Source organism: uncultured Arthrobacter sp. (assembly GCF_947493765.1).
In the GTDB taxonomy this organism is placed as follows: domain Bacteria; phylum Actinomycetota; class Actinomycetes; order Actinomycetales; family Micrococcaceae; genus Arthrobacter_D.
In genome coordinates this window covers 55,350-111,281 of the sequence record NZ_CANLSZ010000006.1, presented here as the reverse complement: position 1 = coordinate 111,281, position 55,932 = coordinate 55,350, and the positions used below count along the sequence as shown (strand labels likewise).

The window sequence follows — 55,932 nt, the reverse complement described above, 5'->3', positions numbered from 1 at the left end:
GAAGGACTCGAGGCGTTCGAGGCCGGCGAGATCGAGGTCGTTCGTGGGTTCGTCGAGGAGGACGATGTCGAAGCGGCTCAGCAGCAGGGCCGCCAGGGCCACTCGCGCCAGTTGCCCACCGGAGAGGGTGAGGGTCGGGGTGGACGGGTCGATCCCGTCGGCGACATCGGCGAGGACGGCGGGCATCCGGTCCTCCAGGTCCACGGCCCCGGAGACCATCCAGTGTTCCAGGGCCGCGGCGTAGACGTCGTCCGCCTGCTTGCCGCCGTCACCGAGGGCCTCCGCGGCGTCCTCCATGGCGGTCGTGGCCGCCGTCGTGCCTGTCCGGCGCCCGATGTACGCCGCGACCGTTTCACCGGGACGGCGCTCGTGTTCCTGCGGGAGCCAGCCCACGAAGCCGTCCGGCGGCGTGGTGGAGACGGTCCCGGCCACCGGCTGGTCCGCTCCCGCGAGCAGGCGCAACAGGGTCGTCTTGCCGGCGCCGTTGGCCCCCACCACGCCCACCACGTCCCCGGGGGCCACGGTGAGATCGAGCTTCGAGAAGAGCGTGCGGTCCGCCGGGCCCCCGGACAGATCCTTCGCCACGAGGGTTGCGGTCATGCCTCCAGTCTAGGAGGCGGAGGAGAGGGCCGGGCGTGAGCGTGCCTCAGGTCTCCCGGACGGCGGGGTCCGCAGACGCGTGGTCCTGCTGCGGCGTCGGCGGCTCCGGTGTCGCGACCCGCCGGGGAAGCGTGAAGACCAGCAGCAGCGCGACGGCGGCGAAGGCCGCGCTGACACCCATGGTCGCAGCCGAGGCGTCGGTGAAGCCGGCAGCGCGCCCGGCCGCCGTCGCCATCTCGCGTCCACCCGGCAGCGAGCCGAACAGCACGCTGCCGATGATCGCGATACCCACCGCGGAGCCGATGCGCTGGATAGCCGAGATGACCGCACTGGCCGATCCGGCGTCCTGCCGGTCCACCGTGGCCACGATGAACTGCACGTTCGGCGCGATGAAGAAGCCGTTGCCGAGCCCTGCCAGCAGCAGCGGGACGGCGAACAACCAGTTGGTCAGATCGGACGGTTCCGTGATCAGCAGGATCAGCCACGACCACCCGAGTCCCACTGTCACGAGGGCCGTCCCCAGGACCAGCACGTTGCGGCCGAGTCTCAGGGCCAGGTGGTTGCTCTGCGAGGAGCTGATGATGCTCCCGACGGCGAACGGGATGGCCACGGCGCCCGAGGCGAGGGCGGAGTGCCCCAGCCCCGACTGCCAGAGCAGCGAGATGGTGAAGAAGATACTGGTGAACGCGGCGAAGTAGACGAGGGCCAGGACGACTCCACCGGTGAACGATGCGTGCGAGAACAGTGTCGGGGGGACCAGGGGCACGCGTCCCTTCCGGTCGGTGCGGATCTCCCACATCCCGAAGAGTGCGAGCAGGACGACTCCGCCGGCGAGGGAGAGCCAGGTCCACAGCGGCCAGCCGTCCTCCTGACCCTGGATCAGCGGGACCAGGAGAGCTACGAAGGCCGCTGACACCAGAGCGATGCCGACGGCGTCGAGGCCCTTGGCGGCGCGGGGCAGCGACCTGTCGCGGGGCGGCAGCAGCGCGGCGGCCGCGATGCACGTGACGATGCCGACCGGCAGATTCACGAAGAAGACCAGGCGCCAGCCGTTCTCCTCCCCGAAGGCCTCGATGATGAGCCCGCCGATGATGGGCCCGAGCGCCGAGGACACCCCGATGACCGCGCCCATGATGGCGAATGCCGTTCCGCGGGTCCTGCCGGGGAAGAGCAGCTGGATGAAAGCCGTGACGGCCGGGACGAAGATGCCGCCGGCCAGGCCCTGGAGGACCCGGAAGATCACCAGCTGAAGGTCGCTCTGGGCGAAGCCGCAGGCGAAACTCGCAAGGGTGAACAGGGCGACACCGGAGAAGTAGATCCACTTGTGGCCGATGCGGTCCCCGAGCCTGCCAGCGGGGATGAGTGTCAGGCCGAAGGCCAGCGCGTATCCCGAGATGATCCACGAGAGTGTGGACTCCGAAGCATCCAGGCTGGTGCGGATGGTCGGGAGGGCCACGTTGACGATCGTGGTGTCGAGGAGCGCGATGCTCATGCCCAGCAGGAGGGCTGCGAGGGCGAGCCAGGACTGCCGGGGAATGGTCGGCGTGGCCGCCTGGTTCATGGTGGTGCTCATGCGGAGCCTTTCGCGGGTACGGAGGCAGGACCATTCCAGGAGCGTCGTCCGGCCTCGGCACGGCGGTGTGCATGGCTCTCGCGCGGGTCTCGTGCCGTCCTCTAGTCTACCGAGTGGGTGCGGCGTGGCGGACGGCCAGCAGCGCCCGGCCACGGGACGCGTGGCACAACGAGACGGTGAACGAGACCGTGAACGAGACTGTGAAGGGGTGGGGCCGATGGCACGGTTCAGGAAGGACGGCACGGTGAGGTCGGAGACCCTGCCGAGCACGCTGCAGCGGTCCGGGACGAAGGCGCAGGACACCTTCGCCGCGACACTGGACGCCGCGGAGGAGCAGTACGGCGACGGCGAGCGGGCCCGCCGTACGGCCTTCGCCTCCCTGAAGCACGGGTTCGAGAAGGTGGGGGACCACTGGGAGCAGAAGGAGTCGAAGGGTCCTTCGGACGAGCAGGCCGCAGCGGGGCGCGCCGAAGCGCGCCCGACGGCGGGCGGCGTGGACGCCAATGCCTCGAAGGCCCATCTCTACGATCTAGCCCGGAAGCTCGACGTGCCGGGCCGCTCCTCGATGTCGAAGCGGGAACTGGTCGAGGCGCTCCAGCGGGCGAATGACCGTGAGACCCGGAGGGCGCGGGATTCCTGAGGACCGGAGTGAGAGGACCCGCGGGAAGCCCCCTCGAAAGCTAGGGTAGGCTAACCTTACTTTCAGCTGTCCATCCGCCCTTCTCGGGCCAGAAGCCAGGGAGCCCCATGGCCACCTCACGCCTGCTCCGCCTGCTCGCCGCCACCGTCGTCGCAGCGCTGTCCCTCTCCGCCTGCTCCACGGGCCCCTCGGACGGTGCGGGCAGCACGACAGCCGACAGCGCGGCGGGGGCTGATGCGGCCGTTTTCCCGGTCACCATCGATCATGCCTTCGGCCAGACGACACTGAGGGAGTTGCCCGAGCGCGTCGCGACGGTCTCGTGGGTCAATGCCGACGTGGCATTGTCGCTCGGCGTCGTCCCGGTGGGCATGCCGATCGATTCCTACGGGGGCAACGAGAACGGCTCCACTCCGTGGAAGGACGCGAAGCTCGAGGAGCTCGGAGCGGCCATCGGCACGAACGGCGCCCCGGTGCAGTACTCCGAGACCGACGGCCTCGCCTTCGACGACATCGCCGCCACGGATCCCGATGTCATCCTCGCCGCCTACTCCGGTCTGTCGCAGGAGGACTACGACACCCTCAGCAGGATCGCTCCGGTCGTCGCGTACCCCGAGGTGGCCTACGGCACCGCCTGGCAGGACTCCACCCGGATCATCGGGGAGGCCCTCGGTCTCTCCGGTGCTGCCGAGCAGCTCGTCGACACCACGGAGCAGGCCATCGACGACGCCGCCGCCGAACACCCCGAGCTCGACGGGACCACCTTCATCTACGGCAGTCTCACCCCCGGGGCAGCGGACAGCGTGAGCGTGTACACCGCGAACGACAATCGACCTCGCTTCCTGACGGAGCTCGGCATGGTCCAGGCGGACGTGGTGACCGAGGCCACGGGTGGTTCGGAGGAGTTCTTCATCCCCTGGTCGGCGGAGCGGGCGAACGAGCTCGACTCCGACATCTTCGTGACCTGGGTGGCCGACGAGGACGCGGCGGAGGCCATCGCGGCCGATCCACTGCTGGGCCAGATCCCCGCGGTGGGACGCGATGCCCTGGTGACCACGTCGGACGACACCCTGACACTGTCCGTCTCCGCCGCGAACCCCCTGAGCCTGGACTGGGCCCTCGATGCCTTCGTGCCGCTGCTCGCAGACGCCGCGGCCGGCCGGTGACGCCGGTTCCCGATTGCCCTTCGGTCGTATCTGGGCTGGAATGGACACCGAAGCACCACTCGTTCCAGGAAGGGAACCCCGATGGCTCAGGGCGACATCAGCAAGCTCCAGGCGGCAACGGCCTGGGACAGTGCGGGCAAGAAGCTCGGTGACGTCAATGACGTCCACCTCGAGAAGGAGTCGGGCATCCCCGCGTGGATCACGGTGTCCCTCGGCCTCCTGCACTCCCGCAAGCACTATGCGCCGCTCGCCAACTCGCGCCTCGAGCGGGAGGAGCTCCATCTCGCCTGGTCGAAGAGCCAGATCTCGGGGTCACCGAGTACAGAGAGCGCCGCGGCGCTCTCGGCCGACGAGGAATCGGCACTGATCGACTACTACAGGTTGCGCGACGGCGCGGAGTGACCCGTAGTAGTGGACCCGTACTAGTGCGCCGCGGTCCTAGGTGAGGCCGAACAGGCCCACGATGTTCCCGATGATGAAGATGAGCACCAGGAGCACGATCAGGCCCACGACGCCGATCCAGACGGCGGTGATCCCCTTCGACTGGGGCTTGTCCTCCGTGTGGTTCTGTTCCCAGGTGGTGCTGGCCTCGGCGGGCGGGGTCTCGCCCGGAGGCACGCCGCCGCCCGGCTCGAGGCCCGTGATGTTGTTGTCGTCCGGGTCGGGGTGACCCGCGTTCGAATCCGTGGGATCGGGGTGGCGGTCGCTCATGATGTCCTTCGCGTAGTTGGCCGGGTGCTTCCCGATCACACTACTCCGGAGACGATCAGCCGGCTTATCGATGATGGGCACCTGCACCCGATGGCATTGCTGGTATGGGCTCCCTACTGCCTCACCCCTACTGCCCCACTCCTGCTGTACTGCCACCGGTCGGGTCGAATCCCTGCCCGGCTGCGCTGTGGGCGTCGTCGGTCGGTGTGCCGTCCTCGCCGGCGTCGGCGGCGATCGTCGGCTCCTCCTCCTCGCGCGGCGTCCAGGACATCGTGATCGCCACTCCGTCGTCGGTCCCGGTCACGTTGAGATGCAGGTCCTCACCCACCAGCGCCTCGTCGTGCACCGGATCGCCGGCCTCCCGGGCCAGGTCCGTCAGGCGGCAGATGGCGACGGCCATGGCCCGCCCCCAGTCCTGCGGATGTCTGCTCGTCGACTCCTCGGTCACGGTGAACTTCTTGTCGGTCATCGTCATCGTCTCCCTGCCGTGAACTCACTGCTGCACTGCTCCTCGGTGTGAGCGAGCCTACCAGCGCGGGTGGAGGCGCGGTCGGGATCACCTGTGCGCGGATTTTTTGGGGGAGGCGGCGGCTATCGTCGTTCTCGCCATGGTCTAGCAGCAGGCTCTGGCCCCCGACCACCATCGGATACCCATGACAGAAACCGTGATTGCTCTCGACGACGACGTCGACACCCCGGTCCTTCAGGCGGTCCCGAAACCGCTGCCCGACACCCGCATGGACCCTGTCCTCGCGCCTCCCACGAAGCGGGAGCGCGAAGCGCAGTGGCTCGAGTGCGCTGTGCGGGCCGGCGACCTCGCCGACCTGTCGCTGGCCGACCTCCGCCTCATGGCGAACCGGATGTTCCGCCTGCTCGACGCGGAGACGCCACCCGTGGAAGCCCACGAGCGCTACACCGCGGCCGTGGAGGAGATCGAGGCGCGGCTCGAGCGTTCCACGCCCGACGACGAGGACGGGCACGACCGCGCCGTGTTCAAGGACTCCGCGTTCTCCTCGCGCTACGAGCTGTACGTCGACGGATCCCTGGCCGCCTACATCCGGTACTCCATCGTCAGCGGCCAACTCACGCTGCGCGCCCTGGTGGAGAAGCCGGGGTACGAGGAGAGAGGGCTCGACAGGGTCCTGCTCCGCCACGCGTTCCTGAACGCACACCGGCGTCGCCTGGCCGTGGTGCCCGCCTGCCCCGAGGCGCTCACCTTCCTCGATCGATATCGGCAGTACAGGACCCTCGCGCGCCTGGGGGACTGAGCCGCACCTCACCGGCGTCGGAGGCAGTGCGTCACGCAGGGTTTGCGCTGGATCCGCCACGGCGGGCGTGGAGCGGCCGACCGGGCCGTATGATGTGGCACGGCGGCCGGGTCTCAGGCCGCCTGCCGTCGGAGCTGTCTCGACCGCGGTGCACGGACGATTCTGGTGAACGGGTAGTTGGATGGACATGGGGTGGGTGCAGGCAGCCGCTGGGAGGCTGACGGCGTTGCCTTCGTCGGCCGTTCATACGGGGTTCGCCCTCCTTCTCGCGGCGACCGCCGCGTTCGGCCGCACCATCACGCTCGAATCCTCGAATCTCGCCCTCGTGTGGCCCGCCGCGGCCATCCACTTCCTCTGGGCGGTGTGGGGCCTGCGGTCCCGCCGCGACACCGTGATCGCCCTGGTGGCCGCCGCTCCGGTGCTGGCCGCCGTGACCCTGATGACCGGCCTCGGACCCGCCCTGGTGGCCGGCGTGATCCTCGGCAGTGCGGTCCAGACCCTCATCGCGGCCCACCTCTTCCGTCGACTCGTGCCGGGCCTGGGTATCCGGACCGTGGGGGACTATCTCCGGCTCGGCGGGATCGCTCTCGCAGCCTGCTCCGTCGGCGCACTCATCATCGTCGGCGCCAGCGCCCTGGGCGGAGTCGCCTCACCCGCCTCCGTCTTCGTCCCCTGGATCATCCGGCACGCCGTGTCCCTGACCGCGATCGGCTCCCTCGGCCTGGTCCTCGCCGCGAGCATCTCGGCACGCGCCACCGGGGCCACGGCCCCGGAACTGCGTGTCGGGCCCCTCGAGCGTTCCCTGATCGCCGTCGTCTCGGTGGCGCTCTACATGACCACCTTCGGCGCCGACACCGCCCTGCCCATCGCCTACATCGCGATCCCGGTGCACATGTGGGCGGGCCTGCGTCTCCGCTCCGGGTGGGCCATGCTGCACGGCCTAGCGAGCGGCGGGATCCTCCTGTTCTTCACGGTGGCCGGCCGGGGGCCGTTCCAGGAACTCGACGGAGGGACCGCGGCCTATGTGGCGCAGTCCTTCATGTTCATCGCCTTCTCCCTCTCCGCGGTCCTGGCGCTGAGCATGGACGAGCGCCAGCGCCTGATCGCCGGGCTGTACCGCGCGCACGAGGAGGCGGAAGCCTCGGCCGCGCTCCGCGACCTCGTGATCAGCCGCATGCACGACGGAGTGCTGGTGGCCGGAGCGGACAGGCGTCCGATCTTCCAGAACGAGATGAGCGCCCGCTGGCTCGGTTCGTGCATCACACGGCCGGCGGAGCTGTGGCGGCGCGACTACGACGTCACCACGGTGAACGGTGAGCCGCTGACCGACGCGGACGATCCGCTGACCCTCGCCCTGCAGGGAGTCGTCACCGAGCGACTCGATCTCGACCTGACCCACCCGGACGGGCACGTGGTGTATCTGTCCGTGGACGCCATCCCGCTGCCCGACGAGCACGGGGCCGTCGTCGTCACGCGCGATGTGACCGACGAACGCATGTACCAGCGGGATCTCGGGCGCTTCGCCTCCGTGGTGGCCCACGACCTCATGACGCCCCTCACGGTGTTCGACGGGTGGCTCGAGATGCTCGAGGACCCGGAGCTGCCCGTCGCACAGCAGCAGGCGAGCGTGGCGCGGCTCCAGCAGGCCAGCCTGCGCATGCGGAACCTCATCCGTAACCTGCTCGTCTACAGCCTCGCGAAGGAGGAGCGGCTCGCGCCGATGCACCTCGACGTGACCGAGACCGTCGAGGGGATCATCGACCTGCGGACCGCCCTGCGGGGGAAGGACGTACCGCTGGTCCGCTTCCACGTGCAGACCGCCCATCCGGTATATGCCGACGAACGCATGTTCCTGCAGCTCGTGGAGAATTTGGTGGGCAACGCCCTGAAATACGGGAGGACCGACGGCACGGCCGAGATCACCATCGCGACCTCGATGGACGACGCTTCCGGCCGGACGCTGATCTCGATCCGAGACAACGGCATCGGCATCCCCGAGGCCGATCTGGAACGCGTCTTCGACGACTTCCATCGGGCGGAGAACGGCCTGGGCCATGCCGCCGGCACGGGTCTCGGCCTGGCCATCTGCCGCCGCATCGCGGAGAGCCACGGCGGCTCGATCAGCGTGGCCAATGTGCCCGGCGGTGGCGCGGAGTTCACGGTCAGCCTGCCGGCCGGACCGGACCAGCTCCCTGCCGGGGTGGCGCAGGCCGATGCTGACGAGGACTCGATGGCCCCGGCGTACTGAAGCGCCCGTTGCTCCGGCCCGTCGTCGTCCGGCCCGTCGGTGTCCGGGGCTCGGTGTCCGGGACGTCGTCGTCCGGGGCTCGTGACCAGGAAGCCGGGACCCGCCGTCCCTCAGGCCTCCGGGGCTCCGGTCCGCGGATAGAGCTTCGGCGAGCCGGTGTGTCCCCGCCCCGATCTCATGCCCGTGATCACCGCTCCCATGGCTTCGCGGGAGGACCGGCGGGCCTCCCAGCCCAGTTCGGTCCGGGCCCGGGTGGTGTCCATGACAGGGGATTGGGCTGCCATGTCGATCCAGCCGGGATCGGTGCGCTGCAGACCGAGCGCCCAGCTCCCACCGACGATCCACCTGAGGAGGCGGACCGGGATGCCGAGGACCCGGCGCGCCCCCAGCAGGTCGGCGACGCGCTCCGGATTCAGTTCCGGCTCCGCGGCGATGTTGAAGGCGCCCGATGCGCGCTGCTCGACGACGCTCCAATAGGCCTCGGCGATGTCCTCCGCGTGGACGGCCTGGAAGACGAAGGCGTCCGGGATGGGCACGATCGGCAGGGGCACCCAGCCCAGGAGGAATTTCGGGACCAGCGGGCCGAGGAAGTAGCGGCCTATCTCACTGCCGGCCTGATCCTGGAAGATCAGACCCGGCCGGAGCCTGGCCACCGTGATCTGCGGATGATTCTGCTCGAAGGCGTCCAGTAGTCCTTCCTGCTCGGCCTTGTGGCGGCTGTAGTGCGACGACTGGATACCTCCGGTCGGCCAGGACTCGTCCCTGCGGGTGCCCTTGTCCGAGGGGGAGTAGGCGCCCACCGAGGACGCGCAGACGACGTGCCGCACACCTGCTGCAGCCGCCGCCCGCAGCACATTCGCCGTCCCCACCACGTTGGTCCGATGCATCGCCGCCTCGTCCCGGTTCGGCTGGATGGCCCACGCGAGGTGCACCACGGCGTCGACCCCGACGAAGGCCGCTGTCAGGGCGTCGTGACTGTCGGCGGCGCCGATGTCGATGGTGTACCAGTCGACGCCGTGGTAGGGCTCCAGTGTCGTCTCGGGCGCGGTGCGGGCGATCGCTGCGACGGAGAGGGCGTTTCCGCCCGATCCCGGTGAGCTCTGCCCGGTGCGACGAGCCTGCTGGAGACGGGTGAGGAGGGCGGTGCCGACATTGCCTGTGGCACCTGTGACCATGATGCGCATGACTGACTCCTGGGTCTGGTGGCTGCGGGTGTATCCGGTGGAAGCAGTGCCCCGGTACGCACGGAGCGCAACTGGACTGCTCAGCAACCTTATGGTGCAGTTGACGCAGACGCACAGCCGCAGCGGACAACCGGATCCGGGTCCGTGGCCTGATAGGGAGATCTCCATGAGTAGCAGCAGCAAGGTGCGCACCGCGCCGAAGAGCGAGGCGGGCAGGAGGGCACAGAGCGCTCCGCACCCGGAGGACTCGCGCAAGCCCGACAATCTGAACGACGTGAAGAAGCCGGCCTGGGGGTACGTGTTCAAGCGGACGGTCAGCGAGTTCAGCAAGGACCAGTGCACCGACCTCGCGGCGGGGCTCACCTACTATGCCGTGCTGTCCATCTTCCCCGGCATCCTCGCGCTGCTCTCCGTCCTCGGCCTCTTCGGGCAGGCACAGGCCACCACCGACCAGGTCATGGGCATCATCGGTGAGTTCGCGCCGCAGAAGGCGTTGGACACGATTGAACCCACCATCTCGAGTCTGGCCTCCAACCAGGCCGCCGGGCTCACCTTCGTGATCGGCCTGCTGGGTGCCCTCTGGAGCGCGTCGGGGTACGTCACGGCCTTTTCGCGGGCCGCGAACCGCGTGTACGAGGTGGAGGAGGGCCGGAGCTTCTTCAAGCTGCGCCCGCAGATGCTGCTCATCACCGTGACCGTGCTGGTCCTGATCGTCATCATGGGTCTGCTGCTCGTGCTCTCCGGCCCGGTGGCCCAGGCCGTCGGCGACGCGATCGGGCTCGGTGGTACGGCCCTGCTGGTCTGGAACATCGCGAAATGGCCCGTCATGGTGGCTTTCGCCGTCGCCATGATCGCGGTGCTCTACTACGGCACGCCGAACATCCAGCAGCCCAAGTTCCGCTGGATGAGTCTGGGCGGCTTCATCGCCCTGATCGTGCTGGCGATCACCACGGCGGGCTTCTCCCTCTATGTGGCAAACTTCGGCAGCTACGACGCCACCTACGGCGCGATCGCCGGTGTCGTCGTCCTCCTTCTGTGGCTCTGGCTCGCCAATCTCTCGCTCCTCTTCGGGGTCGAGTTCGACGCCGAGATGGAGCGCGGTCGCCAGCTGCAGGCCGGCATCGAGGCCGAGGACACCATCCAGCTCCCTCCGCGCGACACCAAGGCCGCGGAGAAGAAGCACGAGAAGTACCTCAAGATGGTCAACGACGGGCGCGAGCTGCGACTGCAGTCCGAGCGGGAGTCCCTCAGGTCCTGACGGACTCCACCCTGGGAACGGACCACACGCCCTGAGAGGAGCCCGGCTGCCATGCAGTCGGGCTCCTGCCATGTCCCCAGCACGTCCTAGACTGGCGCCATGACCAATACCGAGCAGGCCGACACGTCAGGACACAGCACCAAGGGCTCGTACGTGACCTCCGGCGAGGAGTTCACCCGCGACACCCAGTACATCGAGTCGAGGATCACGCGCGACGGCGCCGACGGCTTCCCCGTGGAGCCCGGGCGCTACCGGCTCATCGCGGCCCGCGCCTGCCCCTGGGCCAACCGGTCCATCATCGTGCGGCGCCTCCTCGGGCTGGAGGACGCCATCTCGCTCGGCACCCCCGGCCCCACGCACGACAAGCGGTCGTGGACGTTCGACCTGGACCCGGACGGGCTCGATCCGGTTCTCGGCATCGAGCGACTGCAGCAGGCGTTCTTCAAGCGCGACCCGGACTACGCCCGGGGCATCACGGTCCCGGCCATCGTCGACACCACCACGGGCGCCGTGGTCACCAACAACTTCCCGCAGATCACGCTCGACTTCTCCGGTGAGTGGAAGGAGTTCCACCGCGACGGAGCCCCCGAGCTCTACCCGGAGCACCTCCGCGAGGAGATCGACACCGTCAACAAGTGCGTGTTCACGGAGGTCAACAACGGCGTGTACCGCTGTGGCTTCGCCGGGTCGCAGGAAGCCTACGACGCCGCCTACGACCGGCTCTTCACCGCGCTGGACTGGCTCGAGGAGCGTCTCACCACGCAGCGCTACCTGGTCGGGGAGACCATCACGGAGGCCGATGTGCGGCTCTTCACCACCCTGGTCCGGTTCGACCCGGTGTACCACGGCCACTTCAAGTGCAACCGGAACAAGCTGACGGAGATGCCCGCCCTCTGGGGTTATGCCCGTGACCTGTTCCAGACGCCGGGATTCGGCGACACCGTCGACTTCGAGCAGATCAAGCAGCACTACTACATCGTCCACGAGGACATCAATCCCACCGGTATCGTCCCGAAGGGTCCCGATCTCTCCGGCTGGACCACGGAGCACGGCAGGGAAGCGCTCGGTGGGAAGCCCTTCGGCGACGGGACACCGCCCGCCGCCCCGTAGCTGAGGACCTGTAGCTGGGGACCGGCAGCTGAGGACCGGTAGTTGGGGTTCGCAGCAGTGCAGGAGAACCCGCCCCGCGACCGCATCTACGGCCCGTCATTAGGGAACACCTTCGTTTCCTAATGACCGTGAACATAGGTTAGCCTTACCTGGTCCGATCGTCCGGTTCAGGGAGGTTCCCGTGGCAGTCCAGGCTCCTGCCGCCGTCGCCGGGCATCACTCCGGAGTCACCGGGCGTCGCCCGTCCTCCGCGCGGCGGGCGGGCGCGCTCGTCCTGCTGGTGGTGCTCCTCCTCCTGGTCGGGTCCGCCTCGCTGACCATCGGGGCGCGGTCGATCTCTCCGGACACCCTGCTCGACGCCGTCACGGCCTTCGACGCCTCCAACGGCGACCACGCAGTGGTGCTCTCCCGGGTACCACGGACCGTCATCGGATTGCTGGTCGGAGCGGCACTCGCGGCCGCCGGTACCGCCCTGCAGGGCGTCGCGCGCAATCCGCTCGCCGATCCGGGCATCCTCGGCATCAACGCCGGAGCCGCGCTCGCCGTCGTGATCGGGATCCACGTGGTGGGCCTGAGCACCGCCTCGGGGTACATCTGGTTCGCATGTGCCGGAGCGGGGGCAGCGGCGCTCGTCGTCTACGCCGTGGCGAGCCTCGGCAGGGAGGGTGCGACGCCGGTCAAGCTCGCCCTGGCGGGCGCCGGTCTTGCCGCGGGACTGGCGAGCCTGACGAACGCGGTCCTCGTCTCCAGCCAGGAGACCCTCGACGTCTTCCGGTTCTGGCAGGTCGGGACGCTCTCCGGCCGTGGCTGGGACGTGATCGGCGCCGTCGCCCCCTTCCTCGTCCTGGGCCTCGCCCTGACGCTGTCCACGGGCACGATCCTCAACAGCCTGGCGCTGGGCGACGACATCGCGCGGGGCCTGGGACAGAGGGTCGGGCCGGCGCGGGCACTCACCGCCGTCGGGATCGTGGTCCTGTGCGGCGCGTCCACCGCGGCAGCGGGGCCCGTCGGCTTCGTGGGCCTCGTGATCCCCCATCTGGTGCGCCTGCTCGTGGGGGCGGACTACCGGTGGATCCTGCCGTTCTCCGCACTCCTGGGCCCCATCCTGCTGCTCGGCGCGGACATCATCGGGCGTGTCGTCCTGCCGCCCGGTGAGGTCCAGGTGGGCATCATGACCGCCGTCGTCGGCGCGCCGTTCTTCATCTGGCTCGTGCGCCGCCGAGGGACGGTCCAGCTGTGAGTGCCCCGCGCCACGCCCGCCGTGTCCCGGCGCCGCAGAGCACCGGCCTGTCGGTCCTCAGGGCGGGCAGGCGGAGCCGGACCGGTTCCAGGCTTGTCGCGGCGATCGGCGCCGTCGTGGTGCTGTTCGCGGTGAATGTGCTCCTCGGCTCGTACACCGTCACCATCCCCGACTTCTTCCGCATCCTGGGAGGCACGGAGATCCCCGGCGCCGACTTCATCGTCCTGGAGAACAAGCTGCCCCGCGCCGTGACCGGTCTGCTGATCGGCGTGTGCTTCGGGATCGCCGGGGCCGTCTTCCAGACCATGCTGCGGAACCCGCTCGCCAGCCCCGACATCATCGGCATCAGTTACGGGGCCAGCGCCTCGGCGGTGGCCTCGATCGTGATCTTCGGCGCAGCGGGCGCGGCCGTGTCACTCTCCGCCCTCGCCGGAGCCCTGCTGATCGCCACGGCGATCTATCTCATCTCCCGCCGGGGGTCAGTGGCCGCCTACCGGCTCATCCTCGTCGGAATCGGCTTCGCCGCCGTACTCCAGGCCCTCGTGAACTTCCTCATCACACGTACCGATCTCCGGACGGCGGCCCAGGCCGTGCTGTGGCTGAGCGGATCGCTGAACTCGAGTACCTGGGACCGCGTCGGCGTGCTGCTCGCCGCACTGGTGGTCCTGCTGCCCGCCGTCGTCCTCCTGTCGCGGCATCTGCGCGGCCTCGAGCTGGGCGACGACGCCGCGGCCGGGCTCGGCCTGCACGTCGAGGCGTCCCGGCTGGGGCTCATGATCACCGCCGTCGCCCTCGCGGCCGTGGCGACGGCGGCCGCCGGACCGGTGGCGGCCGTCGCGTTCCTGTCCGGCCCGATCGCCCGGAAGCTGCTCGACAACCGGACCTCACTGACCATGGCGGCCCTCGTGGGCTCCGTGATCGTGCTGGCCTCGGACTTCGTCGCCGCCAATCTCCTCGGCGCGACCTCGCTGCCCGTGGGCGTGGTGACAGGGGCACTCGGGGCCCCGTTCCTGCTGTGGCTGCTCGCCACGGCCAATCGAACCGGCCAGGGAGGCTGACCATGGATCCACACCGCTCCACACCGGACACACTGTCCGCCGAGAACCTGGACCTCTCCTACGGCGACCGCACCGTCGTCGACGGGCTGTCCGTCACCCTTCCCGCCGGAAAGGTGACCGTGATCGTCGGCGCGAACGCGTGCGGGAAATCCACCCTGCTGCGCGGTCTCGCACGTCTCCTCAAGCCCACCGCCGGCACCGTGATGCTCAACGGCGCCGACATCCATACGCAGCCCACCCGGAAGGTGGCCCGCGTGCTCGGTCTCCTCCCGCAGACCCCCGTGGCGCCGGACGGCATCAGCGTGGCCGACCTCGTGGGCCGCGGACGCTATCCGCACCAGGGCTGGTTCCGCCAGTGGACGCCGGAGGACGACGCCGCCGTCGCGCAGGCCCTCGACGCCACGGGTACCCTCGCCCTCGCGGACCGCGCCGTGGACGAGCTCAGTGGCGGCCAACGCCAGCGCGTCTGGATCGCGATGGCGCTCGCACAGCAGACGGGCATCCTGCTCCTCGACGAGCCCACCACCTTCCTCGACGTGGCCCACCAGATCGAGGTGCTCGATCTCATCACCGACCTGAACCGACGCACGGGGACCACGGTGGTGATGGTGCTGCACGACCTGAATCTCGCGGCCCGCTACGCCCACCACCTCGTCGCGATGCGTCACGGGCGGATCGTCGCCGAGGGCGCGCCCTCCGACGTCGTCACGGAGCAGACGGTCTCGAGCGTCTTCGAGCTCGAGAGCCGCGTCATCACGGATCCCGTCTCCGGCACACCCATGGTAATCCCCGTCGGCCGGCACCACGGAGCACCCGCGACCGCCCCGCTCCCGGCGCCGGGGCCCGCACGAACGGGTCCCCGGCCCACCCAGGACACCACCCTTATGGAGGCAGCATCATGACCGACACCACCCGGACCGTGCGGCGGACGTCCGTCGTGACCGAACCGATGGTGCTGGCGTTCGACGTGACGGTGGCCGCCGTGCAGGACCTCGGCCCCACCTTCCGCCGCATCACGTTCTCCGGGGCGTGCCTCGCGGGATTCGGCGTGGCCGGCGCACCGCTGGATCTGCGCATCAAGATCGTGATCCCTCCCGCGGGGCGCCCGGGCCCCGATCTCGCGAGTATGCTGCGGGACGGCGAGGGCAGCTGGTACCAGCGATGGCTCGACCTGGCCGTCGAGGAGCGCGGAACCATGCGCACCTACACGGTGCGCACCTCACGCTGCGACGGACCCCGACCCGAGCTCGACGTCGACTTCGTGCTGCACCTCGACGACGACGGCCGCGGTGGGCCCGCGGCCGAATGGGCCGCGTCGGCAACACCGGGGGACCGCGTGTGCATCATCGGGCCCAACGCGGCTGCGGCGCAGTGCGCGACGGCGGGCGCGTACGGCGGGATCGAGTTCAGACCGGGGCTCGCCCAGCACGTGCTCCTCGCCGGGGACGAGACGGCGGTGCCCGCGATCAGCGCCATCCTCGAGGCCCTGCCCGAGCACGTGGGCGGGCACGCGTTCCTCGAGGTGCCGAGTGCCCGCGATGTACAGCCCATCGCCACGCGATCCTCCGTCGCCATCAGGTGGCTCCCGCGCGGAGGGGCCGGTCACGGCGAGGCGCTCGACGCCGCGGTCCGTGACGCCGTGCGCGTTCCGGGGTGGGTCTCGCTCGCCGGGGCAGGTACGGTCGGGGGCGGGAGCGAACCCGAGGAGGTCGACATCGACCGGACGATCCTGTGGGAGACACCCCAGCTGCACGAGGCGACCCTCCCGGCGACGGCCCGCCCCGCCGGAACGCAGCCGTTCTACGCGTGGATCGCCGGGGAAGCCGCGGTCGTACGCGGGCTGCGCCGGTACCTCGTGCGCGACGTCGGCGTGGACCGGAGGCAGGTCGCCTTCATGGGCTACTGGAGGAAGGGCCGCACCGAACTGCCCTGACGCCTCACCGAGTTGTCCACTTACGAGCCGGCCGTCCGGGGGAGCAGACTACGCCCGTCCTACGGTGTGAGCAGCCGGTGCCGGAGCCGCCGAGTCCGGCATCGCCGTATCGCGGGAGAGGCCGGCAGCATGATCTACAGAACATCGGTTCACAGAACATCGATCTACAGAACGGCGTTACGCATAGCAACGTCTCGCAGAACGATGCCGGGGCGCCATCGGGCGAACCCGGTCCGGCACACGTGGGATCATGCGGGTGCCGGACCTGCGGCTCACCGTGCGCTTCCCCGGCGGGACCCACCCGTCGTTCATGGCAGCGGCCGGGCGACCCGCGCCGTCTCGAGGCTGCGGGGGAAAGCGATCGGCCTCGGGATGACGCTCGGGTCGACCGGTCTGCTCCTGGCCGCCCTCGCGTCGTCCGGAACTGTGCTGGAGCCACCCGCGAACGCAGGGTTCGACGCCGGAACCGTGGGGATCGCCGGGAACGCCGACGCCGTGCCGTCGTCCGGGAATGCCAGGAACGCCGGGAATGCCGGGACTGCCGGGCCCGTGGATGCCGTGCCGGCGTCCGGGACCGTGACGCCGTCCCCCGGGACTGCCGCGCCGCCCACCGGAGCAGGGTCGGGAGCAGCACCCGGTGTGGAGGCTCGCACCGGGGTCGTGACCGCGGCGCACCTCACCTCCGACCCGGAACGCGCGATCCCCGCCGTCGGGCCGCGGCCGCTCGTGAGCCCGGTGGAGGATCCGGTCCTCGCCTCGCCCTTCGGCTACCGGATGGATCCGGTGGACGGGGTGAGCGTCGAGCTCCACACGGGACTGGACTACGCCGCCCCGTGCGGTACGGCGGTCACGGCGGCGGGCCCCGGGACGGTGCTGGAGTCCGGGTGGCACGCCTACGGCGGCGGCCTGCGCGTCCTGGTGGACCACGGGGACGGGCTCCGGACGACGTACAACCACCTGGGATCACTGGAGGTCGGAGCCGGGACCGTGGTCCGCAGCGGTGACCTGCTCGGCCGGATCGGCAGCACGGGGAACTCCACCGGGTGCCATCTCCACTTCGAGGTCATCGTCCAGGACGGGAAGGTCGACCCCCTGCCGTGGTTGTGACCGGGTGAGGTCAGGGCAGGGGATCGCTCACGATCGCGGGGTCCTTGTACCCCAGCGGCATGCGCAGGCGAAGGGATTTCGGCTTGACCTCGAAGAGCAGGTGCCTCGCCTCGCCGAGCGGGTCACCGTCCAGCTGGACCGCCAGCGGTTCCCGCAGGCTGACCTCGGCCGTGAGGCACTGGTAGTACTGCAGCGAGGGGTCCCGGCCCTTGCCGCGTGCGAACAGCTTGCCCAGCACGGCCAGCCACCCCAGCTTCCCCCTCGGGGCGATGGTCATGAGGTCCATCAGACCGTCGTCGATCTTCGCGCCCGGGAAGATCTCGAGACCACCCATGATCTTCCCGCAGTTCCCGCCCATGACGCTGCGCAGGCGGCACTCGAAGGGTTCGGCGCGGTCGATCGAGATGGTGGCGTGCGCGGGCTCGCCGGGCAGATTCCGGATCCCGGCGTCCACGTAGGCGAGCCAGCCCACCCTGTCCTTGAGATCCTCGCGGGTGTCGGACATGATGGCGGCGTCGTAGCCGAGACCGGCCATCACGAGGAACACCTGGGTCTCCTGCGCATGGTCCAGGGTGAGGTGCACGACGTCGATGCTGCGCTCCGTGCCCCGGAACGCGGCCTCCACGGCGGCCGTGGGGTCATCGACGACGATGTCGACGTTGCGCGCCAGGAGATTGCCCGTTCCCAGCGGGACGAGGGCCATCAGGGTGTCGGCCCCCACGAGTTCCTCGGCGACGCACCGCACGGTGCCGTCACCGCCCGCCACGATCATGAGATCGACCCCGGCGTCGAGCGCCTGGCGTGCCTGGCCGCTTCCCGGGTCGTCTTTCGTGGTCTCGATGACCAGCGGTGCCTCCCAGCCGTCCTCGCGAGACACCCGTTCGACGGCCTGCCGCACCTCGTCGGTGGACTGCTTCGTGGGGTTGATGACGAGTGCTGCGCGACGCACACCCGATGAGGTCTCGGTCTCGGTACCGGAGGGCGCGTCGGTGGGCATGATGTCCTTCGTCTGGAGGCAGGCGGTCGAATTCCGAGCCTATCCCGTCGTGCATCGGGAGTAATGTTCCGATCGTGACCTTCACCCAGCGATACGTGGCACTCGGAGACTCCTTCACCGAGGGGGTCGGTGATGCGGACCCCGCCTCGCCCAACGGCGTCAGGGGGTGGGCCGACCGCGTGGCGGAGCAGCTGATCCTCGCCGATCCGTCGTGGGGTTTCGCCAATCTGGCCATCAGGGGGAAGAAGATGCGCCAGATCCTCGACCACCAGGTCGACGCCGCGCTGGCCCTCGAACCCACCCTGGTCACCGTCTACGCCGGCGCCAACGACATCCTGCGCCCGCGCGTCGACATCGACCGCCTGATGGGCGAGTACGACGACGGCGTCCGCCGGCTGCGCGGGTCCGGCGCCGACGTCGTCCTCTTCACGGGGCTGGACACCTCCGCGTCGGCGGTCTTCGGCAAGACCCGTGGACGGACGGCCATCTACAACGAGTGGGTGCGGGAGATCGCGGACCGGCACGGAGCGACGATCGTGGACTACTGGCGCCTGCGCGAATTCCAGGACTGGAGCTACTGGGACGTGGACCGGATGCACATGTCCACGGCCGGGCACACCCTCATGGCGGCGAGGGTCCTCGAGACCCTGAAGGCCTCGCACCGGATCGACCTGCCCGAGCTCGCCGCGCGCCCTGCCCTGAAGCGGCTCGAACAGGTGCGCGCCGATGCGCAGTGGGCCCGGGAGTACCTCACGCCGTGGGTGGGTCGGCGCCTGCGGCGGGTGTCCTCCGGCGACCTGCTCAGCGCGAAGTATCCGGTACCGGTTCATCCGCGCTGGGCCTCGATCGACGCCTGAGCAGCCCGGGTTTTGGCCATCGTCCCGGTGGCCGGTAGCATGGGAAGGCGTTTGGCCCGGGTGCTGCCCCGCCTGTCCGAGGACAGGCAGTCATCACCCGGCTACCCGCGACCACCTGAAATTCGGGTCCGCACCGGCGGCAACGCCGCGCGACGCCCGGCCTTCACCGTCTTCCCCGCGGCGAGGTGCTTCGGCAGGTTCTCACCCTGCCAGGCCAACCTCCGGAAAGCTGCAGTAATAGCGGTGTCATTACTGGTGGCGGGACGCTCCACAAGTGATTCCGTCACGTTCATCTAATCTGGAGGAGAGTTATGGCAGCCCACTGCCAAGTGACCGGAGCCGAGCCCGGCTTTGGACACAGCATTTCGCACTCGCACCGCCGCAACAAGCGCCGGTTCGACCCCAACATTCAGAAGAAGCGCTACTACGTGCCTTCCCTGCGCCGCAACGTGACGCTGCAGGTATCGGCCCGTGGAATCAAGACGATTGACGTCCGCGGGATCGAAGCCGTTGTCGCCTCGATCCTCGCGAGAGGAGTGAAGCTCTAATGGCGAAGGACCGGGACGTACGTCCGATCATCAAGCTCAAGTCCACCGCCGGCACCGGCTTCACCTACGTGACGCGGAAGAACCGTCGCAACAATCCGGACCGCATGGTCCTGATGAAGTACGACCCCAAGATCCGCAAGCACGTCGAATTCCGCGAGGAGCGCTAGGTATGGCAAAGAAGTCAATGATCGCCCGCAACGAGCAGCGCAAGATCGTCGTCGAGCGGTACGCTGCCAAGCGCCTCGAACTTAAGAAGACCCTCGTGGATCCGAACGCGACCGACGAGGCCCGTGAGGCCGCTCGCCTCGGCCTGCAGAAGCTGCCCCGCAATGCATCGCCCGTGCGCCTGCGCAGCCGTGACCAGATCGACGGACGCCCCCGTGGGACGCTCCAGAAATTCGGTATCTCCCGAGTACGGTTCCGCGACATGGCCCACCGGGGCGAGCTGCCCGGCGTGACCAAGTCGAGCTGGTAACGAACCTCTCCGGCAGGACCCGCCGCCGCTCGTCAGCGGTGTGAAGGAGCCGGCGCCCCACGGGGCGCCGGCTTTTTCGTGCCCGACGACGTCGGGGTGGGGGTAGGTTGAGTCTCCGGACAGTCCGACACGACGGCAGGAGCCAGGACCATGAGCGGCAACGAGAATCCCCCCGGCCGGAGCGACGACTTCACGGGTCTGCGGGCAGTCTTCCTCAACTGCACGCTGAAGCGCAGCCCCGAACTCAGCCACACCTCGGGCCTGATCGACCTCAGCGCCGGGCTGATGCGGGACAAGGGCGTGGACGTGGAGGTGGTGCGCCCGATCGACCATCCGGTGGCCACGGGCGTGTACCCGGACATGACCGAGCACGGCTGGGAGGAGGACGCCTGGCCCGCCCTCTTCGAGAAGATCGACCGGGCCGACATCCTCGTGATCGCCGGACCGATCTGGCTCGGGGACAACAGCTCGGTGACGAAGCGGATCATCGAGCGCCTCTACGCGATGTCCGGCATGACGAACGCGCAGGGACAGTACATCTACTACGGCAAGGTCGGCGGCGCCCTCATCTCCGGCAACGAGGACGGCATCAAGCACTGTGCCATGAACATCCTCTACAGCCTCCAGCACATCGGTGTGACGATCCCCCCGGCGGCGGACGCGGGGTGGATCGGAGAGGCGGGTCCCGGCCCGAGCTACCTCGACGAAGGATCGGGCGGCCCCGAGAACGATTTCACCACCCGCAACACGGCCTTCATGACCTGGAATCTGATGCATGTGGCCCGCATGCTGAAGCAGGCGGGAGGGATCCCGGCCCGCGGCAACGTCCCCGCCGACTGGAGCAGGGGTGAGACCTCGGGCCTCGATCCCAATCCGGAGTACCGCTGACATCGGCGGATCGCAGTAATCGACGAAGGGGCACCATGGAACCGAGGAACGCCGTGATCGACCTCCTGGTCGTCGGGGGCGGGACGGCAGGGCTCGTCGGGGCGAAGACGGCGGCGCGCCTCGGCGCGCGCGTCGTCCTCGCGGAACGGGCCAGAACAGGTGGTGACTGCCTGTGGACGGGGTGCGTGCCGTCGAAGACCCTCCTGGCTGCGGCAGCAGGCGGGGCCGCCGGCCCGACCGAATTCCCCGCCGTGCGGGCACGGATCGCGGCGGCGATCGCAGCGATCGAACCGGAGGATTCACCTGCCTCGCTCGAGGCGGTGGGGGTGACGGTCCGGCAGGGAGAAGCCCGTTTCCTCGGTCCGGGGCGCGCGGAGATCGACGGTGAGGAGATCCGCTTCCACCGGGCGCTCATCGCCACCGGCAGCGATCCCGCGATTCCACCCGTGCCCGGACTGGACCAGGCCCCGGTGGTGACCTCGGAGACGGTATGGGATCTCGTGGAGCTGCCCCGAAGGCTCGTCGTCATCGGGGGAGGGCCCATCGCCTGCGAGCTGGGACAGGCCTTCGCCCGGCTCGGCTCCGACGTGGTGATGCTCGTCCGTTCCAGGATCCTGCCGAAGGAGGACCCGGATGCTGCCGACGTCGTCCGATCGGCTCTGGTGCATGACGGCGTCAGGATCATGGAGGACAGCACCATCGAGGAGGTCTCCACCGTTTCCGGAACGGCCGGGGCCGGCGGGAGCCGGGTTCGGCTCGACGACGGGAGGTCGTTCCCCGCGGACACCATCCTCGTCGCTGCCGGGCGGCGAGCCCGTGTCCAGGGTCTCGGACTGGAGCGGGTCGGCGTGGACGTGGACGATGCGGGACAGGTGCGCGTCGACGCGACCATGCGCACCTCGAACCCCGCGGTGTGGGCCGCGGGCGATGTCACGCAGCACCCGGACTTCACCCACCTCGCCGGGGTGTACGCGAGTACGGCGGCGTCGAACGCCGTCCTGGGCGTGAGCAGATCCGTGAGCACGATCGTGCCTCGGGTGACCTACACGTCCCCCGAGGTGGCGGCCGTGGGAGTCACGAGCACCGGATCCGCCGGCCACCGCGCCGCGACGATGCAGCACGCCCACACCGACCGGGCCATCACCGAGGGACACGAGGACGGCTTCACCCGGCTGGTCGTCGACCGGCGCGGCAGGATCCTCGGCGGCACCATCGTGGGGCCGCGCGCAGGGGAAACCATGGGGGAGCTGAACCTGGCGGTCCAGCGGAAGCTCACCACCCGCGATCTCGCCGGCGTCATCCATCCGTACCCGACCTTCAACGACGCCCTGTGGAATGCCGCCGTCCGGGATGCCCGCTCCACGCTCGAGAAGCCGCTGGTGCGCGCGCTGATGGCGGCACTGGTCCGCATCACCCGGTGGCGTGCGGTCCGCGCGGACCGCACCCCGACCTGAAGTGAGCTACCCCGTGTGAGCTTTCCCGTGTGAGCCACGCTCTGCCGACCCGTCCCGGGCCGCCTGGACCCGCCCCACCCGACCCGGCCCGAGCCAGGCCGAGCGGGACCGGACCTGCAGCCGAGGCGGTCGGCCCTGCACCCCGCAGGAATCGTGGCAACGGATCGCCCTGCGGGCCCGTCATCGGACGGGCCCGCGTCGAAGCACTCAGGACACCGTCCCTCCTCCTCCCCGAAGGACCCATGAACCGTTCGTCCGGCCCCTCGCCCCGTCGACGCACCGTGTGCGTCCTCGCGGCCGCCTCCGCGCTCGCCCTGGGTTCCTGCGCCGGGGAAGCACCGGCGGCGCCCACCTATGCGTCGTTCGAGGACGTCCGCGCCGACGCGGACGGCCAGGTCGTGGACCTCTGGATGTACGGCGGCGACGAGCAGGGCAACGCCTACGTCGACGACATCCTGACCCCCGCCGCCGCGGAGGAGGGCGTCACCCTGCGCCGGGTGCCGATCGTCGACACGCCCGACGCGGTGAACCGGATCCTCAGCGAGCGCCAGGCCGGGCGGACGGACGGCTCCGTGGACCTGGTCTGGGTCAACGGCGCGAACTTCAGCACGGGGCAGCAGGCCGACGCATGGCGGTGCGGGTGGACCGAGCTGCTGCCGAACATGGAGCTCACCGACCCGGGTGACCCACTGCTGCTCGACGACTTCGGCACACCGGTGGAGGGGTGCGAGGCACCGTGGCACAAGGCCCAGTTCACGTTCTTCTACAACTCCGCCACCCTCACCGATCCGCCGACGACCCTCGAGGGCATCCTGCGGTGGGCGGCTGACCATCCGGGCCGGTTCACCTACCCCGCCCCACCGGACTTCACCGGCAGTGTGTTCCTGCGCGAGGTGCTGCTCAGTGTCGCCGGCGGAGCCGGGGAAGTCCCGCTGGAGTACAGTGCGGAGGCGTTCGACGAGCTCGCTCCCGATGCCCTGCGGGCACTCGACAGGCTCGCGCCCTCCCTCTGGCGTGAGGGAGCCACCTATCCGCGTGACGAGCAGGCACTGACCACGCTCTTCGCCGACGGCGAGGTGGACATCGCGATGACCTACGGACCTGCGACGCTCACGGATCTCGTGGGCTCGGGCACCCTGCCCGCCTCGACCAGGGTCCTCACCCTCGACGAGGGCACGGTCGGCAACGCCAGCTTCCTGGCCATCCCCGCCAACGCGTCCGACCCGGCGGGGGCCATGGTCGTCGCCGATCTGGCGCTGTCCCCCGAGCAGCAGGCCGCCAAGGCCGATCCCCGCACCTGGGGTCAGTTCCCCGTCCTCGACACGGACCGGCTCGACGCCGACCAGCGGGCCCGTTTCGCCGAGCTGCCGGCGTCGCCGGTGGTGCCCGGTTACGACGAACTCTCGCGCAACGCGCACGGTGAACTCTCCGCGCAGTGGGTGTCGGCGCTGGACGAGGCGTGGCGCCAGGAGGTCGCAGCGGCACGATGACGTGGTCCCGACAGCACCCGGCGGGCGACGCCGGACACCGCGTGGATCCTGCGCCGGGGCCCCGGGCCCGACCGGCGGGGACGGGCGCTGCCCGGAAACCGCGACTCCCGGGCCGCGGTGTGCTGCTGGCCGCACCGGCCGTGGTCCCCGTCGTCCTCGTCGTGGGCGTGTCCCTCGCCGCGGCGCTGGGACAGAGCCTGGGCCTGATGCCGTTCGTCGGAGAGCCGTCCCTCAGCCTGCGCGGATGGAGCGGGGCGGCCGCGGAGCTGGCCACCTCGGCGGGCGCCTCCGCCTCCATCGCGATCGCCTCCACGGCGGTGGCACTGGTCATCGGATTCGTACTCGCCGCCCATGTCCTCACCGCACCCCGACTGGGCCGTGTCGTGGCGGCCCTCAGTGCGGCGACCATCCCCGTCCCCCATCTCATCGGGGCCGGCAGCATGGGCCTGCTGCTCTCGGACAGCGGGTTCCTCGACCGGGTGCTGGGTCTGCCGGACGGGTTCCCCGCACTCGTGGGCAGTCCGTGGTGGGTCGCCGTGATCATCGAGTACGCCTGGAAGGAGTCGGCGTTCGTCGCACTCGTGGTCCTCGGGAGCATGTCCCGGTCCATGCCGGGCATGTGCGACTCGGCGGCGACGCTCGGGGCGACGGCGTGGCAGCGGATCGTCCACGTGGTGCTGCCGCTGTCCGGCCCGGCCCTGGCCGTGTCGGGGCTCATCGTCTTCGTCTACACCATCGGCTCCTACGAGACGGCGTGGCTGCTCGGACCGATCTCACCCGAGCCGCTGTCGGTCCGTGCCGTGAGGCTGTTCGGGTCCGTGGATCTCGCGGCCCGACCCGAGGCGATGGCCACGGCGCTGGTGTCCGTCGCCGTCGGCGGGGCGGCGATCCTCGGCGGCGTCGCCGTCCTGCGGGCGCGGCGGGACCTGCGATGACGGCGGTCGTGACCCGGGCGCGGGTGGCACGCCGCCGGGTCGTGATGCCCGGTGCGCGGCGCGGCGCGGCAGTGCACGCGGGCGTGGGGGCCCTGCTGGTCGTCTGGATCCTCGCGCCGCTGCTTCCGTCGGCGCTCTGGTCGGTGGCCCACACCTGGCAGGCCCCCGCCGTGCTGCCCGGGAGCTACTCGGGCGCCGCGTTCACCGTGCTGCTGCAGCCGGGAACGCTCGGAGCGGCGCTGACGTCCCTGCTGCTCGGTGGCTGCGTGGCCCTGGTCGCGACACCGCTGGGACTCCTCGGAGCCCTTGCCGCGCGGGCGCTGCCCGGGCGGCGTGGCCGGGCCGTGGACCTGATCCTCCTCGCGCCCCTGGCCATCCCTCCGTTCGCCCTGGTGATGGGGGTGAACATCACGCTGCTGCGCCTGCACGTGCCGGCGTTCGCAGGTGTTGCCCTGATCCTGGTGGTCACCGCGCTGCCCTACACGAGTTTCATGTTCCGCAGCGCCCTCACCGCCTACGAGGGGCGCTTCGACGACGTCGCACGCACCCTGGGGGCCGCGCCGCCCCAGGTCCTCCGGTACGTCCGCAGCCCCTTGCTGGCCGCTGCGACCACGCGCGCGTTCTTCCTCGCCTTCCTCGTGGGCTGGGGTGACTACATCACCACCCTGCTCGCCGGCGGGGGCAGACTGAGCACCCTGCCCACGCTGCTCGGAGCCGCGGCGTCGTCGCCCGGGAGCGAGCAGCTCACGGCCGTGCTGTCCCTGGGGGTCATCGTCCCGCCGCTCGTCGTCCTGGCCGCGCTCGCCCTGCCGACGGTGACGGGACCGCTGTCCCGGGGGGTGCGCCCATGAGCTCGGGTCTCGAACTGCGGGCCGTCTCCCGCTCGTTCGGGTCGACAGAGGTGCTCCACGACGTGTCGCTGACGGTCCCGCCGTCCCGGTGTGTCGCCCTCCTCGGAGCATCGGGCAGTGGGAAGTCCTCCCTGCTGCGGATCGTCGCCGGGCTGGACATGCCTTCCGGCGGCCAGATCCTGGCCGACGGCGACGACCTCGCCGCCGTGCCGGTGGAGGAGCGCGGCATGGCCCTCGTCTTCCAGAGGGCCCTGCTCTTCCCGCACCTGAACGTCGTCGACAATGTCGCCTTCGCTGCCCGCATGGCCGGGCGACGGCGCTCCGTGGCGCGGCAGCAGGCCATGGAGTTCCTGGACCTCGTCCAGCTGGCCGACTACGCGCGCCGACCGGTGAGCACACTCTCCGGCGGGCAGGAACAGCGCGTCGCCCTGGCCAGGGCGCTGGCGAGGCAGCCGCGCATCCTGCTGCTGGACGAGCCCTTCGCCTCCCTCGACGTGCAGCTACGCCAGGACATGTACGCCCTGATCGACCACATCAGGGCCCAGCTGGCCCCGACCGTCGTCGTGGTGACGCACGACCGGCAGGAGGCGTCGATCCTCGCCGACTCGATCGCCGTCCTCGATGCGGGCCGTATCCTGCAGCACGGCACGGTGCACCAGGTGCACTACGAACCCGCGACACAGCAGGTCAACCACCTCCTCGGCGGGCTCAACGCCGTCCCGGGCGTCGTCCGCGACGGCCGGCACCACTCGGTCCTGGGGACCATCGCCGTCCAGGGGCAGGCCGAGGACGGACCGGCCGTCCTCACCGTGCGCCAGGAGGCCCTCCGGCTCGTCCCGACGGGCGAGCCCGGCGGGCCCACGATCAAGGGCTCCGTGGCCGGGCTGACGTCCCTCGGGGCGCGGACCCTGGTCCGGGTCCTCGTGGGCGCCGACGACCAGGCCGACCCCCCGCGATCGGCCACCCTCACGGTCGATGCCCCCGGGCGACCGCAGCTGCTCCCGGGACAGGTGATCGAGGTGGGCCTGCAGGACCCCGGCGCGTGGGCGGTTCCGCAGCGATAGCCACCGACCGGGCGGGACGGAGCGGTGCACTGTGTCCCAGGTCGCAGAAGTCAGGAGTGGGCAGGGCCTACCGTCGACGGACATTCCCGCTCGGCGCGAGCATTGTGACCGGAGGGACCCATCCCGACACCACGGACCAGGACGGCGAGCATCATGACCGCTTCACACGCACAATCCACGCGGACACCCGATACCGGCCGGCCCGGCCCGGCCCGGCCGACGATCGGCCGGCGACTGCTCGCAGGCGTTCTGGGCGGCCTCGGCGGAGGTGCGGTCTTCGGTGCCCTCATGTTCATGATGGGCATGCTCCCGATGATCGCATCCCTCGTCGGGTCGACCTCGGTCGCCGTCGGTCTCGTCGTCCACCTGCTCATCTCGGTGCTGATCGGGCTCGCCCTGACCCTCCCGGCGGCGGGCCTGCTCGACGGTACGCTCCGGAGCGTACTGGTCGGTGTCCTGTACGGAGCGCTGTGGTGGGTCGTCGGCCCGCTGCTGCTGATGCCGGCGGCGCTGGGTATGCCGGTCCTCACGCTCGGTGACGCGTCCCTCGCCTCACTGATGGGGCACCTCGTCTACGGGCTTATTCTGGGACTGATCGCAGCGGGAGTGCTGCGACGCCGGTGACCGACCGCGAGTTGAGCGAGACCTGCTCGAGAACGATCCTGTCGGCGGCCACGCCCGCGGCCGCGGGGTGGGCGCCGCATGAACGGGAGGTGGATCCGTTGACCGAGTCCGGAGAGCGTTTCAGCTGCCTCAGTTCCGTCGACATCTTCTCGGACCTCACCGAGCAGGACATGGCGGCCATCGACCGGGCGTCACCGCCGAGACTGTTCAGCAGCGGTGAGCTCGTCTTCAGCCAGAGCGAGCCCGTCACCGCCCTGTTCATCCTCAAGGAAGGCAGAATCAGGATCTTCCGCGTCGCCGAGGACGGCAAGACCCTCACCATCGCGATCCTCGAACCCGGCGCCGTCTTCGGGGAGATGCTCCTGATCGGCCAGCAGATGTACGACAACTACGCGGAGGCGATCGAGACATCCGTCGTCTGCCAGCTCAGCGCGGCCGACGTCGAGGAACACTTCCTGTCCAACCCCGGGATCGCCGTGAAGATCTCGCGCCTGCTCGGTGAACAGGTGGTACGCCTCGAGGAGCGGCTCACGGACATGGCACTGCGACCCCTCACCGCGAGGACCGCCGCGACGCTCCTCACCCTCGACGGGGCAGCACCCCGCACCAGGTTCACCCAGGTCCGGGCGGTGAGGCTCACGCACGAGCAACTCGCAGGACTCCTCGGTGCCACTCGCGAGGCCACCAGCAAGACGATGGCGGACTTCGCGGGCCGCGGCCTGATCAGACAGGGTCGGGGCCGCATCACCATCCAGGATGTGGACGGCCTCCGGCGTATCTCCCGCAGCACCTTCTGACGCGGCCCGTCCGCCCCCCGACCGAGAGCGCCGCAGGGTGCGCTCCGGCCTGTCATCGCCCGTCGATCACGCCGAAAAGCCGCGTGAACACGCGGGAGAGGCCCTGCAAGCTGATAGATTCTCGGACAGAGGCTTTTCGACGACCGAAGAGCTCATTCCGAAGAGAGACTTCCAGGAGGATCTGACGTGGCAAAAAACCGTAGTGAACTCGTTGCCGAGGTAGCAGAGAAGGCCGACACCAGCCAGGCTGCAGTGAACGGCGTCCTCGACGCCCTGTTCGAGGTCTTCGCCGACTCCGTCTCGAAGGACGAGAAGATCACCATCCCGGGATGGCTCGCCGTCGAGCGCACCAGCCGCGCAGCGCGCACCGGACGCAACCCCCAGACCGGGGAGACCATCCAGATCGCCGCCGGCCACAGCGTCAAGCTGACCGCGGGCTCGAAGCTCAAGGCTTCCGCCAAGTAGCACTCTTCCGGAGGACCGCTGCCGCTCATGGCAGCGGTCCTCCGTCGTTCCACCGGCGTCGCTCCACCGGCATCGTTCCACCGGCATCGATGCGTGACCCGCGCCGGTGCCCGCCCGGGCCCTCCGGGACCGCTGATCGCGGCCCATTGGAGATTGGCCCTATTTCTACTCCGGGTAGAGAATGGTGTACGTGTCCACCACTGCGAGAACGCCGCACGAAACGCGCGTCCAGCCCCCGCCCGGAGGCTCCGTGGGCGCGGGCTGGCTGGTGCTCGCCGGCGTCGTGCTCCTGGCCGCGCTCGTCACCGGTCTGCTCTACTCGGGGGCTGCGGCGGCACGGCAGCTGGGCGACCCCGGTGCGCTGACCCGCTGGGGCCTCCCCGTGGCCAAGGCGCTCACCAACACCGCCGCCGCCGGGACCATCGGGGCCCTCGTCTTCGCCGTCGTCCTGCTGCCGCTGAAGGTCGGCGAGAACGGCCGCAAGCCGCGTCAGGGCGCAGCCGAGCACCCCGCGCTCTCGAGAGCGCTCCTCCTCGCCTCCGTCGCCGCCGTCGGCTGGACCGTCGGAGCCCTGGGCGTCCTGATCTTCACCTACTCGGACGCGGCAGGGCTGCCCCTGAGCTCCGACCCCACCTACACGCAGGGCCTCGCGGCCTTCCTGACGGACTTCTCCACCGGGCGCGCCTGGCTGGTCACCGCGATCGTCTCCGCCGTCCTCGCCACCGTCCTCTTCGGTGTGCGCTCGCAGGTCGGTCTGGGCCTCGCACTCGTGCTGGCGCTGCTGAACCTGCTCCCCATGGCCCTCATCGGTCACTCCGCCAGCGGCGACGACCACAATGCGGCCGTCAACTCCATCGCACTGCACCTCGTGGGCGTGTGCCTGTGGGCCGGCGGCCTGATCGCCCTCGCCGTCGTGAGCGGGAAGCTGGGTGACCAGGCGCTCCCGGTGCTCAAGCGGTTCTCCGCACTGGCCGGCTTCGCCTTCCTCCTCGTGGTCGCCTCGGGTGTGGTGAACGCCAGCCTGCGCATCACGGACCTGGCACAGCTCGGCTCGTCGTGGGGTCTGCTGGTCACATTCAAGACCGTCGCCACACTGCTCCTCGGCGGTATCGGCTGGATGCACCGGCAGTGGATCATCCCGCAGCTCGAGGCTCCGGAGGGAACCGCGGCCTCCTCCCTCTCGGCGCGGCGCGTGCTCTGGCAGTTCATCACGGTCGAGCTCCTCGTCATGGGGGCGGTGTTCGGCGTGGCCGGGGCCCTCGGGCGCACCGCTCCGCCGCGCGCCGAGGTGCTCCCCACCGAGGCCGGGCCCGCCCGCATCCTCACCGGGTACGATCTGCCGCCCGAGCCGACCCTCTCCCGCTGGTTCACCGAGTGGCGCCCCGACTGGCTGTGGATCGCGGTCGCGCTGACCCTCGGCGTCGCCTATGTCTCGGGGGTCCTGAAGCTGCGTCGCCGGGGCGATTCCTGGTCCGTCCTGAAACTCGTCAGCTGGCTCCTCGGCCTGGTCCTGCTGACCTACTTCACCTCCGGCGCACCCGCGGTCTACGGCATGGTGCTCTTCAGCGCACACATGATCGACCACATGGCCCTGACCATGGTGGTCCCCCTGTTCCTGGTCCTGGGTGCACCCGTGACCCTCGCGCTGCGGGCGCTCGGCGCGCGCCGTGACGGGACGCGCGGCATCCGGGAATGGATCCTCGCGATCGTCCACTCGTGGCCGTCGCGGCTCATCACGCATCCCCTCTTCGCGGCCGGGAACTTCGTGGCGTCGATCATCGTCTTCTACTACTCGTCGCTGTTCGGCTTCGCCCTGCGCGAGCACGTGGGGCACGAGCTGATGATCACGCACTTCCTCCTCACGGGGTACATCTTCGTCCTCTCGATGATCGGGACCGATCCCGTGCCGTACCGCGCCCCGTACCCGCTCAGGATCCTGCTGCTCTTCGCGACCATGGCCTTCCACGCGTTCTTCGGCGTCGCGCTCATGGGCTCGACCTCCCTCCTGCAGGCCTCCTGGTTCGGCAACATGGGCCGTGACTGGGGCGGCTCCGCACTCGCGGACCAGCAGGTCGGCGGGGCCGTGACATGGGGGGTCGGGGAGATCCCGACGCTCCTGCTGGCCATCGGCGTCGCCGTCATGTGGTCGCGCTCCGACGCCCGGGAGACCAAGCGGACGGACCGCGCGGCGGACAGGAATAACGACGCCGATCTCGCGGCTTACAACAGCATGTTCACCGATCTCGCCGCGCGCGACGTCGGACCCCGGGGCTCCCGGCCCCCGTCCGCAGCGCGGACCAGCACAGCAGGAGACGATGAATGACCGAGACCACCACGCGCACCGGCTACCGGGTGCGCGGCTCAGCGCTGACCGGGCGGAACTGGCTCAACACGGGAGGTAGGCAGCTGCAGCTCGAGGATCTGCGCGGGAAGATCGTGATCCTCGACTTCTGGACCTTCTGCTGCATCAACTGCCTGCACGTCATCGACGAGCTCCGTCCACTGGAGCAGGCCTACCCGGACGTCCTCGTCACCGTCGGCGTGCACTCGCCGAAGTTCGAGCACGAGGCGGACCCGGCGGCCCTCGCCTCCGCCGTCGAGCGCTACGACATCCGGCACCCCGTCCTGGACGACCCGAAGCTCGACACCTGGGCGGCCTACACGGCCCGCGCCTGGCCCACGCTCGTGGTGATCGACCCCGAGGGCTACATCGTGGCGCATCTCTCCGGCGAGGGCCATGCGGCAGGGCTCGCGTCGCTGGTCGAGGAACTGGTGGTCGAGCACGAGGCCAAGGGCACCCTGCACCGGGGGGACGGCCCGTACGTCGCGGCCCCGAGCACCGCCGGCGCGCTGAAGTTCCCCGGCAAGCTGCTCGCGCTGCGCGAGGCCGGGACGTTCCTCGTGGGCGACACCGGACACCACCGGCTCGTGGAGCTCGAGGCCGACCTGACCACGGTGCGCCGCACCATCGGCTCGGGGACCAAGGGCTTCTCCGACGGCGGGTCCACCGAGGCCGAGTTCAACGAACCGCAGGGCCTTGCCCTGCTCCCCACCGCGCTGGCCGCGGAGGTGGGGTACGACGTCGTCGTCGCCGACTCCGTGAACCACCGGCTCCGGGGCGTGGACCTCGCCACCGGCCGGGTGACCACGCTCGCCGGCAACGGGACGCAGCGCCTGCTGGACTCCGGCAACCACACCAGGGCCGGGCTGCAGGAGAACGCCCGCGAGGTGGGAGCCGAGAGCGAGGCGCCGCGGCTGACCGAGACCCACCTCGGCACCGACGCCCTGGACGTCTCGCTGTCCTCCCCCTGGGACGTGGTGTACTCGTCCGTCCTCGAGCGTGTGGTCATCGCGATGGCGGGAACGCACCAGATCTTCAGCTACGACCCCCGGACCCACGCCGTCGACGTCCTGGCCGGCACCGGACTGGAGGGTTTGCTCGACGGCGAGGCCTCCACCGCATGGTTCGCGCAGCCCTCGGGACTCGCCGAGGACGGCAATGGCACCCTCTGGGTGGCCGATTCGGAGACCTCGGCCGTGCGCTCCCTGACGTTCGAGGAGATCGACGGTCGGATCCGGACCCGGGTGGGTACGGCCATCGGGACCGGCTTGTTCGACTTCGGGTTCCGCGACGGCGACGCCGAGCAGGCGCGGCTGCAGCACCCGCTGGGCGTGACCGCGCTCCCCGACGGCTCCGTCGCGATCGCCGACACCTACAACGGTGCCGTGCGCCGCTACGACCCGTCCACGCGCGAGGTGTCGACGCTGCTGCGCGGCCTGGCCGAGCCGTCGGACGTGCTCGTGGACCTGGGCCCGGTGGCCGACGGCGGGGATCCGCTGCTCATCGTGGTGGAGGCCAACAGTCATCAGCTCGTGCGGACGCCCCTGCCCCGACAGGCGCTCGCCGTCGACGAGGGGGCCTCCCGTACCCAGCGGCCCACCACACCGGTGAGCGAGGGGCCCCTTGCCGTCACGGTCCGGTTCACCGCCCCCACCGGCCAGAAGCTCGACGACCGCTGGGGCGATCCCACGCAGCTGAAGATCAGCTCGTCACCGGAATCGCTGATCGTCTCCGGCGGCGGGACCTCCCAGGGGCTGACGCGGGAGGTGGTGCTCTCGCCGGAGGTGGGCGACGGCGTCCTGCACATCACCGCGCGGGCGGCGTCCTGTGACGGCGAGCCGGGCGGGGAGATCCCCGATCATGCGGCGTGCCACCTGTACCAGCAGGACTGGGGGATCCCCGTGGTCGTCTCCGGCGACGGGGAGAGCACCCTGACACTGGAACTGCGCGGCCTGGACTGACGCCCGGCTCCCCCGGGGCGCCGGGCGGGCGCCTCAGGCGAGGCTGAGGAAGAGCTTCTCGAGTTCCTTCCTGTCGAGGCTGGCGTCCTCCTGGACGATGCACTGCTCGAGTCCGCTGGCGATGATGGCGAACCCTGCCCGGTCGAGGGCCTTGGACACGGCGGCCATCTGGGTGACCACGTCCTTGCAGTCCCTGCCCTCCTCGAGCATGCGCGTCACGGCCGCCAGCTGGCCCTGGGCCCGCTTGAGCCGGTTGATCACGGGGGTGAGTTCAGTGGGATCGAGTTGCATCTAGAGTCTCCAGGGGTTGCGGCAGGATATCTCTCCACTATACCCCCGTGGGTATTTGACGGCATAGTCGAACGTCGGGAATACTCCAGGGGGTATCCATCCCCGCTGTTCTCGAGAGGTTCCCATGAGCGCCCCCACCATCCCCGGCTCCACCACGTCCCAGCCCGCCGCCCCGGGAGCCCTGTCACCCGCTGAGCTGCAGAGCTCGATCTCCGAGCGGCCGGACCTCCTCGTCCTCGACGTCAGGTCGGCGGCCGAATTCGAGGCCCTGCACATCGAGGGGTCCTTCAACGTGCCGCTGCCCCTCCTGCTGGAGCACCCGGACGAGCTCGCCGCCCGGCTCGGCAGCTACGTGGTCCTGGTGTGCCAGTCCGGTGTCCGCTCCGAACAGGCCCGGCAGCGCCTCGCCGCATCGGGTGTCACCGACCTCCGGGTCCTGGCCGGCGGCGTACCCGGCTACGCAGCCGCAGGTGGCGGCGTGAAGCGCGGGCCGGTCCGCTGGCATCTCGAGCGACAGGTCCGTATGGCGGCCGGATCCCTCGTGATCGCAGGTCTCGCCGGAGGGCGCTTCGTCTCCCCCAGGATCCGCATGGTCGCCGGCGTGATCGGCACCGGACTGACGTTCTCGGCCGCGACGAACACCTGCGCCATGGGCCGGGCGCTGGCGGTGATGCCCTGGAACAGGGCAGCACAGGAGCCCACCCGGGAGAGCGCCATCCTCGGCCTGCCGGTCGGCTCGCGGCGCGCGCCGGGAATCAGCGACGGGGCCGACGCGGCGTGAGCACCACCCTGGTCCTCGTCCTCGCGCTGTCGATCCTGATCGGGCTGTCGCTGGGCGTGCTGGGCGGGGGAGGGTCGATCCTCACGGTCCCGATCCTGGTCTACGCAGCCGGATTCGAAGCGAAGGAGGCGATCGCCGCCTCGCTGTTCGTGGTGGGGGTGACCTCGGCGGTGAGTGCCGTCTCCCACGCCCGCAGCGGCCGTGTCAGATGGCGTACCGGCCTGATCTTCGGAGCTGCAGGAATGGCCGGCGCCTTCGCGGGCGGGCTGCTCGGGGGCTTCATCCCCGGGCAGTTTCTGCTCGTCGCGTTCGCCCTCATGATGGTGGCCACCTCGGTGGCGATGATCCGCGGCAGGAAGCGGCCCTCCGCTCAGGCGGACCCGCACGCGAGCATGGAGGACGGGGGCGGTCATGACCTCCCCCTGGCCCGCGTCCTGCTCGACGGCGCGGTGGTGGGCCTCGTGACGGGGCTGGTCGGCGCCGGGGGCGGCTTCCTCGTGGTCCCGGCGCTCGCCCTGCTCGGCGGACTCCCGATGTCCGTGGCCGTCGGCACCTCGCTGGTGGTCATCGCGATGAAGTCCTTCGCGGGGCTGGCCGGGTACCTCACCACGGTCGACATCCCGTGGGCGCTCACCCTGGGTGTCACGGCTGCCGCGATCGTCGGCTCCCTGATCGGCGCGAGGCTCTCGGGCAGGATCCCGGAGACCGTCCTGCGCAAGGCCTTCGGCTGGTTCGTGCTGGTCATGGGCGCCTTCGTCCTCGTCCAGCAGGCGCCCGAGGAGCTCCGCCCGGTCCTCGCCGTGACGGTCGCGGTCCTCGGACTCGCCGGCGTGCTCGCCTGCAGGCACCTGGCGCCGTCCTGCCCCCTCGGCGCCCGCGGTGCGCCCCCGGCGGCGCGCGCCCTCTGACCGGTGGGTGGCCGGAACCGTCCCGTCCCGGATCCGGCCTCCCACCCCCTTGTGACATACCCCCTGGGGTATTACAGTGGAACTACAGATACCCCGCGGGGTATCACCACACAGTCCGGGGACATGCCCCACAGCACAGTCCGGGGACATGCCCCACAGCACCGACGAAGGAGCGCACCAGATGCTTTTCGAACGCATTTACGACGAGGACCTCTCCCAGGCCAGCTACCTGATCGGCTGCCAGGCCACGGGGGAGGCGATCGTGGTCGACGCCCGCCGTGACATCGCCGTCTACCAGGAGCTGGCGGCGAAGAACAACATGACCATCGGCACTGTGACCGAGACCCACATCCATGCCGACTACCTCTCCGGGACCCGCGAGCTCGCAGCGGCGACCGATGCGACGATCTACGTCTCCGGGGCCGGGGGCACGGACTGGCAGTACGGCTTCGAGGGCGAGCGGCTCCAGGACGGTGACACCATCACCATCGGCAACATCACCCTGCAGGCCGTGCACACGCCGGGCCACACTCCCGAGCACCTGTCGTTCCTCGTGACGGACGGCGCCTTCAGCGACCAGGCCGGCTACCTCCTCTCCGGGGACTTCATCTTCTCCGGCGACCTCGGGCGCCCCGACCTGCTCGACGAGGCCGCCGGCGGCGTGGACACGCGGTTCGAGGGCGCGAAGCAGCTCTTCCGCAGTCTGCAGGAGAAGTTCCTGACCCTGCCCGACTACGTGCAGGTGCACCCCGCACACGGCGCCGGGAGCGCGTGCGGCAAGGCGCTGGGTGCCATCCCGTCCTCGACCGTCGGCTACGAACGCCTCTACTCCTGGTGGGCGCCCTACCTCGCCTCCGGCGACGAGCAGGGTTTCATCGACGAACTGCTCGAGGGTCAGCCCGATGCCCACGCCTACTTCGGTCGCACGAAGCGCGAGAACCGCGACGGCCCCGCCGTCATGGGGGAGCGCGCACCGCTGCGGGAACTGGCTCCCGAGCAGGTCGCCGCTGATCTCGCAGCGGACACCGTGACCTTCGTCGACACCCGGTCCGCGGACCAGATCCACCAGGGCACGGTGGAGCGCTCCCTGAACATCCCCGCCGGGGGATCAGTGGCCACGCACGGGGCGTGGGTGGTGAATCCCGAACAGGACCGCAATCCCCTCGTGCTGCTCGCCGCCGACCAGGAGCAGGCCCAGGACCTGTGGGACCACCTGGTGCGGGTGGGTGTCGACCACGTCGCCGGGTACGTGACCAGCCTGGACGGGCTGCCCCTCACCACGCCGGCCCTGGTCCAGCCGGCCGAGCTGTCGGAGCTCGACCCCGCGATGATCCTCGACGTCCGCAGCCGCAGCGAGTACGGCGACGGGCACATCCCCGGGGCGCACCAGCTCAACGGTGGCCGGCTCATGTGGCACCTCGACGAACTGCCCGATCAGGGGACCATCGTGTCCTACTGCCAGAGCGGGCTCAGGAACTCCGTGGCCGCGAGCGCCCTGCGCCGGGCCGGGTACGACGTCGTCGAGCTCGACGGCAGCTACTCGGCCTGGACCGCCTGGCAGCAGGACCGGGAGGGTGCTTCCACCTCCTGATCGCCTGCGGGTCCCCCGGTCCTCACCGGGGGACTCATCATCGGGAGACTCCTCAGCCGCTGACGTCGCCGGTGACGGTGATGATGGGAATGAGGGTGACCTCGTCGCCGGTGACGGCGAGATCGGCGTCGAAGCTGAAATCGACGACGTCGGAGACATCCGTCTCCGCGCCGGAGAAATAGCTCTGCAGCGTCGTCTCCAGCCGGGCCGAGCCCTCGAGGGGCGCGACCGTCCAGTCGTCGCCCTCCCGGGTGACCGTCACGGTGGGGTACTCCTCGATGGTCCAGACGATGTCGCCGGCCAGCGGCTCGGTGGTGACATAGGCGAACGGGCATCCGGCGGGCTGGAAGACGGCCTGATCGGCGCACGCGTCGAGGAAGGTGTGCACTTGGTCGTCGACGGCGCGGGCCAGGTCGGGTGTCTGCTCGGGGGAGAGCTCCAGCGGAGCCGGTGACCCCGTTCCCGTGACGACGGTGTGTTCCTCGGAGGAGACGAGATACGGGGTGTCGTACCGGGCGGCCACGGCCCCCGGGTAGAACGAGGCGAGCTCCGCATTGCCGCCCGGCAGCCCCACGTCGACGCCGTTGACGCTCGCGTCCTCGCCGTGGCGCGTGGAGATACCGACCGTCGGCAGGACACTCGGCTCGAGCTCCCACGTCTCGAAGACGCCCCATCGGGTGCCGGTCTGCTCGAGCGGGAAGAGCGTGGTGTGGTCCTCACCGTCGACGCTGTAGGTCACCGGGACCTCGACCGTGTCCTGGCCGGTGTCGAGGGCATCCTGGATCGTGGTGCCCTCGAGGGGCGCCGCCGACGCCCGCAAAGCATCTCCGTCCAGCAGGCTGGCATCCGAGCCGTCGGGGACCGTCGCGTTGAGGATCCCGAGCGCCCGCCCTCCCTCACCCTGCCGGAGCGCATCGAGATACAGATCCACCCGGTGCTCGGGGCTGTAGAGCCTCGCGTTGAGGCTGCCGACCACTGCCACGAAGGCGGCGATGATCAGGAGGAGGCAGAGCAGCCAGGCTGCGGTGACCTTCACGACCGGGGTTGTCTGCACCCTCCCACGGTACCGGCTGGCCGGTCAGCCGGGCAGGAAACCCAGCAGTGTTCCGACGACGGCGCATCCGAGCCCGACCACGGCCAGGACGCGGGTGCCCCGGTAGGGCGCCCGGAGCGAGAAGGTGCGCGGCCTGCGGGCGTGGTAGTAGATGTCGATCTCGCCGCCCGGAGGCGGGGCGGCACCGTCACCGTCTCGCGCACGTACCCGGCTGGTCCACAGCGCCTCGACGATCCGGTACCGGTGATCGTGCCAGCGCAGGTACGGATGCCCCTCGAGGTCGAACGTGATGGCCTCCGTCCGGGTCCACGAGCCGTACACCAGCCGGATCAGGACCGCGGCGAGCAGCAGCCCCAGACCCAGTGCGGTGAGGGTGGAGCTCAGGATCTCGATCACCACCACCGAGGTGCCTCCGTGACCGCCGCACGCGCCGCGTGTCCCGGGATCACCGGCGTCTGCGGCGGCGCGAGGTGCCGAAGAGCCCACGGGCCAGTTCCCGTCCGATCACGCCGGCGGCCTGCAGCGCCAGATCGGCCATCTCGGTGGTCTCCCGGGGAGGCGTGGGGGTTCGTCGGTCGGGCGCAGGACCGGGCCGGCGCTCAGTACCGGCGGGCTGCCCACCTGAGCCGGCGGGACGGGGAGGCACGCCCAGGATGTCCTCCTCGATGCGCCGCGCCTCGTCGTCGTGATCGGAGCCCGGCGCGGACGGTCCCGCCTGGCCGGGGCTTCCCGGGGAGGCGACCGGCGGCACCGCGCCCGCCGCGGCCGGTCCGGTCAGCTTCTCGGCGGCCGAGTGGCTGTCGACCGCCTCACGGTAGCGGGGCAGCAGTGCCGAGGCCGCGACGACGGCGGACACGGTGCCCTCCGGTGCCCGTCCCATGAGGGACTGCGGGGCGCGGAGGCGGGTCCAGGCCACGGGAGTGGGGGCGCCGCGGTCGTTCATCACCGTGATCACGGCCTCCCCGATCCCGGCCGAGGTCAGGACCTCCTCGAGGTCGTACGGGCTGATGGGGAAGGTGGACACCGTGGCGCGCAGAGCCTTCGCGTCGTCCGGGGTGAAGGCGCGCAGCGCGTGCTGCACCCGGTTGGCCAGCTGCCCGAGCACCTCTCCCGGAAGATCCTCGGGCGTCTGCGTGATGAAGAAGATCCCGACACCCTTGGACCGGATCAGCCGCACGGTCGCCTGGATGGACTCGCGGAACGCCTTGGACGAGCCGGTGAAGAGCAGATGCGCCTCGTCGAGGAAGAACACGAGCCGCGGCTTGTCCACGTCCCCGATCTCCGGCAGCTCGGCGAACAGGTCGGCGAGCAGCCACATCAGGAACGTGGAGAACAGGCGGGGCTGCTGCTGCACGGTGGCGAGTTCCAGGCACGAGATGATGCCGCGCCCGTCCGGAGCCGTCCGGAGCAGGTCGGCGGTGTCGAACTCGGGCTCACCGAAGAAGGAGTCCATGCCCTGCGCCTCGAGGGTGACGAGCTCCCGCAGGATCACCCCGGCCGTGGACTTCGACAGGCCCCCGAGCGAGGCGAGCGCGTCCTTGCCCTCGTCCGAGGTGAGGAAGGTGATGACGGCGCGCAGATCGGTGAGGTCGTAGAGCTCCAGCCCGTTCCGGTCGGCGTAGTGGAACACGAGCTGGAGGCTCGATTCCTGGGTCTCGTTGAGGTCCATGACCCGGCTGAGGAGCAGGGGGCCGAAGGAGGAAATGGTCGCACGGACGGGGACGCCGTCGCCGTGGGCGCCGAGGCTCAGGAAGTCGACGGGGAAGCCGGCGGGGCTCCAGTCCTGGCCCACGCTCGCGGTGCGCTCGCTCACCCTGTCCGACGCCGTTCCGGGTGTGCTCAGGCCCGTGAGATCGCCCTTGATGTCGGAGAGGAACACCGGCACCCCGTGGGTGGAGAGCTGCTCGGCCAGCACCTGCAGGGTCACGGTCTTGCCGGTGCCCGTGGCGCCGGCGATCAGTCCGTGCCGGTTCATCATGGCCAGCGGCAACCGGATCCGCGCGTCGGCATGGAGCTCGCCGTCCACGAGGGCCGCCCCGAGCTCGAGGGTGGGTCCGTCGAAGACGTAGCCGGCCGTGATGTCCGCGAGCTGCGCGGTCACGTCGAGTTCGGCCATAGGGTCAGAATACACAGCGGGACCGTCGCCCCCGGGGCGACGGTCCCGCGTCGACAGAGCCGGATCCCGGCCGGGGGTCTCAGCCCGCGGAGTGCTTCCCGCCCGTCGCGGTGGCCCCTGAGGAGCCGGCCCCGGTCGGCGTAGCCTCGGTGTCGCGTCCGGTCCCGCCGGTCCCGGTGCCCCTGACGCCGTCGGCCTGCTGTGCGGTGGCGATCTCCTCGGCGCGCTCCTCGTTGGCCTCGCGGGTGAGCTCTGCTCCGGCTTCGGCATCCCGCGTGAGGTTCTCGCCGGACTCGGCGTCGAACAGATGGAGCTTGCGCGTGTCCAGCCACAGCTCGGCCTCCCGGCCGCCGCGGATACGGCTCGCCGCGTCCAGGGTGACCACGATCTGCGGGCGCAGTTCGTCCGCGTCCATCTCACGGGCGAGATTGTCGAGCAGGCCCCGTACCTCCGGTGCCGGATCGAAGTCGATGTACCCGTACTGCTCGTTGCCGAGCCATTCGGTGTGCGTCAGGGTGGCGGTGAACACGGCACCGTTGGAGCGCTTGTGGTCCTCCACGAGCTGGGCGTCCTCGAAGAATTCGGGGCGCAGACCCACGAGCACCACCTTCTTGCCCGCAGCCTTCTCGGCCTTGGCCGCCGGGATCTCCAGGTCGCCCAGCGCCGTCCGCAGCGTGTTCCCGTCCAGCGTGGCGGGGAGGAAGTTCATGGAGGGAGAGCCGATGAAGCCGGCGACGAAGAGATTGACGGGCTGTTCGTACAGCTCCCGCGGCGAGGCGATCTGCTGGAGTTCGCCCTTCTTCAGTACCGCCACGCGGTCGCCGAGGGTCATGGCCTCCGTCTGGTCGTGCGTCACGTACACCGAGGTCACACCCAGCCGGCGCTGCATCTGGGAGATCTCCGAGCGCATCTGCCCGCGGAGCTTGGCGTCCAGGTTGGACAGCGGCTCGTCGAACAGGAACGCGTCCGCCTGCCGGACGATGGCCCGGCCCATCGCCACCCGCTGGCGCTGACCACCCGAGAGATTCGCGGGCTTACGCTGCAGGTGGTCCGAGAGCTCGAGCGTGGCCGCGGCCTCGGTGACGAGCTTGTTCACCTGGTCCTCGGAGTGCTTGCCCTTGGCGAGCCGCAGCGGGAAGGCGATGTTCTCGTAGACCGTCAGGTGCGGGTACAGCGCGTAGTTCTGGAACACCATGGCCAGATTGCGGTCGCGCGGGGCCTTGTCGTTGACCCGCTCACCGTTGATCAGGAGATCGCCGTCGGTGATGTCCTCGAGCCCCACGATCATGCGCAGCAGGGTGGACTTCCCGCAGCCGGAGGGACCCACGAGGATGATGAACTCGCCGTCGGCGATGTCGATGCTGATGTCGTTCACGGCGGGGAAGCCGTCGCCGTACTTCTTGACCAGATTATTCAGGGTGATTGAAGCCATGGTGCGAATCCTTTACTTGAACCGGAGGGCGTCAGCCCTTGACGGCGCCCGAGGTCAGGCCCGAGACGATCTGGCGTTGGAAGAGGAGGACGAGCAGGACCACCGGGATGGTGACGATGATCGCTGCGGCCGAGATGGCCCCGGTGGGCGCCTCGAACTGGGATGCTCCCGTGAAGAAGGCGAGCGCGGCCGGGACCGGGCGCGCCGTCTCGGTCGAGGTCAGCGAGATCCCGTAGACGAAGTCGTTCCACGCGATGAAGAAGGCGATGATCGCCGTCGTGAAGACCCCCGGGGCGGCCAGTGGCACGATCGCCTTGCGGAACGCCTGCCACGTCGTGGCGCCGTCCACCTGGGCGGCCTGCTCGAGCTCCCACGGGATCTGCCGGAAGAACGCGGCCAGGGTCCAGATGGAGATCGGCAGGGTCAGCGACAGGTACGGGATGATCAGGCCGAGCCACGTGTCGTACAGCCCGATGGTCCTCCAGAGGTTGAACAGCGGCGTGACGATGGAGATGACGGGGAAGATCGACACCGCGAGGGCCGTGGTGAGGACCAGTCCCTTCCCCGGGAAGTCCAGCCGTGCGATCGCGTAGGCACACAGGGTGGCCAGCACGACGGCGATGAACGTCGCGATCAGCGAGATGCCGATCGAGTTGCGCAGCGCCGAGAGGAAGAGTCCCTGCGCGTCGCCGACGAGGATCTGCTCGTAGTTCGACGTGGTGGCGGTCCCCGAGGACGGCAGGAACGTGCCGCTCGTGAGATCGCTGGGCGCCTTGAACGAGGTGGCCAGGATGGACATGACGGGGAACAGCGCGTACACGAGTACGAGGACCGTGACGATGGCCCAGAGGACCTTGTTCTTGGTGCCGGAGTTCGTCACGACTTTCCTCCCTGGGTGCCGGCGAGATCGACCTTGAACAGTCGGATCGCGACGAAGCTGATGATCAGGACGCACAGGAACAGCAGCACGGACACCGCCGAGCCGAGTCCTATCTCGAGCCTGCTGATCGATTGTCGGTACGCGAGCAGCGACAGGACCTCGGTCCCGTAGGCGCCGTTGGTCATGATGAACACGTTGTCGAAGATCCTGAACGCATCCAGCGCCCGGAAGAGGACGGCGACCATGATCGCCGCCTTCATGTTCGGAATGATGACCCGGCTCATCTGCTCCCACCAGGTGGCACCGTCCACCTTCGCCGCCTCCGTGAGCTCGCCCGGCACCTGCGCGAGGCCTGCCAGGAGCAGGAGGGAGATGAACGGGGTGGTCTTCCAGATCTCGGACGCCATGATCACGAACAGGGCGGTGCCCGTCTGGGCGAACCAGTTCGTGTTCTCGTCGATGCCGGGGAGCCAGTCGAACCAGGAGTTGACGTATCCCGAGTTGATGTCGAAGGCATAGAACCAGGCGAACGCGGAGACCACGGTGATGATGCCGTACGGCACCAGGATCGCGGTCCGGAGGACGCCCTTGATGGACCTGAGGGCCTTGTCCATCACGAGGGCCAGGGCGAAACCGAGCACGAGCTCCACGGCCACGGTGATCACCGTGATGATCAGGGTGGTGCCCAGATCGCGCCACCACACGGGGTCCGTGAGGATCACGGCGTAGTTGCCGAGGCCCACGAACTCGCGCTCGTCCGGCGTGGTCAGGCGGAACTGGAACAGCGACTCGAAGGCCGCCTGCAGGATCGGGTAGAGCGTCACGAGCAGCATCACGATGAAGGCGGGCCCGGCGAGCAGCCAGCCGAGGCGCCGTTCGGCCCGGACGCGGTCGCTGTACTGCGGGCGGGCCTTCTTCTCCGGGGTGGACCGCGTCTTCACACTCGGCGTGGTCTCCGGGGAGCTGGTGGGCTCGGCCTGTGGAGCGGGTATGGCGGAGGTCATAGCAGCCTCTCTCCTCGTAGGACCGCGGTGATGAAGTCGGAGGATTCCTCCGGGGTGGTGTCCGGGTCCACCGCGCCCGGCGGGGCCCACAGCTGCTGGATGCCCGTGGACACCTCGTTGTAGAACGGTGTCTGCGGACGGGGCGCCGCGTCCTGGAGGGAATCGCGGATCACCGGGGCCATGGGGAAGGACTCCTCAATGCGCGGATCCTCGTAGGCCTCGGTGTTGGAGGGCGGATTGCCGTTCGTGACGAAGTACTCGGCCTGGTTCTCCACCTGGACGATGCACTGGACGGCCTCGTAGGCGAGCTCGGGATCGTCGCTCTCCGCCCCGACGCCGAGATTGATGCCTCCGAGCGGAGGGGCAGCGGCCTCGTCGTCGAGCACGCGCGGAAAAACACCCCAGCCGATGTCGTCGACGAGCGCCTGGTCCAGGGTCCCGGACTCGACGGCGCCCACCGTCGCGGGCCAGACGAAGGGGTAGTTGACCATGAACGAGCCCGAGTCGCTCTGGAACAGGTCCAGCGAGGCGTTCTCGTTCTGGGTGGCCAGACCGGGCCCACCCAGATTCTCGTCGCCGATGGTGGAGATGATCCGTGCCGCCTCGCGCCCCGCGTCCGAGACGAGCCCGAGTTCGAGCTCGTCGGAGGGGGCCTCGGGATTGGTGACGATCGATCCGCCGGCGGATTCGATCAGGGCGTTCACCCAGACCGTCATCGACTCGGCCTGGGTGCCCTGCACCCCGAGTTCCTTGTCCTGTGCCTCGGCGGCCTCGATGAGCTGGTCCCAGGTGACGGGCTTCGTCATGTCCAGGCCCGCGGCCTCCGCCACCGACTTCCGGTACCAGAGGATCTGCGTATTGGCCCAGAAGGGCACCGTGACGAGCTCGTCCTTCCAGGTGGCGCCGGCCAGGGCGCCCTCGACCACGTTCTCGGTGGTGGCCTCGGCGACGTCGTCGGGCACCGGCGCGAGGAAGCCTGCGAGTTCGGGTACGAACGGCGGATCCAGGCTCATGATGTCGAGCGAGGAGTCGCCTGCCGCGAGACGGCGGGCGAGCTGCTCGCGCTGGGAGGCGGCGTCACTGGGCAGGAGCGAGGTCTCGATGCGGTAGCGGCCATCGGCCTCTGTGGTGCACTTCTCGGCGATGGCGGCCTGGCCTCCGGCGTCCGGATTGATGTACCAGGTCAGGGTGTTCTCCGATTCCCCGGACCCGCACCCGGTCACCAGGAGTGTGCCCATCAGGATGCTGGCCAGCGCCGCGGCCCTGGGGCGGTTCTTCACCGTATTCGGTGCTCTTCGACTGGTCGCCATACGTACCGAGCCTCCACATCCTCTGTAGACGGGCCGGTCACCGACCCGATGGAACCGTCAGCCGGGCCGACGTGCTTTTGACCATATGCCCTGACGCATCAATCCGCTAGGCAGTACCCTTATGGTTCCGCGCCGTCGCCGGACGACGCCCCGCCGCGGCAGGGCAGAGCGGAAGTGCGGTGGATTTCCGGAGGGGGTGCAGCGGCAGAGGATGCCGGCATCGAGGGGGAACTGAGCGGGCGACGGGAATCGAACCCGCGTATCGAGCTTGGGAAGCTAGCGCTCTACCATTGAGCTACGCCCGCGTGGGACCCGGCGGTCGTGGACCCGGATCCCTGCCGCCCGGCGCCTACCCGCCGAGCAACGAGATCGAGCCTACCGCACCGCCGGGCGCGCTCAAACACCGCCGAGCGAGCTCGAACACCGCCGGGCGCGCTCGAACACCGTCAGCGGAGGTGGCACCGTCCGCGGAGGTGCGGCTACGACGGCGGGGTGGAGCCCCCGGACTCCTCGGGGCGAGCCGGGTGGACGTCGTCCGACGGAGCAGGGTGCGGTGCCGTGGGGTCGGCCCGTGCGCGGTCGATCAACTCGCGCCAGGGCTCCTCGAGCCTGCTCTCGGGGAGGCTCACCTCGGTGTAGCCGATGGTGATGACGTAGGTGAACCGGTCCCGCTGGTCGTCCGGCGGATCCGGGGCCGCCGCTTCGGCCTCGGCGAGGGGGAGCCACCGCTGTTCGGCCTCCGTGGTGCTCACGTCGACGCTCCAACGGCGCGTGAGCCCGCCCACGCCGCCCGATCGGGTGATCTCGATCCTCACGGCATCACGCCCACCTGCGCCCACGCACCGGTGACGGCCTCGGCCTCGCGGCTCCCCGCGCCGAAGCGCCGCGCCGCGGCCTCCTGGGTGGCCCGTGCGAAGGTCGGGAAGTCGCAGTCGGCGGGGATCCCGCCGTCGACCACGGTGTCGAACCAGATGTTCCCCGCGCCCTTCCAGGCCGGTCCGCCCAGGGTCGTGGCGGCGAGGTAGAAGGCGTGGTTCGGGATGCCGGAGTTGATGTGCACACCGCCGTTGTCGGAGGACGTCTCCACGTAGTCCGCCATGGTGGCAGGCTGCGGATCCCTGCCGAGGACGTCGTCGTCGTACGCCGTGCCCGGCGCCTTCAGGGACCGGAGCGCCACGCCCTCCACCTGTGCCGTGAAGAGGCCCTCGCCCACGAGCCACGAGGCGGCCTCCGCCTGCTGACCGAGCGTGCGCTGCTCCACGAGGACGCCGAAGACGTCCGAGAGCGATTCGTTGAGGGCGCCCGACTGGCCCTGGTACTCGAGATTCGTGGAGTACTGCGTGAACCCGTGCGTCAGCTCGTGGCTGATCACGGTGAGCGACGCCGTGAACCGGCCGAAGATCTCGCCGTCGCCGTCGCCGAACACCATCTGCTCGCCGTCCCAGAAAGCGTTGTCGTACTCGGAGCCGTAGTGCACCGTGGCGAGCAGGGCCTTGCCCGCACCGTCGATCGAGGACCTGCCGTACTCCTCGCTCAGGAGGTCGTAGGTGGCGCCCAGGCCACTGTAGGCCTCGTCCGCCGCGACGTCGCCCGTGGCGGGGTCGCCCTCCTCCCGGACCAGGCGGCCGGGCAGGTCCTCCCGGTTGCCGGCGTCGTGGATCCTCCGGGTCAGCGTGCCCGGGACGGCGCTGCCGCGGCGGATCGGCGCCCGGAGCGCGTCGGCGCGGGCCCGCAGGACCGGGTCCAGTTCGGCCAGGGCGCGGCTCGCAGCCCGGGACGCCGGGGCGAACCGGGGTTCACCGAGTGCGGCGATGCGGTCCAGCAGGTGCGGCGGGACGATACTGCAGTGGATCTGCTGCATGGGGGCCTCCTTCGCTGTGTCCCACCGTAGACCCAGGGGCCCACGGAATCAGGGCCACGTAGGGTGGGGGCATGAGCGTGGAGCGGAACACCCGCAAGCTGGAGCGCGGTATCGAGCGGGACTTCTCGGACAAGATGAGCTACGGCTCGTACCTGGAACTGGACCGGTTGCTCGATGCGCAGCGGCCCGTGAGCTCCCCGGAGCACCACGACGAGATGCTGTTCATCATCCAGCACCAGACGTCCGAGCTGTGGCTCAAGCTCGTGCTCCACGAACTCCGTGCCGTCCGGCTGAAGCTGCAGTCGGACGATCTGCGCGCCGCCATGAAGGGCATCGCCCGCATCAAGCACATCCAGCGGTCGCTGACCGAGCAGTGGTCGGTCCTGGCCACCCTCACGCCCACCGAATACGCCCAGTTCCGCGGTGACCTGGGCTCCTCGAGCGGCTTCCAGTCCTACCAGTACCGTGCGGTGGAGTTCCTGCTGGGCAACAAGAACGCCGCGATGATCGACGTCTTCGACGCCGACCCGGCCGCCCAGGAGCTGCTCCGTGAGCTGCTGGGGCAGAGCAGCGTCTACGACGAGTTCATCGCACTGCTCGCCCGGCGCGGGTACGGCATCCCGGAGACCCTGCTGGAGCGCGACGTGAGTGTTGCCCACGAGTTCTCGCCCGCGCTCGTCGCCGTGTACAAGGAGGTCTACGAGGACGCCGTGGGCCACTGGGACATCTACGAGGCGTGCGAGGAACTGGTGGACCTCGAGGACAACTTCCAGCTGTGGCGCTTCCGCCACCTCAAGACCGTCGCGCGGACCATCGGGTTCAAGACCGGCACGGGTGGTTCGTCGGGGGTGGGCTTCCTCCAGCGGGCCCTGGAGCTGACGTTCTTCCCCGAACTGTTCGCCGTCCGCACCGAGATCGGCCACTGACCCGGGCGCTCGGGAGGGCCCGTGCAGGGCTGGTAGTTTTGGACGGTGCTGATCTCAGACCGCGATATCCGGGCGGACATCGCCGCCCGGCGCATCATCCTCGATCCCTTCGAACCGGCGATGGTGCAGCCCTCCAGCGTGGATGTCCGGCTCGACCGCTACTTCAGGCTCTTCGACAACCACAAGTACGCGCACATCGACCCCGCGGAGGATCAGCCGGAGCTCACCCGGCTCGTGGAGGTGGCTCCCGACGAGGCGTTCGTCCTGCACCCGGGCGAGTTCGTCCTCGGGTCCACCTACGAGACCGTGACCCTCCCGCACGATGTGGCCGCGCGGCTCGAGGGCAAGTCCTCCCTCGGGCGCCTCGGGCTGCTCACGCACTCCACGGCCGGGTTCATCGACCCGGGGTTCTCGGGTCATGTGACCCTCGAGCTGTCCAACATGGCCACCCTGCCCATCAAGCTGTGGCCCGGGTCGAAGATCGGCCAGCTGTGCTTCTTCAGGCTCACGTCCCCGGCGGAGCACCCGTACGGGTCGGGGGAGTACGGTAACCGCTACCAGAACCAGCGGGGCCCGACGGCGTCACGCAGTCACCTGAACTTCCACCGCACCGCGATCCCGGGACCGGACGGACGACCTGCCGGCTGACCGGCGGACGGCATCGCAGGCGTCAGGCGTCGGGCAGGACGGACGGCGCCACGCGGGCGGGCGGCTTCACCGGGATCAGCAGGAGCAGACCGGCGAGCAGCACCACCAGGATGCCGATGACCCCGTAGAGCTGCGAGCCGAAGATGCCGATGCACAGGGCGAAGAGCGTCGGGGCCAGGAAGCTCACCGCGCGGCCCGTGGTCGCGTAGAGCCCGAACAGCTCCCCCTCGCCGCCCGGAGGCGCGAGGCGTGCGAGGAACGCGCGGGACGACGCCTGTGCCGGGCCCACGAACAGGGTCAGCAGCAGGCCGAAGACCCAGAACGTGGTGTCCGAGGTCCACTCCACGCCGAGGACGGAATAGGTCCCGGTCCCGAGCAGCAGGATCGCCGACCCGGCCACCAGGAGCCCGATCAGCGCCCCGATGATGACCCGCTTGGGGCCGAGCCTGTCGTCCAGGAAACCTCCGATCACCGCTCCCGTGGCGGCGATGACGTTCGCGGCGATCGCGAAGACGATCACCAGGGCCGCCGAGAAGCCGAACGCCCCCGCCGCGAGGACCCCGCCGAACGTGAAGACCGCAGCCAGCCCGTCCCGGAAGATCGCGCTGGCCAGCAGGAAGTAGATGGTGTGCGGGCTCTGCCGGTACATCGCTGCCACGCGCCTCAGGAGCAGGCCGTAGGACGCGAGGAAGCCGAGCTGGGCGGCGGCCGCCCTGCGGGGCAGCTCCGGGATGGTGAGCAGCACCGGCAGGGCGAAGGCGGCGAACCAGAGCGCCGAGAAGACCGCCACGAGCCGGATGTTCAGGCCGTCGTCGCCCGATGCTCCCTGCCAGTCCACCACGGGTGAGATGAACACCAGCAGGACCACCACGAGGGCCGCGATGCCGCCCACGTAGCCCATGGCCCACCCGAAACCACTGACGCGTCCGATGGTGGACGGCGTGGAGATCTGGGTCAGCATGGCGTTGTAGTTGACGCCGGCGAACTCGAAGAAGATGTTCGCGGCCGCGATGAGTGCCACCCCGAGGATCAGCATCTCCGGGCTCGGGAACACGAAGAAGCACAGGCCGGTCAGCACCACGACGATGAGCGTGTTGATGCCGAGCCACCGTTTCCGCCGGCCCCCGGTGTCGGAGCGCTGGCCCGTGACGGGGGCGAGGAGGGCGATGAGCAGGCCGGCGGCGGCGAGTCCCCAGCCGAGGACCTGGGAGGTCCGCGCCTCCCCGCCGAAGGCCTCGGAGGTCAGATAGACGGTGAAGACGAAGGTGGTCATGACCGCGTTGAAGGCGGCGGACCCCCAGTCCCACGAGGCCCAGGCGAGGACGGGTCGGCTGAAGATCCGCCCCGAACCCTCCGTGGGCGGGGTCGCCGCGACCGCAGGCGTACCCGGGGGCTCTCGATGCGTGCTCATGGGTGAATGCTAGCCCCGTATGACCCGGGTCATACGGGTACGGGTTGCTCGTCCCGGGCCCGTCGTCGACGCCTGTCACCGATGGCGGACGGCGGCGGGCCCGCCTATAGACTGCAGGAGCCCGACCGTCCCACCGCAGCGGAAGATCGAGACCCATGCTCACAGTGCTGATCGGCATGTTCGCGCTGGCATTCGTGGCACCCCTGCTCTTCTCCCGCCTCGGACGGTCCGCCTTCTTCGTCCTCGCCGCCGCGCCCGCGGCGGCCTTCGCCTGGCTCCTCACCATGCTGCCCGCCGTCCTGTCGGCGGACCAGGGCGCCGCCGGAGAGCAGCCCGTGGCGCCGCCGTCGGTCACCGTGCCGTGGATCCCGAGCCTCGAGCTCCAGCTCGCCTTCCGGCTCGACGCCCTTGCGGCCGTGCTCTGCATCCTCGTCCTCGGCGTCGGTGCCCTGGTGCTGTTCTACTGCGCGCGCTACTTCAAGAACGACGACGCCGACCTGGGCGCCTTCGGTGGGCAGCTGCTCGCCTTCGCCGCGGCGATGTTCGGGCTGGTCCTCGCCGATGACCTGATCCTGATGTTCATCTTCTGGGAACTGACCACCATCCTGTCCTACCTGCTCATCGGGTACTCGCGCCACCGGCTCTCGGCCCGCCGCTCGGCGCTGCAGGCGCTGATCGTCACGACCGCCGGTGGACTGACGATGCTCGTGGGCCTGATCCTCCTCGGACAGGAGGCCGGGACCTACCGCATCTCCGAGATCCTGGCCGCCGCGCCGTCGCTCGTGGCGCGCGGCGCGATCATCGACGTCGCGATCGTCCTGATCCTGGTCGGTGCCATCACCAAGTCGGCCCTGGTGCCCTTCCACTTCTGGCTGCCCGCCGCGATGGCCGCGCCCACGCCCGTCAGCGCCTATCTGCATGCCGCAGCCATGGTGAAGGCGGGGATCTTCCTCACGGCCCGGTTCGCCCCGGGGTTCAGCGAGACCACCTCCTGGTATCCGGTGATCCTCGTCCTCGGGATGACGACGATGCTGCTCGGGGGGTGGCGTGCCCTGCGGCAGTTCGACCTCAAGCTCGTGCTCGCCTACGGTACGGTGAGCCAGCTCGGCTTCCTGACCATGGTGGTGGGGCTCGGGGGTCGTGACGGAGCCGTGGCGGGCCTCGGCCTGCTCCTGGCCCACGGGTTCTTCAAGGCCACGCTCTTCCTGGTGGCCGGAATCATCGACCACCAGGCCGGGACCCGCGATCTCCGGGCGCTCTCGGGGGTCGGCTCCACCTCGCCGGTCCTGTTCGTCGTGTCCCTCGTCGCCGCCGCGTCGATGGCCGGGGTGCCACCGCTGGTCGGGTTCGTCGCCAAGGAATCGGTGTACGAGGCCTTCGTGCACCGCTCGGAGGACGGGCTCGTGGGAACCCTCCTGCTCGGGGGGATCGTGCTCGGGTCGGTCCTGACCTTCGCCTACAGCGCGCGCTTCGTCTGGGGAGCCTTCGCGCTCAAGCACGGGACGCCCCGGACCAGGTTCTCCCGGGTGCGGCCGTCCTTCCTGCTCGCCCCGGCGGTCCTCGCCGTCGCCACCGTGGTGTTCGGTCTCTGGCCCGTCCCGCTCGACCTCCTGGTCCAGCCGTACGCCACCCTGTTCGCCTCGGACGTCGCCGCGCCGCACCTGGCCCTGTGGCACGGTGTCAGCCTGTCGCTCGTGCTCACCGTCGTCACGCTCGGCGCGGGTGTGGCACTGTTCGTCCTGCGCGAACCGCTCGAGCGTTTCCAGGCCCGGCTGCCGCGGATCCCCGAGGCGGCTGCCGCCTACCGCTCCACCGTGAGCGTGCTCGACGCCGTGGCCTTCTGGGTCACGGGCCGCACGCAGCGGGGCTCCCTGGCGTTCTACCTCTTCATCATCCTGTCCACCGCCGTCCTCGTGCCGCTGACAGCCCTGATCCTCTTCGACGGACCCGTGCCCACGGCCTACCAGTGGGCGCAATCACCTGCCCAGGGGGTCGTGGCCGTCGCGATCCTCGTGGGGATCGTGGGCGCGCTGAGAGCCCGCAAGCGCTTCACGGCGGTGGTCATGGTGGGGATCACCGGGTACGGCCTGGCCGTGATCTACGCCCTGCACGGCGCACCGGACCTGGCGCTGACGCAGCTGCTCGTGGAGACGATCGTGCTCGTGGCCTTCGTCCTGGCGCTGCGGTCCCTGCCGGCCAGGCTGTGGAGCAGGGCGGGCCGGCAGCGTCGGCTGCTGCGCGCAGGCCTCGGGATCGCCTTCGGTTCCATCATGGCCGTGATCGCCATGTCGGCCATGGCCGCCAGGACCGCGGCGCCCATCTCGCTGGCCTATCCCGAGCTGGCGTACGAGGAAGGCGGCGGGGCCAACACCGTCAACGTGCTCCTCGTGGACATCCGGGCCTGGGACACCTTCGGTGAGATCACCGTCCTGGCGCTCGCCGCCACGGGCATCGCCAGTCTGATCTTCATCCGCGGCCGCAGCGACACCCGGAACCGGGCCGTCGGCGTCGAGGACGGCTCGGTCGACAGGGCGCAGGAGTCCCTGGACGCGGGGGGCCGCGCCGAGGCCGCGCGCCAGCTCGCCGCCCGGTTCGCCGACGTCGCGCGTGATCCGTGGCTCGTCGCGGGACGGACCCTCGCCCCCGAGCGGCGATCGATCGTCTTCGAGGTCATCACGCGCCTGCTGTTCCACACCGTGATCCTGCTGTCCATCTATCTTCTCTTCGCCGGCCACAACCTGCCCGGTGGCGGCTTCGCGGGCGGACTCCTTGCTGGGATCGGCCTGGCCATCCGGTACCTGGCCGGCGGCCGGTTCGAACTGGCCGAGGCGACCCCGGTCAGTGCGGGTGCGCTGCTCGGTACGGGGCTTGCGGTCGCGGCGCTCACCGCGATGGCACCCCTCGTCCTCGGGGGCGCCGTCCTCGAGAGCTACATCCTGGAGTTCGGGCTGCCCCTGGTCGGTGACGTGAAGTTCGTGACGTCCACCTTCTTCGACATCGGTGTCTACCTCATCGTCGTAGGACTCGTCCTGGACGTGCTGCGGAGCCTGGGGTCCGAGATCGACGCCAGGGCGGAAGCCGGGACGCCCGCCCACGACGAGTCGGTCGAGGACACGATCGTGCCGACGACCAGCGAAGGGATACGCCCGTGACCGTCAACATCACGCTGATCGTCCTCATGGCCGCGTTCTTCGCGGCCGGGCTCTACCTCCTGCTCGAACGCAGCCTGACGCGGGTGCTGTTCGGCCTGATCCTGATGGGCAACGGTGTGAACATCCTGATCCTGGCGATGAGCGGAGGAAGCGGCACGGCGCCGCTCCACAGCGCGGGGACACCCGCGGAGGAGTACGCGGACAGCCTGCCGCAGGCCCTGATCCTCACGGCGATCGTGATCACCTTCGCCGTGACGTCCTTCATGCTCGGCATGATCTACCGGTCCTGGGTATTGCGACGGAAGGACGAGGTGCAGGACGACCCGGAGACCCTGCGCGCCGACGACCAGGACGACTACGGCCACGGCGACACCGACAGTTCGGAGGACGCCTCCGAGTTCTCGGACGCCGGGGAGGCCCGCCCGCTCCGGCGCAGGAAGGCCGAGCCCGCGGCGGGCGCCGGGCGGACGGCAGGGGAAGCGCCGTGATCGCCGCAGATCTCGCGCCGCTCGCCGTCGCCCTGCCCCTGCTCGGTGCCGCCATCACCTTCATCCTCATCCGGTACCCGAGCGCCCAGCGCTTCGTCAGCATCTCGACGCTGGCGCTCACCCTGGGCCTGGAAGTGGTGATGCTCCTCGCCGCACCCTCCACCGGTACCCATGCGGTGCGGCTGGGCGGCTGGGAGCCACCCTTCGGCATCGTGCTCGTGGTGGACCAGTTCTCCGCGCTCATGCTCGTGGTCTCCTCGGTGGTCAGCCTCACGGTCCTGGTCTACGCAGCGGGTCAGGGCACCTCCGACGGCGACGAGGAGGGGCCGGTGTCGATCTTCCACCCCACCTACCTGATCCTCGTGGCCGGGGTCTCGAACGCGTTCCTGACCGGGGATCTCTTCAACCTGTACGTGGGCTTCGAGATACTGCTGACCGCCAGCTACGTGCTGATGACCCTCGGCGGCACGGCGCCGCGCATCCGTGCGGGCGTGACGTACGTCGTCGTGAGCGTGGTGTCATCGATGCTGTTCCTCATCGCGATCGGCATGATCTACGGCGCCACGGGCACGGTGAACATGGCCGACCTGGCGGTGAAGCTCGAGGACGTGGACCCGGCGACGCAGCTGGTGCTGCACCTGATGCTGCTCGTGGCCTTCGGCATCAAGGCGGCCGTGTTCCCGCTCTCGTTCTGGCTGCCCGACTCGTATCCCACGGCGCCGGCGCCCGTGACCGCGGTGTTCGCCGGCCTGCTGACCAAGGTGGGGGTGTACGCGATGGTGCGCGTGGAGACCCTCCTGTTCCCGGGGGACCGCATCAATTCGTTCCTGATGGTGGTGGCGCTGCTGACCATGATCGTGGGGATCCTCGGGGCCCTGGCCCAGTCCGATCTCAAGCGGCTCCTGTCCTTCACGCTGGTGAGCCACATCGGCTACATGGTCTTCGGGCTGGCGCTCTCCTCCCGGCTAGGGCTGGCGGCCACCGTCTACTACGTGGTGCACCACATCACCATCCAGACCAGCCTGTTCCTCGTCACCGGCCTGGTGGAGCGCCGTGGCGGGACGGCGGACGTGGACCGCCTCGGCGGCCTCGCGAGGCTGTCGCCGCTGCTGGGCATCCTGTTCTTCGTCCCGGCCATGAACCTCGCCGGCATACCGCCCTTCTCGGGATTCCTCGGCAAGCTCGGTCTGCTCGAGGCCGGTGTGGAGCTCGGGACACCGCTGGCCCTCCTCCTCGTGGCCGGAGCCGTGACCACGAGCCTGCTGACCCTGCTGGTGATGGCCCGCGTGTGGAACCGTGCCTTCTGGCGCAGCCCCGAGGACGTCGAGGACCCGGACCCCATCCTGCTCGCCGCGGCCACCGACGGTTCACGCGTGACGGCGTCACTCCAGGTGACGGGTGAGGACACCGGGAAATTCGCCGGGACGGACTCCGTGACACTGCTCCCCGCGACCATGACGGGTCCCACCATCGGCCTCGTGGCCCTCGGACTCGGCCTGACCCTCCTCGCCGGACCGCTGTTCACGCTCACCGACAACGCGGCGGCCGAGATGCTGGAGCGCACTCCCTACCTCGAGGCCGTCCTCGGCGCAGGAGCAGACCGATGACCCGGCAGAAGTTCTCCCTCGTCACGGATGTGCCGCTCATCCTCTGGCTCACGTTCGTGTGGGGTGCCCTCTGGCAGGACTTCGGAGCAGGGACGCTGATCTTCGGACTGATCATCGCCTTCGTGGTGGTCAACTTCTTCTACCTGCCGCCGGTGGGATTGAGCGGGCGGTTCAACATCCTCGCGTTCGTCTCCTTCAGCGCCGGTTTCCTCGTGGATCTGGTCACCGCCAGCATCGAGGTCTTCTGGCTCGCGGTGACCCGGGGACCGGCCCTTCGCAACGCCGTCGTCGCGGTCCGTTTGCGCAGCCACTCGGACCTGATCGTCACGGCGACCGGCCACGCGACCTCGCTCATCCCCGGATCACTCGTGGTGGAGGTGGACCGGGCGTCCTCGACGCTCTACCTCCACTGCCTGAATGTCAGGACCGAGGAGGACGCGGAGGCCATGCGAGCCACCGTCCGGAAGTCGGAGGCGGCCTTCATCCGCATCATGGGGACCAGGCAGGAGCTCGCTGAGCTGCGGGCGGAGGAGTCCGTATCATGACCGTCGTCATCTATGTCGTCCAGGGAATACTCGCGGTGGCCGTGCTCCTGGCCCTGTACCGGGCGGTGCTCGGACCCTCGCTCCTCGACAGGGTCCTGGCGCTCGACGTCGTCCTCGCGATCATCGCGGCGGCACTGGTCCTCACCATGATCGTCAATCACCACACGGACCACCTGATCCTGCTCGTCGTCATCTCCCTGATCGGCTTCATCGGCTCGGTCGCGGTGGCCCGCTTCATCACGGAGAGGGGATAGCACCGTGCTCACCGACGTCGTCATGTCGATCCTGCTGATCGGTGGGGCCCTCATGTCCCTCGCGGCCGGGATCGGGCTGGTCCGCTTCCCGGATCTGCTCTCCCGGATGCACGCGGCCACGAAGCCGCAGGTCCTCGGGCTCCTGCTGTTCCTCCTGGCGCTCGCCCTCGAGACCGGGAGCTGGCCGCTGATCCCGCTGCTGGTGCTGTGCTGGTTCTTCCAGCTGCTCACCACTCCGGTCTCGGCGCACATGGTGGGCAGAGCCGGGTACCGCACGAGGCACCTCCGGCAGGATCTGCTCACCATCGACGAGCTGGACGACGTCGTCGCCTGCGCCGTGGTCGAGGTGGACCGGGACGATCCGGCCCACGAGGCCGAGGGCGTGGACGGGCGGCAGGACGCCGATCGTCGCGACGTCCCCGACCACTGACGGGGCGGTTCAGCCGGCGCTCGTGCTGAGGGTGCCGGGGCCGCGGGTGGTCGTCAGCGCCGTCCGGAAAGGGCCGACCATCGCGTCCGGCGGGGCGATTGCCGCGACGAACCCGTCGGGCCTGACGAGGTAGGCCGTGCCGGGCCGGAGCCGGGTGGAACCGGGTGAGCCGAATGCGTGGAGGGGGAGTCCCAGCTCTCGGGCGCCGGCTGCGGCTCGGCGACCGGTCGCCTCGTCCGCCGCGTACAGGTGCACCTGCCACGCGGCGGAGCGCAGCACCTCGAAGTTCCCTCCGGTCCAGGGCAACCTGCGGCCCAGGACGGGATCGCGGCGCCGCGGGCGCCGCCTGCCTCCGGCCGGGCGCCGTGATCCTCGCGTCGGCGCTCCGGCTGCCTCCATGGGG

General features: G+C 69.9%; 56 protein-coding genes and 1 tRNA gene (2 of these 57 running past the window's edge). 38 read left to right on the top strand and 19 right to left on the bottom strand.

All coding sequences use genetic code 11. From position 1 onward, the window contains the following. Both Q0747_RS10535 and Q0747_RS10530 read right to left on the bottom strand, forming a co-directional pair. Positions 1 to 600 carry the 5' portion of an ABC-F family ATP-binding cassette domain-containing protein gene (locus Q0747_RS10535; protein ID WP_298254376.1) on the bottom strand. The gene continues 1,038 nt to the left of window position 1, outside the view, so the window shows 600 of its 1,638 coding nt (coding positions 1-600); the start codon lies at positions 598 to 600; the stop codon falls past the left edge of the window. Positions 601 to 646: 46 nt separating this feature from the next. Continuing rightward, positions 647 to 2,173, bottom strand: coding sequence for a DHA2 family efflux MFS transporter permease subunit (locus Q0747_RS10530; RefSeq protein WP_298254374.1), 1,527 nt, complete (start codon positions 2,171 to 2,173; stop codon positions 647 to 649). Between the two features lie 217 nt (positions 2,174 to 2,390). On the opposite strand from Q0747_RS10530, the gene Q0747_RS10525 reads away from it, so the two are divergent. From Q0747_RS10525 to Q0747_RS10515, 3 genes are all read left to right on the top strand, one after another. Further along, positions 2,391 to 2,813 (top strand): ChaB family protein, encoded by a 423-nt coding sequence (locus tag Q0747_RS10525; RefSeq protein ID WP_298254372.1) that lies wholly within the window; start codon positions 2,391 to 2,393, stop codon positions 2,811 to 2,813. 107 nt (positions 2,814 to 2,920) lie between these two features. Further along, the gene (locus Q0747_RS10520; protein ID WP_298254370.1) at positions 2,921 to 3,976 is read left to right on the top strand and encodes an ABC transporter substrate-binding protein; all 1,056 of its coding nucleotides are present in this window, start codon (positions 2,921 to 2,923) and stop codon (positions 3,974 to 3,976) included. Between the two features lie 81 nt (positions 3,977 to 4,057). Then, positions 4,058 to 4,378 carry a PRC-barrel domain-containing protein gene (locus Q0747_RS10515; protein ID WP_298254368.1) on the top strand — a complete coding sequence of 107 codons (321 nt, stop codon included), beginning with the start codon at positions 4,058 to 4,060 and terminating at the stop codon, positions 4,376 to 4,378. Positions 4,379 to 4,414: 36 nt separating this feature from the next. Here the strand turns inward: Q0747_RS10515 and Q0747_RS10510 are convergent, their stop codons facing one another. Beyond that, positions 4,415 to 4,726, bottom strand: a complete 312-nt coding sequence (locus tag Q0747_RS10510) for a DUF6480 family protein (protein ID WP_298254366.1) — start codon at positions 4,724 to 4,726, stop codon at positions 4,415 to 4,417. Positions 4,727 to 4,814: 88 nt separating this feature from the next. Then, a complete protein-coding gene (locus Q0747_RS10505; protein WP_298254364.1) occupies positions 4,815 to 5,156 on the bottom strand; it encodes a hypothetical protein in 342 nt (113 codons plus the stop codon). 184 nt (positions 5,157 to 5,340) lie between these two features. Here Q0747_RS10505 and Q0747_RS10500 point away from each other — a divergent pair, with 184 nt between their 5' ends. Both Q0747_RS10500 and Q0747_RS10495 read left to right on the top strand, forming a co-directional pair. Next, positions 5,341 to 5,955, top strand: coding sequence for a GNAT family N-acetyltransferase (locus tag Q0747_RS10500; protein WP_298254362.1), 615 nt, complete (start codon positions 5,341 to 5,343; stop codon positions 5,953 to 5,955). A 226-nt stretch (positions 5,956 to 6,181) separates the two neighbouring features. Then, positions 6,182 to 8,203, top strand: coding sequence for an ATP-binding protein (locus Q0747_RS10495; RefSeq protein ID WP_298254360.1), 2,022 nt, complete (start codon positions 6,182 to 6,184; stop codon positions 8,201 to 8,203). A gap of 110 nt (positions 8,204 to 8,313) precedes the next feature. Here the strand turns inward: Q0747_RS10495 and Q0747_RS10490 are convergent, their stop codons facing one another. Further along, the gene (locus Q0747_RS10490; protein ID WP_298254359.1) at positions 8,314 to 9,387 is read right to left on the bottom strand and encodes an NAD-dependent epimerase/dehydratase family protein; all 1,074 of its coding nucleotides are present in this window, start codon (positions 9,385 to 9,387) and stop codon (positions 8,314 to 8,316) included. 166 nt (positions 9,388 to 9,553) lie between these two features. Between Q0747_RS10490 and Q0747_RS10485 the strand changes: the two genes are divergently transcribed. The 7 genes from Q0747_RS10485 (at position 9,554) to Q0747_RS10455 (ending at position 17,093) form a co-directional block, all read left to right on the top strand. Then, complete coding sequence (locus tag Q0747_RS10485) at positions 9,554 to 10,645, top strand: YihY/virulence factor BrkB family protein (protein ID WP_298254357.1); 1,092 nt, start codon at positions 9,554 to 9,556, stop codon at positions 10,643 to 10,645. A gap of 99 nt (positions 10,646 to 10,744) precedes the next feature. Beyond that, entirely contained in the window at positions 10,745 to 11,755 is a 1,011-nt protein-coding gene (locus Q0747_RS10480) for a glutathione S-transferase family protein (RefSeq protein WP_298254355.1), read from the top strand. A 181-nt stretch (positions 11,756 to 11,936) separates the two neighbouring features. Next, positions 11,937 to 12,995, top strand: coding sequence for an iron ABC transporter permease (locus tag Q0747_RS10475; RefSeq protein ID WP_298254353.1), 1,059 nt, complete (start codon positions 11,937 to 11,939; stop codon positions 12,993 to 12,995). A gap of 104 nt (positions 12,996 to 13,099) precedes the next feature. Beyond that, a complete protein-coding gene (locus Q0747_RS10470; protein ID WP_298254476.1) occupies positions 13,100 to 14,053 on the top strand; it encodes an iron chelate uptake ABC transporter family permease subunit in 954 nt (317 codons plus the stop codon). A 2-nt stretch (positions 14,054 to 14,055) separates the two neighbouring features. After that, positions 14,056 to 14,955 (top strand): ABC transporter ATP-binding protein, encoded by a 900-nt coding sequence (locus Q0747_RS10465; protein ID WP_298254351.1) that lies wholly within the window; start codon positions 14,056 to 14,058, stop codon positions 14,953 to 14,955. Continuing rightward, entirely contained in the window at positions 14,952 to 15,986 is a 1,035-nt protein-coding gene (locus tag Q0747_RS10460) for a siderophore-interacting protein (RefSeq protein ID WP_298254349.1), read from the top strand. Before Q0747_RS10465 ends, Q0747_RS10460 begins: the two co-directional genes overlap by 4 nt. A gap of 372 nt (positions 15,987 to 16,358) precedes the next feature. Then, the gene (locus Q0747_RS10455; RefSeq protein WP_298254347.1) at positions 16,359 to 17,093 is read left to right on the top strand and encodes a M23 family metallopeptidase; all 735 of its coding nucleotides are present in this window, start codon (positions 16,359 to 16,361) and stop codon (positions 17,091 to 17,093) included. A 10-nt stretch (positions 17,094 to 17,103) separates the two neighbouring features. Here the strand turns inward: Q0747_RS10455 and Q0747_RS10450 are convergent, their stop codons facing one another. Beyond that, positions 17,104 to 18,090: a diacylglycerol kinase family protein gene (locus Q0747_RS10450; protein WP_298254345.1), complete on the bottom strand. Its 987-nt coding sequence runs from the start codon at positions 18,088 to 18,090 to the stop codon at positions 17,104 to 17,106. Between the two features lie 74 nt (positions 18,091 to 18,164). On the opposite strand from Q0747_RS10450, the gene Q0747_RS10445 reads away from it, so the two are divergent. The 15 genes from Q0747_RS10445 to Q0747_RS10375 all read left to right on the top strand — a co-directional run bounded on the left by Q0747_RS10445 (position 18,165) and on the right by Q0747_RS10375 (position 32,840). Next, complete coding sequence (locus Q0747_RS10445) at positions 18,165 to 18,947, top strand: SGNH/GDSL hydrolase family protein (RefSeq protein WP_298254343.1); 783 nt, start codon at positions 18,165 to 18,167, stop codon at positions 18,945 to 18,947. A gap of 311 nt (positions 18,948 to 19,258) precedes the next feature. Continuing rightward, positions 19,259 to 19,495, top strand: a complete 237-nt coding sequence (gene rpmB, locus Q0747_RS10440; RefSeq protein WP_136452626.1) for a 50S ribosomal protein L28 — start codon at positions 19,259 to 19,261, stop codon at positions 19,493 to 19,495. Next, entirely contained in the window at positions 19,495 to 19,662 is a 168-nt protein-coding gene (rpmG, locus tag Q0747_RS10435) for a 50S ribosomal protein L33 (protein WP_136452625.1), read from the top strand. The genes rpmB and rpmG overlap by 1 nt, the downstream gene beginning before the upstream one ends. A 2-nt stretch (positions 19,663 to 19,664) precedes the next feature. Further along, positions 19,665 to 19,970, top strand: a complete 306-nt coding sequence (gene rpsN, locus Q0747_RS10430) for a 30S ribosomal protein S14 (protein ID WP_298254339.1) — start codon at positions 19,665 to 19,667, stop codon at positions 19,968 to 19,970. A 150-nt stretch (positions 19,971 to 20,120) separates the two neighbouring features. After that, positions 20,121 to 20,858: a flavodoxin family protein gene (locus Q0747_RS10425; protein ID WP_298254337.1), complete on the top strand. Its 738-nt coding sequence runs from the start codon at positions 20,121 to 20,123 to the stop codon at positions 20,856 to 20,858. A gap of 35 nt (positions 20,859 to 20,893) precedes the next feature. Further along, the gene (locus Q0747_RS10420; protein ID WP_298254335.1) at positions 20,894 to 22,312 is read left to right on the top strand and encodes an NAD(P)/FAD-dependent oxidoreductase; all 1,419 of its coding nucleotides are present in this window, start codon (positions 20,894 to 20,896) and stop codon (positions 22,310 to 22,312) included. Positions 22,313 to 22,554: 242 nt separating this feature from the next. After that, a complete protein-coding gene (locus Q0747_RS10415) occupies positions 22,555 to 23,802 on the top strand; it encodes an ABC transporter substrate-binding protein (protein WP_298254333.1) in 1,248 nt (415 codons plus the stop codon). Continuing rightward, positions 23,799 to 24,737 (top strand): ABC transporter permease subunit, encoded by a 939-nt coding sequence (locus tag Q0747_RS10410; protein ID WP_298254331.1) that lies wholly within the window; start codon positions 23,799 to 23,801, stop codon positions 24,735 to 24,737. The genes Q0747_RS10415 and Q0747_RS10410 overlap by 4 nt, the downstream gene beginning before the upstream one ends. After that, positions 24,734 to 25,588, top strand: a complete 855-nt coding sequence (locus Q0747_RS10405; RefSeq protein ID WP_298254329.1) for an ABC transporter permease subunit — start codon at positions 24,734 to 24,736, stop codon at positions 25,586 to 25,588. The genes Q0747_RS10410 and Q0747_RS10405 overlap by 4 nt, the downstream gene beginning before the upstream one ends. Beyond that, positions 25,585 to 26,652, top strand: coding sequence for an ABC transporter ATP-binding protein (locus Q0747_RS10400; RefSeq protein ID WP_298254326.1), 1,068 nt, complete (start codon positions 25,585 to 25,587; stop codon positions 26,650 to 26,652). Before Q0747_RS10405 ends, Q0747_RS10400 begins: the two co-directional genes overlap by 4 nt. A 153-nt stretch (positions 26,653 to 26,805) precedes the next feature. Beyond that, a complete protein-coding gene (locus Q0747_RS10395) occupies positions 26,806 to 27,276 on the top strand; it encodes a hypothetical protein (RefSeq protein WP_298254324.1) in 471 nt (156 codons plus the stop codon). 89 nt (positions 27,277 to 27,365) lie between these two features. Next, positions 27,366 to 28,073 carry a Crp/Fnr family transcriptional regulator gene (locus Q0747_RS10390; RefSeq protein ID WP_298254322.1) on the top strand — a complete coding sequence of 236 codons (708 nt, stop codon included), beginning with the start codon at positions 27,366 to 27,368 and terminating at the stop codon, positions 28,071 to 28,073. Between the two features lie 186 nt (positions 28,074 to 28,259). Continuing rightward, positions 28,260 to 28,538 carry an HU family DNA-binding protein gene (locus Q0747_RS10385; protein WP_148599648.1) on the top strand — a complete coding sequence of 93 codons (279 nt, stop codon included), beginning with the start codon at positions 28,260 to 28,262 and terminating at the stop codon, positions 28,536 to 28,538. 181 nt (positions 28,539 to 28,719) lie between these two features. Continuing rightward, a complete protein-coding gene (locus tag Q0747_RS10380; protein WP_298254319.1) occupies positions 28,720 to 30,861 on the top strand; it encodes a cytochrome c oxidase assembly protein in 2,142 nt (713 codons plus the stop codon). Continuing rightward, positions 30,858 to 32,840 carry an NHL domain-containing thioredoxin family protein gene (locus Q0747_RS10375; RefSeq protein WP_298254317.1) on the top strand — a complete coding sequence of 661 codons (1,983 nt, stop codon included), beginning with the start codon at positions 30,858 to 30,860 and terminating at the stop codon, positions 32,838 to 32,840. The genes Q0747_RS10380 and Q0747_RS10375 overlap by 4 nt, the downstream gene beginning before the upstream one ends. A gap of 33 nt (positions 32,841 to 32,873) precedes the next feature. Here Q0747_RS10375 and Q0747_RS10370 read toward each other — a convergent pair whose 3' ends face one another. Next, positions 32,874 to 33,131, bottom strand: coding sequence for a metal-sensitive transcriptional regulator (locus tag Q0747_RS10370; RefSeq protein WP_298254316.1), 258 nt, complete (start codon positions 33,129 to 33,131; stop codon positions 32,874 to 32,876). 124 nt (positions 33,132 to 33,255) lie between these two features. On the opposite strand from Q0747_RS10370, the gene Q0747_RS10365 reads away from it, so the two are divergent. The 3 genes from Q0747_RS10365 (at position 33,256) to Q0747_RS10355 (ending at position 36,411) form a co-directional block, all read left to right on the top strand. After that, positions 33,256 to 33,912 carry a rhodanese-like domain-containing protein gene (locus Q0747_RS10365; RefSeq protein WP_298254315.1) on the top strand — a complete coding sequence of 219 codons (657 nt, stop codon included), beginning with the start codon at positions 33,256 to 33,258 and terminating at the stop codon, positions 33,910 to 33,912. Then, the gene (locus tag Q0747_RS10360; protein ID WP_298254314.1) at positions 33,909 to 34,820 is read left to right on the top strand and encodes a sulfite exporter TauE/SafE family protein; all 912 of its coding nucleotides are present in this window, start codon (positions 33,909 to 33,911) and stop codon (positions 34,818 to 34,820) included. The genes Q0747_RS10365 and Q0747_RS10360 overlap by 4 nt, the downstream gene beginning before the upstream one ends. Positions 34,821 to 35,001: 181 nt before the next feature. Continuing rightward, positions 35,002 to 36,411, top strand: coding sequence for a rhodanese-like domain-containing protein (locus tag Q0747_RS10355; RefSeq protein WP_298254312.1), 1,410 nt, complete (start codon positions 35,002 to 35,004; stop codon positions 36,409 to 36,411). A gap of 52 nt (positions 36,412 to 36,463) precedes the next feature. Here Q0747_RS10355 and Q0747_RS10350 read toward each other — a convergent pair whose 3' ends face one another. The 10 genes from Q0747_RS10350 to Q0747_RS10305 form a co-directional block, all read right to left on the bottom strand. Next, the gene (locus Q0747_RS10350; protein WP_298254310.1) at positions 36,464 to 37,465 is read right to left on the bottom strand and encodes a hypothetical protein; all 1,002 of its coding nucleotides are present in this window, start codon (positions 37,463 to 37,465) and stop codon (positions 36,464 to 36,466) included. A gap of 24 nt (positions 37,466 to 37,489) precedes the next feature. Further along, complete coding sequence (locus tag Q0747_RS10345; RefSeq protein WP_298254308.1) at positions 37,490 to 37,864, bottom strand: hypothetical protein; 375 nt, start codon at positions 37,862 to 37,864, stop codon at positions 37,490 to 37,492. A gap of 46 nt (positions 37,865 to 37,910) precedes the next feature. Next, positions 37,911 to 39,581 carry a helicase HerA-like domain-containing protein gene (locus tag Q0747_RS10340; RefSeq protein ID WP_298254474.1) on the bottom strand — a complete coding sequence of 557 codons (1,671 nt, stop codon included), beginning with the start codon at positions 39,579 to 39,581 and terminating at the stop codon, positions 37,911 to 37,913. Positions 39,582 to 39,660: 79 nt separating this feature from the next. Then, a complete protein-coding gene (locus Q0747_RS10335) occupies positions 39,661 to 41,013 on the bottom strand; it encodes an ABC transporter ATP-binding protein (protein WP_298254305.1) in 1,353 nt (450 codons plus the stop codon). Between the two features lie 31 nt (positions 41,014 to 41,044). Further along, entirely contained in the window at positions 41,045 to 41,893 is an 849-nt protein-coding gene (locus Q0747_RS10330) for a carbohydrate ABC transporter permease (protein ID WP_298254303.1), read from the bottom strand. Beyond that, the gene (locus Q0747_RS10325) at positions 41,890 to 42,897 is read right to left on the bottom strand and encodes a carbohydrate ABC transporter permease (protein ID WP_298254301.1); all 1,008 of its coding nucleotides are present in this window, start codon (positions 42,895 to 42,897) and stop codon (positions 41,890 to 41,892) included. Before Q0747_RS10325 ends, Q0747_RS10330 begins: the two co-directional genes overlap by 4 nt. After that, positions 42,894 to 44,135: an extracellular solute-binding protein gene (locus Q0747_RS10320; RefSeq protein ID WP_298254472.1), complete on the bottom strand. Its 1,242-nt coding sequence runs from the start codon at positions 44,133 to 44,135 to the stop codon at positions 42,894 to 42,896. The genes Q0747_RS10325 and Q0747_RS10320 overlap by 4 nt, the downstream gene beginning before the upstream one ends. 306 nt (positions 44,136 to 44,441) lie before the next feature. After that, a tRNA-Gly gene (locus Q0747_RS10315) sits at positions 44,442 to 44,512 on the bottom strand. A gap of 174 nt (positions 44,513 to 44,686) precedes the next feature. Continuing rightward, positions 44,687 to 45,022, bottom strand: a complete 336-nt coding sequence (locus Q0747_RS10310; RefSeq protein ID WP_298254299.1) for a protealysin inhibitor emfourin — start codon at positions 45,020 to 45,022, stop codon at positions 44,687 to 44,689. Continuing rightward, positions 45,019 to 46,068, bottom strand: coding sequence for a M4 family metallopeptidase (locus tag Q0747_RS10305; protein WP_298254297.1), 1,050 nt, complete (start codon positions 46,066 to 46,068; stop codon positions 45,019 to 45,021). The genes Q0747_RS10310 and Q0747_RS10305 overlap by 4 nt, the downstream gene beginning before the upstream one ends. Before the next feature lie 71 nt (positions 46,069 to 46,139). On the opposite strand from Q0747_RS10305, the gene Q0747_RS10300 reads away from it, so the two are divergent. After that, on the top strand, positions 46,140 to 46,994 hold the full coding sequence (locus Q0747_RS10300) for a tryptophan 2,3-dioxygenase (RefSeq protein ID WP_298254295.1): 855 nt from the start codon (positions 46,140 to 46,142) through the stop codon (positions 46,992 to 46,994). A 45-nt stretch (positions 46,995 to 47,039) separates the two neighbouring features. Then, positions 47,040 to 47,642 carry a dCTP deaminase gene (gene dcd, locus Q0747_RS10295; RefSeq protein ID WP_298254293.1) on the top strand — a complete coding sequence of 201 codons (603 nt, stop codon included), beginning with the start codon at positions 47,040 to 47,042 and terminating at the stop codon, positions 47,640 to 47,642. A gap of 22 nt (positions 47,643 to 47,664) precedes the next feature. On the opposite strand, the gene Q0747_RS10290 is transcribed toward dcd, so the two are convergent. After that, complete coding sequence (locus Q0747_RS10290) at positions 47,665 to 49,053, bottom strand: MFS transporter (protein WP_298254291.1); 1,389 nt, start codon at positions 49,051 to 49,053, stop codon at positions 47,665 to 47,667. A gap of 155 nt (positions 49,054 to 49,208) precedes the next feature. On the opposite strand from Q0747_RS10290, the gene Q0747_RS10285 reads away from it, so the two are divergent. The 6 genes from Q0747_RS10285 to mnhG are packed head-to-tail and all read left to right on the top strand — an operon-like array spanning position 49,209 to position 55,529. Next, positions 49,209 to 52,205 (top strand): Na+/H+ antiporter subunit A, encoded by a 2,997-nt coding sequence (locus Q0747_RS10285; protein ID WP_298254289.1) that lies wholly within the window; start codon positions 49,209 to 49,211, stop codon positions 52,203 to 52,205. Further along, entirely contained in the window at positions 52,202 to 52,693 is a 492-nt protein-coding gene (locus Q0747_RS10280) for a Na(+)/H(+) antiporter subunit C (protein WP_298254288.1), read from the top strand. The genes Q0747_RS10285 and Q0747_RS10280 overlap by 4 nt, the downstream gene beginning before the upstream one ends. Then, positions 52,690 to 54,300, top strand: coding sequence for a Na+/H+ antiporter subunit D (locus Q0747_RS10275; RefSeq protein WP_298254286.1), 1,611 nt, complete (start codon positions 52,690 to 52,692; stop codon positions 54,298 to 54,300). Before Q0747_RS10280 ends, Q0747_RS10275 begins: the two co-directional genes overlap by 4 nt. Beyond that, positions 54,297 to 54,845: a Na+/H+ antiporter subunit E gene (locus tag Q0747_RS10270; protein ID WP_298254284.1), complete on the top strand. Its 549-nt coding sequence runs from the start codon at positions 54,297 to 54,299 to the stop codon at positions 54,843 to 54,845. The genes Q0747_RS10275 and Q0747_RS10270 overlap by 4 nt, the downstream gene beginning before the upstream one ends. Next, positions 54,842 to 55,099: a monovalent cation/H+ antiporter complex subunit F gene (locus tag Q0747_RS10265; protein WP_298254282.1), complete on the top strand. Its 258-nt coding sequence runs from the start codon at positions 54,842 to 54,844 to the stop codon at positions 55,097 to 55,099. The genes Q0747_RS10270 and Q0747_RS10265 overlap by 4 nt, the downstream gene beginning before the upstream one ends. A 4-nt stretch (positions 55,100 to 55,103) precedes the next feature. Further along, positions 55,104 to 55,529 carry a monovalent cation/H(+) antiporter subunit G gene (mnhG, locus tag Q0747_RS10260; protein ID WP_298254280.1) on the top strand — a complete coding sequence of 142 codons (426 nt, stop codon included), beginning with the start codon at positions 55,104 to 55,106 and terminating at the stop codon, positions 55,527 to 55,529. 9 nt (positions 55,530 to 55,538) lie between these two features. Here mnhG and Q0747_RS10255 read toward each other — a convergent pair whose 3' ends face one another. Further along, positions 55,539 to 55,932, bottom strand: partial view of an FAD-dependent monooxygenase gene (locus Q0747_RS10255; RefSeq protein ID WP_298254278.1) — the 3' portion only. It continues 1,139 nt past the right edge of the window; the window shows 394 of its 1,533 coding nt (coding positions 1,140-1,533); its start codon lies off the right edge, out of view — the gene reads right to left on this strand; it ends in the stop codon at positions 55,539 to 55,541.

Excerpts from the sequence above, each read along its gene's own strand:
- Q0747_RS10530 (WP_298254374.1), bottom strand. The coding sequence starts at position 2,173 with ATGAGCACCACCATGAACCAGGCGGCCACGCCGACCATTCCCCGGCAG.
- Q0747_RS10525 (WP_298254372.1), top strand. The coding sequence starts at position 2,391 with ATGGCACGGTTCAGGAAGGACGGCACGGTGAGGTCGGAGACCCTGCCG.
- Q0747_RS10520 (WP_298254370.1), top strand. The coding sequence starts at position 2,921 with ATGGCCACCTCACGCCTGCTCCGCCTGCTCGCCGCCACCGTCGTCGCA.
- Q0747_RS10515 (WP_298254368.1), top strand. The coding sequence starts at position 4,058 with ATGGCTCAGGGCGACATCAGCAAGCTCCAGGCGGCAACGGCCTGGGAC.
- Q0747_RS10505 (WP_298254364.1), bottom strand. The coding sequence starts at position 5,156 with ATGACCGACAAGAAGTTCACCGTGACCGAGGAGTCGACGAGCAGACAT.
- Q0747_RS10500 (WP_298254362.1), top strand. The coding sequence starts at position 5,341 with ATGACAGAAACCGTGATTGCTCTCGACGACGACGTCGACACCCCGGTC.
- Q0747_RS10490 (WP_298254359.1), bottom strand. The coding sequence starts at position 9,387 with ATGCGCATCATGGTCACAGGTGCCACAGGCAATGTCGGCACCGCCCTC.
- Q0747_RS10485 (WP_298254357.1), top strand. The coding sequence starts at position 9,554 with ATGAGTAGCAGCAGCAAGGTGCGCACCGCGCCGAAGAGCGAGGCGGGC.
- Q0747_RS10480 (WP_298254355.1), top strand. The coding sequence starts at position 10,745 with ATGACCAATACCGAGCAGGCCGACACGTCAGGACACAGCACCAAGGGC.
- Q0747_RS10465 (WP_298254351.1), top strand. The coding sequence starts at position 14,056 with ATGGATCCACACCGCTCCACACCGGACACACTGTCCGCCGAGAACCTG.
- Q0747_RS10460 (WP_298254349.1), top strand. The coding sequence starts at position 14,952 with ATGACCGACACCACCCGGACCGTGCGGCGGACGTCCGTCGTGACCGAA.
- Q0747_RS10455 (WP_298254347.1), top strand. The coding sequence starts at position 16,359 with ATGACGCTCGGGTCGACCGGTCTGCTCCTGGCCGCCCTCGCGTCGTCC.
- Q0747_RS10450 (WP_298254345.1), bottom strand. The coding sequence starts at position 18,090 with ATGCCCACCGACGCGCCCTCCGGTACCGAGACCGAGACCTCATCGGGT.
- rpmB (WP_136452626.1), top strand. The coding sequence starts at position 19,259 with ATGGCAGCCCACTGCCAAGTGACCGGAGCCGAGCCCGGCTTTGGACAC.
- rpmG (WP_136452625.1), top strand. The coding sequence starts at position 19,495 with ATGGCGAAGGACCGGGACGTACGTCCGATCATCAAGCTCAAGTCCACC.
- rpsN (WP_298254339.1), top strand. The coding sequence starts at position 19,665 with ATGGCAAAGAAGTCAATGATCGCCCGCAACGAGCAGCGCAAGATCGTC.
- Q0747_RS10425 (WP_298254337.1), top strand. The coding sequence starts at position 20,121 with ATGAGCGGCAACGAGAATCCCCCCGGCCGGAGCGACGACTTCACGGGT.
- Q0747_RS10420 (WP_298254335.1), top strand. The coding sequence starts at position 20,894 with ATGGAACCGAGGAACGCCGTGATCGACCTCCTGGTCGTCGGGGGCGGG.
- Q0747_RS10415 (WP_298254333.1), top strand. The coding sequence starts at position 22,555 with ATGAACCGTTCGTCCGGCCCCTCGCCCCGTCGACGCACCGTGTGCGTC.
- Q0747_RS10410 (WP_298254331.1), top strand. The coding sequence starts at position 23,799 with ATGACGTGGTCCCGACAGCACCCGGCGGGCGACGCCGGACACCGCGTG.
- Q0747_RS10405 (WP_298254329.1), top strand. The coding sequence starts at position 24,734 with ATGACGGCGGTCGTGACCCGGGCGCGGGTGGCACGCCGCCGGGTCGTG.
- Q0747_RS10400 (WP_298254326.1), top strand. The coding sequence starts at position 25,585 with ATGAGCTCGGGTCTCGAACTGCGGGCCGTCTCCCGCTCGTTCGGGTCG.
- Q0747_RS10395 (WP_298254324.1), top strand. The coding sequence starts at position 26,806 with ATGACCGCTTCACACGCACAATCCACGCGGACACCCGATACCGGCCGG.
- Q0747_RS10380 (WP_298254319.1), top strand. The coding sequence starts at position 28,720 with ATGGTGTACGTGTCCACCACTGCGAGAACGCCGCACGAAACGCGCGTC.
- Q0747_RS10375 (WP_298254317.1), top strand. The coding sequence starts at position 30,858 with ATGACCGAGACCACCACGCGCACCGGCTACCGGGTGCGCGGCTCAGCG.
- Q0747_RS10370 (WP_298254316.1), bottom strand. The coding sequence starts at position 33,131 with ATGCAACTCGATCCCACTGAACTCACCCCCGTGATCAACCGGCTCAAG.
- Q0747_RS10365 (WP_298254315.1), top strand. The coding sequence starts at position 33,256 with ATGAGCGCCCCCACCATCCCCGGCTCCACCACGTCCCAGCCCGCCGCC.
- Q0747_RS10355 (WP_298254312.1), top strand. The coding sequence starts at position 35,002 with ATGCTTTTCGAACGCATTTACGACGAGGACCTCTCCCAGGCCAGCTAC.
- Q0747_RS10340 (WP_298254474.1), bottom strand. The coding sequence starts at position 39,581 with ATGGCCGAACTCGACGTGACCGCGCAGCTCGCGGACATCACGGCCGGC.
- Q0747_RS10335 (WP_298254305.1), bottom strand. The coding sequence starts at position 41,013 with ATGGCTTCAATCACCCTGAATAATCTGGTCAAGAAGTACGGCGACGGC.
- Q0747_RS10325 (WP_298254301.1), bottom strand. The coding sequence starts at position 42,897 with ATGACCTCCGCCATACCCGCTCCACAGGCCGAGCCCACCAGCTCCCCG.
- Q0747_RS10320 (WP_298254472.1), bottom strand. The coding sequence starts at position 44,135 with ATGGGCACACTCCTGGTGACCGGGTGCGGGTCCGGGGAATCGGAGAAC.
- Q0747_RS10305 (WP_298254297.1), bottom strand. The coding sequence starts at position 46,068 with ATGCAGCAGATCCACTGCAGTATCGTCCCGCCGCACCTGCTGGACCGC.
- Q0747_RS10300 (WP_298254295.1), top strand. The coding sequence starts at position 46,140 with ATGAGCGTGGAGCGGAACACCCGCAAGCTGGAGCGCGGTATCGAGCGG.
- Q0747_RS10290 (WP_298254291.1), bottom strand. The coding sequence starts at position 49,053 with ATGAGCACGCATCGAGAGCCCCCGGGTACGCCTGCGGTCGCGGCGACC.
- Q0747_RS10285 (WP_298254289.1), top strand. The coding sequence starts at position 49,209 with ATGCTCACAGTGCTGATCGGCATGTTCGCGCTGGCATTCGTGGCACCC.
- Q0747_RS10270 (WP_298254284.1), top strand. The coding sequence starts at position 54,297 with ATGACCCGGCAGAAGTTCTCCCTCGTCACGGATGTGCCGCTCATCCTC.
- Q0747_RS10265 (WP_298254282.1), top strand. The coding sequence starts at position 54,842 with ATGACCGTCGTCATCTATGTCGTCCAGGGAATACTCGCGGTGGCCGTG.